Raw genomic sequence first — 56,497 nt, forward strand, 5'->3', positions numbered from 1 at the left:
GTGCCGGCGCGGTCGTCACCGCCGGTGCGCGGTCGGGTGAGTCGAGCCGGACGGGTCCGGCGAACGGGAGCGTGAGCCGGCTGCCGGCGAGATCCACCTGGACGGTCGCGCCGCTCGACGTGGCCGACGTGTAGTCGCGGTCGCTCTGGCTCACCACGAGCCCGAGCACGTGCCCGGTCGCGAGCACGAAGTCGTGCGGCTGGAACCGCACGGTCATCGTGTACCAGGTGCCCGGCTCCAGCGGCGTGGGACTGCTCAACGACCCGAAGTGCGACGCCTCCAGCCAACCCCGCGTGAGCACCGCGTGGTCGGTGGCGACGACGTCCTCGACCGTGTCGAAGTAGCACGCGTCGTCGGCCGCGGTCGACTCGCCCCAGCACGACTCCGTGGTCTGCCGGACGATGCCGCCCGACGAGTTGGCGTAGTTCACCCGGTTCGCGGTGCCGTAGTCGACCAGCCGGACGGTGAGGTTGGTCGTCGGCCGGTCCACGCTGACCCGCAGCGTCACCGACGCCGTGCCCGACACGCGCAGCGACGCCGGCACCGGCGCGGAGAGGAACGTCAGCCGCCCGCCCACGGGCGTGCCGGGATCGGCGACGAGTTCGCGCTCGCGCAGGGTCGGGTTGTCGGTGAACGACAGCGTTCCGGCGACCGGCCGCAGCCCGAGCGTCCCCTCGCCCAACCGCAGCGGGACCGGCAGCGACGGCGCGGGCCACGTCGGCTCGTCGACCCACTGCCCCGGCGCGCGTTCGATCGTGGCCTGCGGCTCGCGCATGATGCCGTTGTTCACGCCCTTGAGCCAGTACTCGAACCACCGGTCCAGCGTGCGCACCCACTCGGCGCGGCGGACGTCGAACGGGTCGGTGTGCGCCTGCTGGTACAGCCAGATCTTCCGGGGGACGCGCTGCCGGGCGAGCGCCGTCCACCACGCTCCGAACTGCGTGGTGGTCACGTTGGTGTCGTTGAGGCCGTGCGCGATCAGCACGCTCGCCCGCACCCGGCCGGCGTCCGGCCGGAAGTCGCGCTCGTCCCAGTAGGCGTTGCGGTTGCCGGTCGCGTCGTCGGTGCCGGCGGTGATCCCGGCGACCACCGGTGCGCAGGCGGCGGCCGGCCGGCCGGTGATCAGGTTGTGCAGGAACACGTGGTGCCGCCGCGACCGGACGACGCCGCCGAACCGGCTGTAGTCGTACCAGCTCGAGATCGCCGAGATCGGCACGATCGTGGCGAGGCCGGGCACGCCGGTGGCGGCCACGCCGTTGGCGATCGAGCCGTCCCAGGACTTGCCGATCATTCCGACCCGGCCGGTGCTCCACCCCGCCGTCGCACCCGTGCCGTCGGCGTGGAAACCCGCGGCCCGCCCGTTCAGCCAGTCGATGGCCGCCTTGACCGCGAGGATCTCCTCGCGACCACCGACGTCGGCACATCCGGTGGACCGGCTGGTGCCGGCCGCGTCGACGGCGGCGAACGCGTACCCGCGGGGGACGAAGTAGTTGTCGTAGAACAGCGGGAACTTGGTGACGGTGCCGTCGGCGGCGTACTCCTTGCGCTCGTTCTCCAGGCCGCGGCCGCAGCACTGGTAGTACGGCGAGGCCACCATCACGACCGGAACCCGGATCCCCCGGGCCGCGGCCTCGCGCGGCCGCACGATGTCGACCGTCACCCGGTCGGGTTGCCCGTCGGCGTCGTTGTCGAGCGGCGTCTGCACCTGCACGCTCTCCCGTACCGCGTCGGCATAGGAGTACCGCGGCGGCGCGGCGGAACCGGGCTGAGGGACAAAAGAAAAACCAGCGGTGACGCCCACCAGAGCGGACACGACGAACCTGATCCTTCGGCCACCCATGTCGACGGGCGCCCCCTCCCGCACAGTGAACGACGCCGGTCAATGCTATGACGGTCGATGCGCATGTCAAGACCGGCGCCGTCCGCGGTGTCGGTGATCAGACCTCGCAGCCGAGCTCCGTGTCGGCGAAGTCGGTGTTGCACGTGTCGTAGCCGAAGCTGCCCTCGGCGACGTCGACGGCGGCATCGCCGACCGTGTTGATGGTGTCGTCACCGGTGTTGCCGTTGAGGTGGTTGGACAACGCGTTTCCGGTGAGCACGTCGCCCCGGCTACCGCCGATCGCATCCTCCACGTCGGCGCCGTTGTTGTCGCCTTCGCCCGGTACCCCGTCGTCGGCGAGCCCGTCCAGGCTGATGGTGAGGGCATCGGTGCGCGCGCTGTAGTTCGCCAGGTCGACGCCGGCCCCGCCGGAGAAGCTGTCGGTGCCGTCCACGGCCGAGGCCGAGGCGATCCCGGTGTCGTCACCGTCCCCGCCGCGCAACACGTCGTCGTCCGCCTGGCCGGCCAGTGTGTCGTTGCCATCGTCGCCCAGGAGCTCGTCGTCGCCGTCGTTGCCGAGGAGAGCGTCATTGCCGTCGCCACCGGACAGGATGTCGTCGTCACCACCGCCGAGCAGCCGATCCGTTCCCGCATGCCCCCAGATGCTGTCCCTGCCTCCGCCGCCGGTCAGGACGTCGTTTCCGGCGAAGCCGAGGATGCTGTCCGCCTGGGTGCCGCCGGTGATGGTGTCGTGGCCGTCGCGACCGACGAGGATGGCGGCACGGGTGCCGGCGGAACAGTCGATGATGTCGTCGCCGGCGTTGCCGTCGACAAAGCCGGTGGCGGCGTTGCCGAGGATCTTGTCGGGACCGGCGCCGCCGATGACCTCCTCCACATCGATGTTGTTGTTGTCGTTCTCGAAGAGCGTCCCGTCGTTGGCGACGCCGTCCAACGTGACGGTCACACCGCCGGTTCGGGCGCCGTAGGACACCCGGTCGGTTCCCGCGCCGCCGACGAAACTGTCGGTGCCGTCCGCCGCACCGGCTTCGGCGACGAAGGTGTCGTTGAGGGTTCCGCCGTCGAAGAAGTCGTTGCCCTGGCCCAGGCAGGCCGTGTCGTTACCGCCCAGGCCCGAAACCGTGTCGTTGCCGCCGAAAGCCGCGATGACATCGTTTCCGGCGGTGCCGGTGATCACGTCGTTTCCGGCGGTGCCCACAATGGTCGCCGCCAGGCCGTTGCAGGTCGCCGGCGCGGCCCGCGCGGGCGTCGTCGGTGTCGCCAGTGACCCCGCCGTGATCAGCATGACGAGCCAGATCTTCCGCATGTTTCCCTCCTCGGGATGGGTCCGGTCAGGCTCAGCAACCGTGCGGCATAAGGCGGGCCGGACACATCGGGAGCAGCGACTTATGCGCCGCCGTCGGTGTCCTTACACACGGCTGGTGCGGCCGTGTGGCGGAAGGCGATGATGCCGGGCGTGTACCTCGTCGGGCGCGGCGCGGAACTGGCCCGCCTGGACGCGGCGTTGGCGGGCGCCGGGTCCGGGAGCGGCTCGGCGGTGTTCGTGGCGGGTGAGGCCGGCATCGGCAAGACCCGTCTGGTCACCGAGTTCGCCGAGCGGACCCGCCGGGGTGGCGCCACGGTGCTGATCGGGCGTTGCATCGACCTGATCGGGCCGGGCATGCCGTACATGGCGGTGGCCGAGGCGCTGCGCGGCCTGCCGGTCCCCGGCGTCCGGGCACCCGGCCCGGAGCACCCGGCGCGCCTGTTCGAGGAGGTACGCGCCGTCCTGGAACGCCTGGCGCACGCCGGCCCGGTGCTCGTGGTGCTCGAAGACCTGCATTGGGCGGACGCGTCCACTCTCGACCTGGTGTCGTTCCTGGCATATGCGATCCGCGACCTCGCGGTGCTGCTCGTCGGCACCTTCCGCGTCGACGACCCGCATTCGAACGGGCCGCTGGGACGCCAGACAGGTGGACTGTTGCGGGCCCGGGCGGCCGACCTGGTCGAACTCGGTCCGTTGCACGACGACGAGATCCGGATCCTGCTGCACGAGGCCGCCGGAACGGCCCTTCCCGACGCGCTGACCGGCGCCATCTGCCGACGCTCCGCCGGCAACCCGTTCTTCGCCGAGGAACTGTTCGCCGCGTCGGTGCGCGGTGAACCGGCGCTGCCACGCCTGCTCCGCGACGCGCTGCTGCTGCGGGTCGCGGGCCTGGACTCCGGCGTGCTCCAGGTCGCCGCGGCGGTCGGCCGGGACGTGCCGTACCGGCTGTTGGTCGCGACCGTCCCGCGGCCACCGGCGGACCTGCTCGACGCCCTGCGGGCGGCCGTCGAGCACGCCGTGCTCGTGCCCGACCAGTCGGCCGGTACCTTCCGCTTCCGGCACGCGTTGCTGGCGGAGGCGGTGTATTCGACGCTGATCCCGGGCGAACGCGAGGAACTGCACGCCCGGTTGGCCGGCGCGATCGCCGCTGATCCAGGACTGCTCGGCCGGGTCGCGGTCGCCGGTGAGTTGGCTCAGCACTGGGCGGCGGCCGACCGCCCGGCCGAAGCGCTGGTCGCCTCGATCGAGGCGGCGCGGCACGCGGAGGCGGTGTGTGGCCTCGCGGAAGCGGCCCGGTACCTGGAACGCGCGATCGACCTGTGGCACCGGGTCCCCGGCGCGGCGGACCTGACCGGCCTGTCGCGGGCCGGCCTGCTCACCCGGGCGGCCGAGCTGGTCGACCTGACCGGTGGCGGGCCACGTGCGGCGCAGCTTGCCCGCGAGGCGATCGGCCTGCTGGACGAGCGCGCCGAGCCGACGCGTGTCGGCCTGCTGTACGAGCGGCTCGGCAGCTATCTGCTGCCAATCGGGGACCGCTCCGCCGGCCTGGCCGCCTGCGAACGTGCGGTGGGCCTCGTTCCGCCGGCGCCGCCATCGGTCGAACGGGCCCGCGTCCTCACCACTCTCGGGAACGCCCTCCAGCTGTCCTGGCGACACGCCGACTCGCGGCTGGTGTGCGAGGAGGCGCTGAGCGCCGCCGCGGCGGCCCACGACGACGGGCCGGCGCTGCGCGCCCGTGGCTGCCTCGGCGTCGACCTGTGCTACCTCGGCCGGCCCGACGACGGCCTGGCACACGTGGCGGAGGCCCGGCGGCGGGCCGCGCTGCACGGCACGCCCCGCGACGTCGTCCACGGTTTCGCGTACCACTGCGAGGTGTTGGTGACCTGCGGCCGGTTCCACGAGGCGGGCCGGGTGGCCCTGGACGGGCTGGAGACGGCCCGTCGGCTGGGCGTCGGACGCACCTTCGGCGCGTTGCTCGCCGCCTACGCCGCGGAGGCCCTCCTGGAGACCGGTGACTGGGCGCGCAGCGACGGGTTGCTCGACGCCGCCACGCGGGACGGAACGACGTTCTGGAGCCACTATCCGCGACTGTTGCGGGCGCAACTGGCGATCGGGCGGGGTGACCTGGACGCGGCCCGGGAGCATCTGGAGTCGGGCGTGCAGGGTGCCCGGGAGCCCTCGTCGGCCGCCAGATACTGGCGCCTGGTCACCGAACTGGCCTTGTGGGAATGCCGGCCCGAGGCGGCGCTGACCGCCGTCGACGACGGGCTCCGCGAGGCGGTGGGCGTCCACCGGCTGCGCCTGAGCGCACTCGGCCTACGGGCGGCGGCCCAGACGGCGGCGCTCGCCGACGTGCGTCAGGACCGCCGGTCCGCCCGGACGATGCGCCGGCACGCGGATCGACTGCTGTGCGAGGCACGCGACGCCACAGCGGCGGCCGCCGCCGTGACCCCCGACGCCACCGGCTGGCGGGCGATCGCGGAAGCCGAGCATGGCCAGATCGACAGCGGGACGACGTCGGATGGATGGCACGCCGCGATGGATGCCTGGGACGCCCTCGATCGCCCCTACCTCGCCGCCTACTGCCGCTGGCGGTACGCCCAGGCACTCCTGGCGGGCGGTGCGCCGGAAGCCGCCAACCCGCCCGCGCGCCAGGCCCACCGGATGGCGGTCCGGCTCGGCGCCCGGCCACTCCAGCGCGAACTGGAACTGCTCGCCCAACGCGGCCGGCTCGATCTCGCCGGGTTGGCGGGGACGCCACAGCCGCCGGCCGCACACGTCCTCGGCCTCACCGCGCGCGAATGCGAGGTGGCGCGGCTGCTGACCCGTGGCTACACCAACCGCCAGATCGCCGCCGAACTCACCATCAGCGCCAAGACAGCCAGCGTGCACGTCACTCACATCATGCGCAAACTCGGCGTGTCGAGCCGGATCGAGGCGGCGACCGTCACCCACCAGCTGCTCGGTCAGGCCGATCCGTGATTCCCGGCGGAAGCCGCCGCAGGTCGTTGCCCTATCGGCACATGGACAGCCGCGTGGGTGGTATGCAGACTGGACGGGATGGATCTCACCGCGACGGTTGTCGATCCACTGTCGATGCCGGTTCCGGCCGCGTGGAACGACTTCGCGGAACGCGAACGGTTGCTGCCGATGTGGCGGTCCGAGGTGCTCGCCGCCGCCGACTGGTGCGGTGCGGGCCGGGCGTCGATGGTCCTGGTGCGCCGCAGGAGCACGGGGTACGGCGACGCGGCGCCGATCGCGCTCTTCCACGCGGAGCATCCCGCCGTGCGGCGGGGTCGCTTCGCCCGGCCGGCACCGGTCGGGCGGCGGGTCGTGGCGATCTGCCGGCTCGCGGCGAGCACCAACGGCGCCGGTGCGGCGTTCGCGGCCGGCCTGTCGACGGAGGAGAAGATCGCGGCGGTGCGCGCGTTCGAGCGTGCGCTGGGTCGTGGTCTGCCGATCGCGTACCGCGAGGTGACCGCCGGGGACGTGCCCGTCCTGGGTGGTGGCCGGCGGTTGCGCCGGCCGCTGGCGCCGCGGATGAGCATCGCCAACGGGTGGGGCGACGTCGACGGGTACCTGCGGTCGCTCAACCCCAAGTGGCGCTCGCAGCTGGCGAAGATCCGGCGCACCGTCGCCGCCGACCCCGACGTCCGCTGCGCGGTCGAGGCCCGCGTCGACGCCGCCGAGGCCGCCTGGCTGCTGGAGACCGTCCGGGCGCGGTACGCCGGACGGTGGGCGCGCCCGCCGGTGCCGGCCCGGTATCTGGACCTGTTGATGGACCGCCCGGACGTCAGCGTGCTGGCCTACCGCAACGCCGCCGGGCGGCTGCTGGGGTACTCGCTGGTCCACGACGACGGCGAGCGGCTCCTGCTGATCCTGTGGGGCGCGCGGCGCGACACCGACGGCGGGCGCCGCGACCTCTACTTCGACCAGTACCTGCGGCTGGTCGAGTGGATGATCCGCGACGGGCGGCGGAACCTGGTGCTGGGCAAGGGAATGGCCGGCATCAAGGCCCGGTACGGTGCCGAGCCGGTGCCGCTGTGGGGGCTGGCCGGGTGGCGCTGACCTGTCCGCAGTGCGGCACGGCCGGCCGGCTCACCACGGTCCGCCGCCGGTGGCGCCGGCCGTCCTGCTGGTGCGGCCGCTGCGGTGCCTCGATGCCCGCGTCGGCCGTCGTCGACCGCCCGGTGAACGCGGCGCCGCCGCCGGCAAACGCGCCGCCGGGCATCACGCCGCCGGGCATCACGCCGCCCGCGAACGCGCCGCCCGCGACGGCACCCGCGGATCCGCTCGTCGCGATCATGCCCCCGGACATGGCGGAGTGGGTCGTGCGCCGGCACGGCGGCACCGCGCCCACCCGGCTCGACCGGGCCGTCGTCTACCAGCTCTACCGGGCCTGGGACGAGACCACCGCGTCCGATCTCCCGCCGTTCTCCACCGTCGTCGGCGCGCTGCACGCCGCGGCGTACGACCTCGACGCGGCCTACCCGGACGCGGCCGGCCGGCCGGGGCTGCGCGAGCGGGCCGGCCACGCGCGCGCCTGGCTGTACCGGTACGCGCCGGACCGCTGCTGGATCCTCGGCCCGCCACGCGATCCGGCCGACCCCGGCCCGGTCCGCGACGCCCTCGCGGCGATCCGCGCCGGTGCCGAGCCGACCGCGGACACGGCACGGGCGGCGCGGCGCGCGCTGTTCGGCGTCGACGGCGGACCCGGGCTGCGCGGCCTGCGCCAGGTGTTCGGCGACGAAACGATCGCGGCGGCGCTCGACGAGTACCTGCGCAGCGGTGCGCGTCCGCTGCGCGACCGGGCCGAGGCATCTCCGTGACCGCGCCGGCGCGCATCCGGCTGCCCACGTTCGCCGCGCTGATCTTCGGGCGGGGCGCGTACCGCCTGGCGGCGCTGGTGTCGACGGTGGCGCTGCTGCCGCTGTGGGGCGCCGACCGCTACGGGACCTACGCCGGCGCCGTCGCGATCTTCTCGTGGATCATCGCGCTGCTGGTGGCCGGCCCGGAGAAGACGGTGCTGAAGCTGCTGCCGCGGGCGCCGCGCACGGGTCCGCTCATCATCCACGCGGCCGGCGCGCTGCTGTGGGTGCTGCCGGTGCCGGCGCTGGCGGCGTTCGCGACCGCCGCGGCGCTCGCCCCGCACGGCCCGGTGGCCGTCTACCTCGGGGTGGCGGCGATGTCCACCACCACCGGCGTGCTGCTGCTCCTGGTCGGCCTGCACCGGGCGGTCGGCCGGCCCTGGTACGACGCGCGCGCCTTCCTGCTCCTCACCGTGGCGCAGGTCGGCCTGCTCGGCCTGGCGGCCCTCGGGCTCGGCCCGCTCGGGTACGTCGCCGGCATGGTCGCCGTGCAGACCGCGCTGTGCGTGGTGCTGCTGACCCGGCTGGGCCGGCCGTCGCTGGCCATCCGGGCCCGGCCCGCGTTCGTCCGCCGGATCTGGTGCACGGTGGTGCTGATGGGCAGCCCCGACGTGTGCCTCTACCTGAGCACCGGCGTGCTCGTGGCGCTGCTGTCCGCGTCCTCGTTCCACGACCAGGTCGGCCCGTTCGTCGCGGTCGACATCGTGTGGTCCGCGGGCGTCAACTTCCTGATCTACGCGTTGCGGGTCTACACGCCCTGGGTGTCGGTGCGGCTGATCGGTGCGCGCGGAGCCGCCGCCCGGCACGCCGCCCGGCGCATCGCCGCCTGGGTGATCGCCGGCGACCTGGCCTACGTCGCGGCCGGCGTGACATTGCTGGCCGCGACGGACGTGTTCGACGCGACCGGCAACCCCGTGATCGTGTGGGGCGTCCTGTTCGCCGCGCAGACCCCGATGCTGGTCGCCCTGATCCTCGCCGGTTACCTGGTGGAGAACTCCGACGCGCCGTCCACCCGGATCACCGCGCTGGCGACGGCCATGGGCCTGCTCGCCGCCACCGCCGCCGGCCTGGTGGCGGTGCCGCTGGCCGGCGGGGTCGGCGTGCTCATCGCGTTCGCGACCGCCGGGATCGTGCAGGCCGCCACGCTCCGGATCAAGCTGACCCGTCCGGCACCGGTCAAGGAGGACGTCCATGTTGCTGCGTGAGATCGCGTACGTGCCGCTGACGCTCGTGCGCCAGTACGGCGGCCGGGCGGGCCTGCGCCGGTACCAGTTGCGCCGGCTGAACCGCATGCTCGCCCACGCGGACGCGAACGTCCCCTACTACCGCGGCACCCTCCCCCGGCTGGACTCCCTCGCCGACCTGGCCCGGCTGCCGATGGTGACCAAGTCGATCATGCGGAGCACGCCGAACCGGGAGTTCGTCGCCGACGGGGTGGACACCGACGACTGCCTGGCGTGGTCGAGCAGCGGCACCACCGGCATGCGGGTGACCGGCTGGCACGACATGAACGCCCACGACTACCACATGGCCGCCTGCGTCCGCCGGTTCTTCGCGACCCGCCGCTACCTGCCGACGGATCGGCTGGCCCACATCAAGCCGAACCCGATGCCCCCGCGCGTCATCGAGAAGGTGGGCCTGTTCCGGCGTTACCTCATCCTGTCGACCGACCCGCCGGCCACCTGGGTCGCGCGCCTGCTCGCGTACCGGCCCCGCGTCCTCATCGGCTATCCGGTGCATCTCCGGGAACTGCTCCGCACGATGACCGACGACGAGCGGACGCAACTGACGAAGCACCTGCGGCTCCTGCTGACCGAGTCGGAACTGCTGGTGCCGGCGAACCGCGCCGCGCTCGAACGGGGCTTCAGGGTGCCGGTCCGCGACGAGTACTCGTCGTTCGAGACGCTGAACATCTACTTCGAGTGCCACCACGGCGGCCGGCACATCGCCGAGGACCGCGTCTACGTCGAGGTGGTCGACGACGACGGGACCGTGCTGCCCGACGGCACGGAGGGGCAGTTGGTGGTGACGGCGTTCCACGAACGCGCGATGCCGCTGGTGCGCTACCTCATCGGCGACATCGGCCGGATCTCGCCGACGCCGTGCCGGTGCGGTCGACGGTTCCGGACGATGACGCTCACCAGCGGCCGGATGAACGACTCCGTCGTGCTCCCCGACGGGACGAAGGTCTTCGGCGACATCTTCACCAGCGTCGCGATGGTCGAGCCCGGCGTCGCGGAGCTGTACGTGCGTCAGGACGCCGCCGGCACCGTCCGGGTGTTCGTCGTGCCCGACGGTTCCCTCCCCGCCGACGCCGTGCTGGCCAACACCGAGCGGACGCTGCTCCGCGAAACCGGCGTCGAGCTGCCGCTGGAGATGCGCATCGGTGACCGGGTGCCGCTCACGGGCGCCGGCAAGGCCCAGGTGGTGGTCAGCGAGTACGCGCCGGCCGTGGCGGTCAACCGGGCGGCGAATCGGATGGGCTGACCGGTTCGAGCACCGGCGTCCGGTGCCGCGCGCATGTCGCCAGGCGCAGGTTCCCCGCACCGGGCGGGACCATCGCCAGCAGGGTCGGCCGGCGCCTCCGTAGCAGCGAGAACGCCAGCCGGCCGTCCCGCTCCGCAGCGTGGACGACGTTGATGTCCAGATGCAGCCCGCCGCAGTCCGGGTGGCGGGCGCCGAGGTAGCCGAGCGTCGGGTCGTGCAGCAGCAGCGGGCCGGGCGGCGCCGAGCCGTCGGCCACGCGCGCGAGGTCGACGCGCGGCACCGTCACCGGGTCCGGCCAGTCGACCGGGCCGACCAGGAGCACCGGCGCCCGCACCGCATCGAGCGTGGCGGCGTTCGTGCCGCACCGGTCGGCGGCCACCGCGTCGGCGCCGAGCAGAACGGCGTAGCGGACCCGGCGGGTCAGGCGCGGGAGGTCGACGAGCGCGCGGCGGACCTCGACGACGGTGCCGGCGGCGGGCAGCAGCCCGGCGATCCGCAGCGCGCCCACCAGTTGACGCGGGTCCGGAGTCCACAGTGGAAGGTCGCGGTCCGGCCGCCACGGTCGCCGGAACGGGCACAGCTCGTACGGCGGATCCGGCACCGCCGCCGTCGGCGTGGGCACCGGCTCGTCGAGCAGGCGGCCGGCCGCCGCGCACTGCGACCGGTAGAAGGTGACCTCGCGGAACGCCCGCCGCACCACCCGCCGGTAACGCCGGTCGGTCACGCGCTCGGTCACGGCTCACGCGGTGACACGGGCGCCCTCGAAGTCCAGCACCAGGACGTCGAGCGCCGCGGCCAGCCGCGCCCGCGCGGCGGCCGGGTCGGGCCCGGTGACCACGAGGTAGCCGACCTTGCTGGCAGACTGGTCGAACGGCCGGACCGGGTCGCCGGGCTCGGCGTACACCTCGCAGCACACGACACCCGGCAGCGCCCGCGCCTCCTGAACGCCGGAGACGGCGGACAGCACGCCGTCGGTGGCCAGCGGCGAGGCCAGCACGTGGATGATGCCCGTGTCCCGGCGGGTCGGCGTGAGGAGATCGGCGAACGGCTCGCCCGTCGCGAGGGAGACGAGCGCGGCCACCGTGTCGACCCCGTACACGTGCCGCATCAGCAACGGGACGGAGTTGCCGCACAGCCGCGCGTTGGCCTCGATGACCGCGAACGTGCCGTCGTCGCGCAGGACGACGTCGAGGTTGGCCGACCCGTCGACGAGGTCGATGGCCCGGCACAACCGTTCGGCGGATTCGGCGAGGGCGGCCCGGGTGGCGTCGGCGAGGGGCGCCGGGCAGAGGTGGCCACCGATGACGAAGTGCGGGCCCGGCATCATCCGCTTCTCGGTGATGCCGGTGAACGCCGCGGCGCCGTCGCACATGAACACGTCGACCGTGAGGTTGCGCCCGGCGAGGAACTCCTCGACGAGCAGCGGGCCGCCCGCGGCGGTGAACCTGCCGGCGTACGCCAGCGCCGCCGGCAGGTCGGCCGGCCGCTCGACGAGGCTGACGCCCTTGCTGCCGGACGTGTCCGGCGGCTTGACCACCACGGGAAAGCCGAACTCGTGCGCGGCCCGGGTGAGCACCGCGCGATCGGCGCTCTGGCGCCAGCGGTATACCGGCACGCCGGCGGCGCGGACCACCTCGTGGAAGACGGCCTTGTCCACCGACGCGCGCACCGCGCCGGCCGGGTAGCGGTACGGCGTCCCGTACCGGCGGCACAGCTCGTGCCAGGTCCACAGGCCCGCGTCGCTCGCGGCGGCGACCACCGACGTGGGCCGGCGGCCGCCGAGCGCGGCGACGATGCCGTCGGAGTCCCTGGTGCTGACCGGCAGCCACTCGTCGGCGTGCGCCAGCGCGGGACGGTCGCCGCGCACGTCGACGCCGATCGTGGGGATGCCGCGGCGGCGCGCCTCCAGGTAGACCGGCAGCTGGTCCTCGCTCGCGCCGAGAATCAGCATCATCGGGCCGACTCCAGGTTCACGGGTTCGGCGAAGAGCGAGTCCTCCGGCGCTATCGGGATGTTGGCCTCGCGGACGTAGTACAACCGGGGCCGCACCGATCCGCGGACCAGCCGGTGCACGTAGGCGGCCAGCACCGCGACCGCGGCCAGCAGCACCGCCTCGCCCGCGCGGGCGCCGACCGTCCCGGCGAGCACCACCGCCGGCAGCACGCCGGCGACGGCCAGGTAGATCCAGACCAGCGGCCGTAGCGAGAAGCCGAAGAACAGCTCGCCACTGTGGGCGAACAACCGCCACACCGCCCAGCGGGACCCGCCGTTCCGGCGCCGGCGGTGCGCGACGTCGACGGTCGCGAAGCGGGCACCGAGCAACGGCATCGTGGCGACGAAGTAGGGCGTGGCGAGCCGCAGGTCGACGGCCCGGCGCGCGACACTCGCCCGCACCACGCGGAACACCGACGAGCCGTAGACGAGGTGCACGCCGAACAGCGTCTGCGCCATCCGTTGCTGCACCGCCGAGCCGAGCCGGCGGAACAGCGGGTCGTGCCGCTCACGCCGGATGCCGTAGACCACGTCGTAGCCTTCGAGCGCCTTGGCGATCAGCTTCGGCGCCTCGGCCGGCGGCGACTGCTGATCGGCGTCGAGCTGCACGACCCAGGTGCGGCTCGCGTAGCGGAAACCCGCGCCGTGCGCCGCCTCCAGACCGAAGTTCCGCGAGAAGGACAGGTAGCGGACGCGGGAATCCTTGTCGCACAAAGCCTTCACCTTGGCGAGGGTGCCGTCGGTCGAGCCGTCGTCGACGAACAGGATCTCCAGGTCGGGATAGCCGGACAGGGCGGCGTCGATCGCGGCGTAGACGTCGTCGACCTGGTCGACCTCGTTGTAGCAGGGGATGAACGCGGTGACCGACGGCGGGGACGCCTCGCTCATGACCGGCTCTCGGTGAACGCGGCCAACCACGACGGCGGCAGGTTGCGCGTCACCTCTATCGCGTCGAACACCGAGGGCTCGCGCGGACCCTGCCCGCGGACCCAGGCGGCCATCGCCGCGAGCCCGTCGCGCAGCGGCATCTCCTCGCCGGTGATGCCGAAGACCTTGCGCACCTTCTCGTGGTTGGCGTACGCCTCCCGCACCTCGTTGCGGGCCGACAGATGGGCGGTGCGCAACGGCACACCCATGGCGTCGGCGGTCATCCGGGCGAGTTCGTTCAGCGAGCTGACGGTGTCGCCGCCGATGTTGAACGTCTCGTTGAACGCGGCCTCGTTCGTGACCGACCGGGCGATCACCGGTGCCACGTCGCTGATGTGGCTGAACGCGCGCACCTGTTCGCCGTCGCCGAAGATGGTGAACGGCTCGCCGCGCAGTGCCTGGTTCATGAAGATGCCGATGACATTGCGGTACCGGTCACCGATGTTCTGACATTCACCGTAGACGTTGTGTGGCCGGAAGACGATGTAGGGCAACCCGAACATCTCGTAGGTGACCCGCAGTTCCTGCTCGACCGCGAGCTTCGCGATGCCGTAGGGGTCCTCCGGCGCGGGTGGCAGGTCCTCGCTCATCGGCACCTGGTTGCTGCCGTACACCGCGATCGACGACGTGAAGACGAAGCAGCGCACGGTGCCGGCGTTGACCGCGGCATTGAGGAGCACGACGCTGCCGATCACGTTGTTGGTGTAGTTGAACCGTTTGATGAAATGGCTCAACCCCTCGGCGGCGTAGGCGGCGAGATGGAACACGTAGTCGAACCGGAACTCCGCGAAGAGCGCGTTGACGGCCGGTGCGTCGCACACGCTGCCGAGGCGGAACTCGGCGCCCTCGGGGACATTGCTGTGCGAGCCGCCGCTGAGATCGTCGAGCACGATCACCCGGTGCCCCTCGGCGAGCAGGCACCGGGCCAGATTGGAGCCGATGAACCCCGCTCCGCCGGTCACCAATGAGGTCAACATCGTCGTCGCTTCCCTTCTGAAAAGCTTCCCTTCTGGGGATTTCGGCGAGACGGTTCTCAGGTTCGCGCGGTCTCGATCGACTCGGTCTCGCCTACCGGCGCGCCGCGGTCGCGGCCGCGCGGGCGCAGCTTCTCGAACCACCGCGTGGGCGCGGCCAGCAGGAACACGACGAGCACGACGTGCACGGCGATGAACGCGAAGGCCTCGTTCCGGGTGGGTGGGTGCCCGATGAACACGGTCATGTGTGACGCCCAGGTCCAGACCGCGGGAATCTCGTTGTAGGGCGGTTCCGTGTGGTTGTTGACCGTCAGGAATGCCAGGTCCTCCAGGCCGGAGACCATGATGAGGAGCAACGCGTACCCGACGCGCCGCACGTTGCCGGGCGTGCCGCCGCCGAGCCGGTAGGCGAGGACGAGCGAGACGATGATGACCGGCGTCAGGACGAGGATGTGGTAATAGACGGTCGGGAAATCGTCGAGGTAGAAGAAAATCTTGGGAACGAAATACAGGAAATAAACGACGAACGCCGCGGGTAGGAGAATCCGCACCAGATGCAGCCGCCGGGCGAGCTCGACGTCGAGTCGGGCCACCGCCTCCACGGCGAAAACGAACGGCACCAGCTTGAACAGGAAAATCCACAACGACTTGACCTCGCGGTCGTGCGGCAGTCCGAACCACACCACCGCCGCGCAACCCGCGGCGAGTGCCAACAGGACGAGGAACGCCGCGTTGCGGCGCAGTGCCTGGTTCATGAAACGCTTCTCCCGGTAGGGTTTCAGGCGCGCCGAACCGCCCGCGTGGTTACGCGGTCGGGGTGCATTTGCCGATGCATCGGAATGCGCCGCCGCCGACGTCCGATATTTGGGATCATACGTGACCGTCAACATAAATACAGGGGTGAGCTTCGATGCGCCTTAAAGGGAAACGCATAGTCGCATTTGCATTCTTTGCCACTTTGATGAGGTCGTCGGTATGTTCGTTTCATGATCGGTGATCTCCACTTCGAGCTGTGCGACGTGTCGGCCGGGGAGGCGCCGCGCGGCTGGTCGGACGGCATGCACAATGCCGGGCTCCACGACGCGTGGAGCTGGTCGGTCGTGCGGGCCCGCAACCAAGGGCCCGGGCGCGGGCGGATGCTCGCCGGGATGTTCCGCGACGGCGACCGCGTGATCGGCCTCGGCGCCGCCCGGCTCCACGGCGTGGGGCGCCTCGCCGGCCTGGTCGACGTCGACTGTCCGGGCACCACCTCGCTGCCGGGAATCGCCCTGCCCGGCGCGGTGTCGACGACCTTGCACCCCAGCGGCACCGGCCCCGATCTCCTCGCGGCGGCCCTGCACGCCTTCGAATCGGCGCTGCGTCGCGAGTGCGGGCGGTGGCTCCGGGCGATCGTCTACCGCCAGCTCTACCGGGCCGAGCTGCCGGTCGTCCTGCGCGGCGCGACGGTGACCCGCGAGGGCGCGCCCGTGGCGGTCCTGCGCAACGGGTTCGCCGACCACGACGCCTACCTGCGGACGCTGCGCAAGTCCCGCCGCGTCGACCAGCGGCGCCTGGCCCGCCTCGTCGACGCCGACCCGGAGACCTCGGTGTGGCTCGGCCCGGCGCGGGACGCGGACCTCGACGTCGACACGATGTTCCGGCTGAACCGGGCGACCGTGCGGCGCAACCACCGGAACCGCTGGCTGCCGATGCACTACTGGCGGCGGGAGATGTTCGCCGCCGTGCTGGCGCTGCCGGGGGTCGACGTCATCCGGTACACCGACCCGGCGGGCGGCCTCATCGCCGCCAGCCTCGTGTTCGACCACCCCGTCGCGCCGGTGCTCGGGCCGTGGGGTGCGCGTCCACCCGGCCCCGGCCGCCGCAGCGGCCTGTGGTTCGACCACCTCGACCGCCTGATCCGCCGGGCCGTCGAGTCCGGCCGCCCGCTGGTGATCGGCGGCAAGGGCCAGGCGGAGATGAAGGCGAGCCTCGGCTTCGTGCCGTACCAGCAGTGGTCGGTGCTGCGTCGCATCGGTTAGCTCGCCGTGTGCCATGCTCCCCCGCATGGATTTCGACGCGGCCCTGGAGACCCACCTCGACGCGATCCGGCGGCGCGACCTCGACGCCTTCGCGGCGACCGTGCACGAGGACGTGACCCTGGTGCTGCCCAACGGCACGCTCGTGTGCGGCCGCGACGAGGTGGTCGACTTCCACCGCGGGTGGTTCGGCTCCGACACCTGGCGCATGGACCTGGCGACGGAGCGCCGCGTGAGCGCCGGCGACACGGAGGTGGCGGTGTTCCTCGTCGACTACCACGACGCCGACGACGGGGGCGCGCCCTATCACCGCCGGTACCGGCTGGCCATGGTCTTCGCCCGCCACGACGGGGAATGGCTGCTCCTGCACGACCAGAACACGCTCGTTTAGTCGTTCCCCTGAACGGCTTCCTCGTAGCGGAGCATGGTGTCGACGAACATCCGTTGCTGCGCCGGGCTCAGCGGTGCGAGGGCGCGTCGCCACGCGCGGGCGCCCGGAGACAGCCATTCGGCGATGGCGGGCCGGCTGTCGGGGCTGATGTCGACGATGCGGCGGCGGCGGTCGGCGTCGTCCTCGCGCCGCTCCAGGACGCCCTTGCGGCTCAGGTCGCTGACGATAAGGCTCACCGTGGTCGGTGCCACCCCCAGCATGCCGGCCAGTTGCGAGACCGTCAGCGGACCGTCGAGCAGCAGCAGGGACAGCATCGACAGGTGCCTCGGCGCCAGCTCGAACGACCGGAGCTGCGCCGGCACCGGCAGCCGCTTGACCCTGCCGACCAGCCTCGGCATCACCAGGAGCAGCTCCCGGACCGTGTCGTCCGTTGACATTCCGCCGGTCCCCCAAATACCTTTGCTTACAAAGATGGTTTGCGGTCAAACCTGTTCCTGTTCCGGAGGATGGTATGCCCCACCTGAGCGTCCACGCGCTGGAGAGCGACCTGGCCGGCCGCGAAACCGCACTGATCCGGGCGCTGACCGACGCGGTCGTCGCCGTCTACGGGGAGTGGGCCCGGGCCATCGCCGACGTGCGGCTGATCGGCCTGCCGCCGCACCGCTGGGGCATCGGCGGCACGCCGGCGCAGGCACCGTCGCCCAGCGTCACGTTCGGCATCCGGGAGGCCGCGTTCGCCCGTCCCGACGCCGACGAGATCGTCGCCCGCCTCGGCACGGCGGTCACGGACGCCGTTGTCGAGGTGTTCGGAGAACGCGTCCGGGCCGGGGTGACGGTCGAACTCGTCGCCACCCCCGCCGGCCGCACCGGAGTGGGCGGAGTCGTCGCGCCCTGACCCGCACCAGCCCGCTCTGGCGTGATGTGGGTGCGCTGCGGAGCCGACCCGGCCGCGTGACCCCTGAGACGTTGCGACGTTGCGACGTTCTCACGGACAAATCAGACATAAACCAGCGACAACGTCGCAACGTCCCACGATCTTGAAGGCTTGTCCGGCGAGCCCGCGTGCTTCCGAACGACACATCGAACGCGCGTCACGCCCAGCCGGACCATCAACTCCGATGATCGGCCGGGCACAGCATGGCGCCGGAGGTTTCGGCCTTCGCCCGCCAAGCCCGTTGGCCGCCGGCACCCGGCCACCGGCGACACGAGTCGATCTTGCAGTTGTGATGGGCCACAAAGGGTAGCAAAAACGGGCAAACAAGGCACCACAACCGCAAGATCGACGCCGACGGGTGGCTCTCGGTTCTCGATCTTGCAGGTGTGCCCGCCCATTCGGGCCGATTTGCCCCGCTCCGAACCGAACACAACTGCAAGATCAGCGACGTTGGGTCCACTGTGGACCCACTACCTGAATAGTTACTCCTCCGGCAACTGTTCATCACGTGGTGGTTGTGGATGGCGTGCGGGTTGGCCTCATCGGCTCGGAACGAGTGCGCCCCCGGGGCGGCGCGGGTGGCCGCTGCTGTTACGGGTTCAGTTTTCGCACCAGAGCGACCACAACCGCACCCGTAAGCGCGCCAGTGCCGCCTCCGGCACCCGGGCCGAGACAACGACGCATCAGCGGGCACGCACACGCACCACCTGAACAGTTCCCTCCTCCGCAAAGTTGATCAAGAGGTCACGGTTCCGGCGTCGGTCGATCTTGCGGTTGTGGTGCCGGATCACGGTTGGATTGCCCGCTTTGGTGGGCACCACAACTGCAAGATCGACGCCGAGGTACGCCGCGACGAGGGCTTTTGACAATCCTTCGGATAACCCCTGGACAAATGATGGACTTCGATGAGACGGTGGCAGTCCGGACCGCTGCCCGCCGCACCGCGACCGCGCCGTGAACCGCATCGGAAGAGCAGGTTGTTAACGATAACAACGGGCCGCCGTCGGATCAACCGCTCGCCCGCCTCATCGAAAGGCGCACACCATGGGTCTCCCACCACTCTCATGGCGAACCGTCCTCGCCGCCGGCGCCACCGCCGTGCTCGCCGCCACCGCGGCGGTCGTCGCCACGAACGGCACGGCGCAGGCAGCCGGAACGCTGTCGTGCGACATCTACGCCAGCGGGGGCACGCCGTGCGTCGCCGCCCACAGCACCACCCGCGCGCTCTTCGGGTCCTACAACGGCGCGCTGTACCAGGTGCGGCGCTGGTCGGACGGTGCCACCACCAACGTCGGCGTCCTCGGCGCCGGCGGGTACGCCAACGCGGCGACGCAGGACAACTTCTGCTCCGGAACGTACTGCACGATCGTCCGCATCTACGACCAGACCAGCCGGCACAACGACCTGACGATCGCGCCCGGCGGTGGCGCGAACCCGACGCCCGACCAGGGCGCGAACGCGGCCGCGTTGCCCGTGACGGCGGGCGGCCACAAGGTGTACGGCGTCTACATCTCCGCCGGCAACGGCTACCGCAACAACGCGACGAACGGCGTCGCCACCGGCAGCCAGCCGGAGGGAATGTACATGGTGACGGAGGGGACGCACGTCAACAACCGTTGCTGCTTCGACTACGGAAACGCCGAGACGAACAACCTGGACACCGGCAACGGTGACATGGACGCGATCTACTTCGGCACGCTGTGCTGGTTCTCGCCGTGCGCGGGCGGGCCCCGGGTCGCGGCCGACCTCGAGAACGGCCTGTTCGCCGGCGGCAACGGCTCGTGGACGTCGAACACCGGCCGCAGCACCGCATTCGTCACCGCCGTGCTGAAGAACAACGGCACGTCGACGTACGCCATCAAGGACGGCAACGCGCAGTCCGGCGGCCTCGCGACGCGGTACGACGGGCCGCTGCCGACCCAGGCCGGCTACCGGCCGATGACGAAGCAGGGCGCCATCATTCTCGGTATCGGCGGCGACAACAGCAACGGCTCCGTCGGGTCCTTCTTCGAGGGTGTCATGACGAGCGGCTACCCGAGCGACGCCACCGAGAACGCCGTGCAGGCGAACATCGTCTCCGTCGGCTACAGCAAGAGCGTCACGTTCCCGGTGAACGGCGCCACGTACCGGCTCACGAATCTCGCCGCCGGCAAGGTGCTCGACGCGGTCAACTGCGGCACGGCCAACGGCACGCAGATCGACGTGTGGCAGTCGCTGGGCAACACCTGCCAGCAGTGGCGCTTCACCAACGTCGGCCCGAACAAGTGGACGTTCACCAACGTCAACGCGAACAGGGTGCTCGACGCCGTCGGCTGCGGCCTGGCGCTCGGCACGGCCACGAACCTGTGGCAGTCGCTCGGCAACACGTGCCAGCAGTGGGCCGTGATCCCGGCCGGGAACGGCCGCTACGAACTCGTGGTCGAGAACAGCGGCATGGTGCTCGACGACCAGAACTGCGGCACGGCCAACGGCACGCGCGTCCAGATGTGGATGTGGCTCAACAACACCTGTCAGCTCTGGTCCATCGCCCCGTAGCGAACGGCGACCGGCGAGCGGTCAACGGATCCAGGGTTCGTACGGATTCGCCGTGGGACGGAAACCGTGTGCGGAAGCCAACTCGGCGGCCTCCCGGAAATTCTCGGCGACCTCCTCGGCCCGGTGGGCGTCGCTGCCGAACGTGACGGCGGCGCCCCCTTCGTCGCACCACCAGCGCAGCAGAGTCGTTTGAATGGACGGTATCCGGGTGTTGATTTCCAACACCCGGCCCGCCCCCGCGGTGGCCCGCAGGGCATGGCGGAACTCCGCTTCGAACCTCGACACGTCGACGGGACCGGCTCCCGCCGGCCAGTACCGGAGCGGGTAGTCGACGTGCGCCAGCACGGAGAACAGATCGCTCTCGTCGACCATCCGGGCGATCTCGGCCAGGTACCGGCGCACGACCTCGGCCGCGGCGTGCCGGCGGTACAGCCCCGGCGGTTCCGTGAAGCCGCCGTCGATCGGCAGGCAGTGCAGCGAACCCAGCACGCGGTCGAAGGTGCCGACGGCGAGCACCGCCGTGACGGCGTCGGCGTGCCGGTGCGGTTCACCGACCTCGACGCCGCTGAGGATCCGCAGGCCCGGGAACCGTTGCCGGCACCGGTCGACCGCCGCCAGGTAGCCCACCGCGTCGAACGCCGGCGGCGTCAGCACCCCGTCCGGCGAGACGATGGACGGGGGAAAGTCGTCGGGCGGCTCGACCGTCCAGGCGGTGTGGTCGAGATGCTCGGTGAACGCGATCGCCGGCAACCCCAACGCGACCGCCCGGGCGCAGGAGTCCTCCATCGAGCCGGCGAGGGCGTCCCAGGACCATTCGCTGTGCACGTGACTGTCCGGCGGCAACGGTGACGACATGAACCCCAGCCTCCCACTACGGCCGCGTGAAATAGGCGGCGCTCTCCGCGTCGGCCGGGTAGTACGACTCGATCGCCACCTCGTCGAGCGTGATGTCCATCGGGGTGCCGAACGTGGTGATGGTCGAGAAGAGCCGGAGTTCGCGGTCGTCGACGCGCAGGACCATCGGGATCACGACGTCGGGTCCGGCCAGCCGGCCCGCGCCGCCGTCCGGTTCCGGTCCGGGCGCCAGCAGTTCCTCGTAGAGCGCGGTGAGAACGGGATCCGGCGCGGCGGCCAGTTGACGGGTGACCCGGGCCCGGAACACCGCGCGCACGTCGGCCAGGTTGACCACCATGCCGGCGAACCCGCGCGGATCCAGGCCCAGCCGCAACAGGTTCACCGGCGGCCGCAGCAGCTCAGGTGCCACCCGCGCGAGGAACGGGTCGACGGCGCGGTTGGTCATCACGATGTTCCACCGGCGGTCGAAGACCAGCGCCGGGAACGGCTCGTGCGCGCGGAGCACCCGGCGCACCGCGTCGTGGGCGGCCGCGAGGGCGGTGTGGTCGAGCGGGCGCTCGGCGTACCGGGGTGCGAAGCCGGCAGCGAGCAGGAGCCGGTTGCGGTCGCGCAGCGGCACGTTCAACTGCTCCGCGAGGCGCAGCACCATGTCGGCGCTCGGGTTGGATTTGCCGGTCTCGACCAGGCTGACGTGCCGGGCCGAGACGTCCGCGGCGATCGCGAGGTCCAACTGGCTGATCCCCCGCCGGTGCCGCCAGTGCCGCAACAGTTCGCCGACCGTGTCCATGATCATGAGGCTACCGACGGGCGCAATGAAATCGCATGTCATCGACAACCCGACCGGGCCACGGAAACACTGCGTCCATGACTGCGGAAGACAACAGGACGATCGTGCAGAAGGCGTTGGCGGGGCTGGTCGAGACGGGCGACGTCGCGGCGCTGGGTGCGTTCCTGAGCGACGACTTCGTCCATCACCGGCCGGGTCCGACCACGCGGAGCAAGGCCGAATGGCTCGCCGCCGTCGGCACCGCGATGGTGGCGCTCGCCGGCATGCGGATCGAGATACACCACCTGCTGGCCGACGGCGACCGGGTCGCGTTGCACTCGCGGCGGTGGCTTCCCGACGGCGGGCCGGAGATCGCGGTCGTCGACGTCTGGCGGATCGGCGCCGACGGGCTGATCGCCGAGGGCTGGGAGATCATCGAGCCGGTCGCCCGCGCGGCCGACAACTTCGAATGGTGGACGTAGTGGCATAGGTCACATCCGGGTCGGTGTTGTCGATTCGGCGCCGGGTCTACGTCATGTCTCCACAAGCTCGGGGACGGACGAGGAGCACGCTGATGAACGACATGGACCGCCGACGCGTCGGGATCGTCGCGGTGCTCGGTGCACTGACCGCGATCGGGCCGCTGACGATCGACCTCTACCTGCCGGCGCTGCCCGCCATCCGGGCCGACCTGGCGACCTCCGCCGCCGGTGTCCAGCTGACGATCACCGCGACGATGGTGGGGATGGCCGTCGGCAACCTGCTGGTCGGTCCCCTCTCCGACCTGTTCGGCCGGCGCCGGCCGCTGCTGGTGGGCCTGCTGGTGCACGTCGTGGCGTCGGTGCTGTGCGCCGCCGCCACGGACGTCACCGTGCTGGCGGCCCTGCGGGTGCTGCAGGGCGTCGCGGTGGCCGCCGCCGGCGTCATCGCGACGGCCGTGCTCCGCGACCTGTGCAGCGGTTCCGTGTTCGCCCACCTGCTGTCGCGCCTGCTGCTCATCCCGACGGCGGCACCGATCGTGGCGCCGACGATCGGCGGCGTGATCCTGCGGTGGACCCAGTGGCGCGGCGTGTTCGTGGTGCTCGCCGTCGCCGTCGTGGTGCTGATCGCCGTGGTCGTGGTCGCGCTGCCCGAGACGCTGCCGCCCGACCGGCGCCGACCCGCCCGCCTGTCGAGCACCACCGACGCGTTCCGTACCCTCACCCGCGACCGCACGTTCGTCGGCTGCGCGGTCGTGGCGGGCCTGTCCATGGCCGCGCTGCTCGCCTACGTGGCCGGCTCGTCGTTCGTGTTCCAGGAGGAGTACGGCCTCAGCGAGCAGCAGTTCGGTTTCGTCTTCGGCGCCGGGGCCATCGGCCTGGTCGGTGCGACCCAGCTCAACGTCCGGTTGCTGCGTCACTTCCCGCCGGAGCGGATCCTGGCCGGCGCGATGCTGACGGGCGCCACGACGGCGGTCGTGCTGGTGGTGTGCGCGACGACCGGTTTCGGCGGCGTCGCCGGCATCCTCGTGCCGCTCTGGCTGACGATCGCGACGGTCGGGCTCGCGTTCCCCAACACGCCCGCCCTGGCGATGTCCCGCCACGGAGCGATCGCCGGCACCGCCGCGGCTCTCCTCGGCGCCGTGCAGTTCGGCGTCGGTGGCGCGGCCGCCCCGCTGGTCGGCCTGCTCGGAACGGGCCTCGGCGCCGGCACGGTCGCCATGGCGACCGTCGTCGCCGCCGCGATGATCCCAGCCGCCGTGGTCGCGACCGTCCTCTGTGGACGCGTCAATTCGGTGGACGCGGAGCCGGTGGCCGTTGCAGGCTCCGTGCGTGTCTGACGCCGGGTCCGAGTCCGTGTCCGTGTCCGAGTCCGTGACGGTCACCAAGCTGCACGACGACGAAGTCGACATCGACGCGTCGCTCGTGGCGCGCCTGCTGGCCGGGCAGTTCCCGGCCTGGGCCGGGCAACCGGTCCGGCTGGTCACCTCGTCGGGCACCGACAACGTGACGTTCCGGGTGGGCGCCGACCTCGCCGTCCGCCTGCCGCGCACCGCCCGGTTCCAGGGCCAGGTGGAGAAGGACCTGGCGTGGCTGCCCCGGCTGGCGCCCGAGCTTCCGCTGGCCGTCCCGCACCCGCTGGCCCTCGGGTCGCCGACCGACGAGTTCCCCCTCGCCTGGGGCGTCTACCGCTGGCTCGACGGCACGGCGTTCCAGTTCGACCGGCTCGCCGATCCGTCGGCCGCCGCCCGCGACCTCGCCGCGTTCGTCAACCGCCTGCAGCGGATCGACCCGACCGGCGCGCCGACCCCGCCGGCCGACCCGTTCAGCCGCGGCACGCCGCTGGCACCGCGCGACGAGCTGTTCCGGGCGGCGGTCGACGAGCTCCGGGACGACTTCGACGCGGGGCTCCTGCTCGACGCGTGGGAGGCGTCGCTCGCGGTAGGCCCGTGGGACGGGCCGCCCCGGTGGATCCACGGCGACCTCATGCCGGGCAACGTGCTGGTGGCCGACGGCCGGCTCACCGCGGTCATCGATTTCGCCACCGCCTGGGCCGCCGACCCCGCGGGCGACCTGCTGGCCGCCTGGTACCTGTTCAGCGGCGACTCGCGCCGCGCCTTCCGCGACGCGCTCGACGTCGACGAGCACGCCTGGGCCCGCGCCCGCGGCTGGGCCCTGTCCCTGACGATCATCGCGATCCCGTACTACCGCACCCGCTTTCCCGATGCGGCGGGCCGGGCCGCACCCCGCGTCGCCGAGCTGCTGGCCGACTTCGTCGCGGAACGGTGAGCGGAACGGTGATCAGCCCTTTGCCATTGCCTCGCGGCGGATCCACCGGAGCAGCGTCGGGTTGTCGGCGGTGGTGACCACGCTGACTGTGGTGCGGAGGTAACGGACGTCGTCGAGCATGGCCAGCAGGCTCGCGGCCAGGTCGGTGCGCGCGGTGAACCGGCCGTCGGCGTGCCCCTCGACAACCGTGTAGTCGGTGGGCGACGGCAGGTGGTAGAGCCCGTTCGGGCGCACGATGGTCCAGTCGAGGTCGCTGGCGCGGACCAGCGCCTCCATCCGGCGCATGTCGTCGTACAGCGTTCTGCCCAGCACGCGCGTCACGTAGGGCAGCAGGACCCGGTTGAACAGGAACCCGCCGTCGGAGTAGGGGTGCGGGTCGACGCCGGTCGAACTGACCACGGCGAGCCGACGCACCCCGTGCCGTTTCATCGCGGCGACGACGTTCCCCACCCCGCGCGAGTAGGTGCTGATCGGTTCCTTCCCGGCGGGCACCCCGAGCGTCGACAGGATCGCGTCCCGTCCCGCGACGGCCGTGTCGACCGCCGTGTCGACAGCCGTCGGATCGAGCACGTCGGCGCCGACCACGTCGAGCCGGTCGTGCCGCAGCGGGAACGAGTGCGGCTGCCGGGTGACCGCGGTGACCTCGTGCCCGGCGGCGAGCGCCTGGGCGGTGAGCAGGCGGCCGGTGGGTCCGTTGGCTCCGAACACGGTGATGCGCATGACTATCCTTCCTTCGGATGGAGCGGCCGGGTGGCCGCGCGCAGGGCCGCCCAGGAGTCGCCCACCGGGCCCACGTGTCCGAGCTTGTCGGGGTTGCTCACCGTACGGATCGTCTGGATCCGCCCGTCGAGGATCTCGAACGTCCAGGTGTTGAGGACCCTGCCGTCGGCGTCCCGGAAGATCGCGCCCGGTTGGCCGTTCACCTCGCGCGGCTCCAGCGCCGCTCCGGCCCGGGCGAACAGCGGGACGAGCGCGGCGAGCACCCGGGTCACGTTCCCGGCGCCGACGAACCGCTCGGCCCACAGCGGGGCCTTGCCGCCGCTGTCACCGACGAGTTGCACGTCGGCGGCGAGCATCGCGGTCAGCCCGTCGACGTTCCCGTTGCGGAAGGCGTCGAGGAACCGGCCGGCGAGTTCGGTGCGCTCGGCCCGGTCGGCCGCGAACCGGGGCCGTCCCTCGTCCATGTGACGGCGTGCGCGCACCGCGAGCTGGCGGCACGCCGCCTCCGAGCGTCCGACCGCCGTCGCGACCTCGCCGAAGCCGAACCCGAACACCTCCCGCAGCACGAACACCGCGCGTTCGAGCGGGCTGAGCCGCTCCAGCAGCAGCAGCGCCGCCATCGACACCGAGTCGGCCAGCTCCGCCGAGCGCTCGGGGTCCTGGTACGGGTCGGTCAGCAGCGGTTCGGGGAACCACGGCCCGGGATACTCCTCCCGCCGCACGCGCGCCGAGCGCAGCACGTCGATCGCGATTCGGGACACCGTGGCCGACAGGAACGCCTTGGTCGACGCGGGCCGGGTCGCTGCGGCGGAATAACGCAGCCAGGTCTCCTGGACCGCGTCCTCGGCCTCGCCCACGCTGCCGAGAAGCCGGTAGGCGATCGCGAACAACAACGGGCGCAGCTCCTGGAACTCCTCCAGTTTCGTCACGCCAGCTCCTGCTTGAAGCCCTGGCGCCAGGACGGGTAGCGCAACTGCCAGCCGAGCTCCCGCTTGGCCTTGGCGTTGGAGAAGCCGCGCCCCTCGGTCATCATCGTCACCGCCACCGGGCCGGCCAGCGGCCGCGCCAGCCACGTCGGTATCCGCATCGGTGGCTTCGCTCCCGCGCACTCCGCCAGGTAGGGCAGCCACTCGTTCGCCGGTGCCGGCTCGTCGTCGACGATGTTGAACACGCCTCGCGCCCGTTGCTCCACGACCAGGACGGTGGCGTCCGCCGCGTCGTCGAGATGCACCCATGAGCTGTGCCCGGCACCGTTCCCGACCACCGGGTACTGCCGCTTGCGGACGAGTTCGACCTGGTCGTCGGTGGCGCCCGGCCCGTAGAACGCGCCGTACCGCAGCACCGCGCCGTTCGCCTTCAGCACCACGTCCTCCAGATGACGGATCGCCGCCGCGCCCCTGCCCGTGCTCGTCGGGTCGAGCGGGTCCTCCTCGGTCTTCACCCAGCCGCCCTCGCGGACGCCGTTCCAACTGCCGTAGCTCTGCGCGACGACGTGCGCCACCCCGACCGCCTCGGCGGCGGCCAGCAGGTGGTCGGTCCCCTCGGTGCGCAGCCGGTTGGTGGTGGCGAACCAGCGGTCGAAGTGCTTGATGTCCGGTTTACCGGAGATGGCGGTCATCTGGTGGACGATCACGTCCGGCCGGGCCGTGGCCACCGCCTCACCGACCGACGCCGCGTCCAGCCCGTCCATCACCACGGCCTCGGCACCGGACCGCGTCACGAGGCCCAGCTTGGCCGCGCTCGTGGTGGTGGCCGTCACCTGATGGCCGCGCGCCACCAGTCGCGGCACCAACCGCCGGCCGAGAACCCCGGCCCCGCCCGCCACGAAAACCCGCATGACCTGCACCCTCCGCCGTACGTGTCCTGTCTACGGAACCCGAGACGAGACAGTCCGGCCGGCTGTGACATGCGCAGGGAAATTCAGACCCGGGTCATCATGTCCAGCGCCAGTTCGGCGGCGCCGCGACAGCCGGCCTGGTCGCCGAGCGCGGCCGGCACGACCGGGGGTGCCGGCGTGAGCGTCAACCGGCGGTCGAGCGCCTCGACCAGCGGCGTGAACAGCAGCGGGCCGGCCAGCGCCAGCCCGCCACCGATCACGACCGTGCCCGGGTCGTACAGCGTGACGCCGATGCTGAGCCCGTCGGCGAGCGCGGCGACCGTCTCCGCCCACACGGCGCGGGCCGTGTCGTCGCCGCTGCCGGCGAGCATGGCGACCGTGCGGGCCGTCGCCGTCCGGCCGGAGCGCCGCTCGTACCGCCGCGCCACCGCCGTGGCCGACGCGATCGCCTCCAGGCAGCCGAGACCACCGCACCCGCAGGGCGGCCCGGCCGGCCGGACCACGACGTGTCCGATCTCCCCGGACCGGCCGCTGGAACCGGGGTCGGTCCGGCCGTCGACGACGTACGCGCCCGCGATGCCGGTGCCGATGGCCACGAACCAGGCCGTGCCCACGCCCCGGCCGGCGCCGAACCTGGCCTCGGCGACGGCGCCGGCGCGCACGTCGTGGCCGAGCGCCACCGGCAGGCCGAGGTCCGCCGCCACGATGTCGCGCAGCGGCACGGACCGCAGGCCCAGGTTCGCCGACCAGATCGCCACCCCGTCGGCCTCGTCGACCACACCCGGCGCGGCCAGCCCCACCGCCACCGCGGTCAGCCCGCTCTCCCGGGCCGTCCGGGCGAGGCGCTTCGCGAGGTCGACGATCGTGCGGACGACCGCTGCGGGCCCGCGGTGCGCACCGGTGTCCACGCGCCGCGTGTGGTGGACGGTGCGCGCGGCGTCGACCAGCGCGCCCTTGATCTGCGTTCCCCCGACGTCGAGCGCGATCACGACGTCCGGGGCGGTCATGCCGGTACCGGCGCCGGATCCGGCCGCGCCGAGTCCGACCGTGCCGGATCCAGCCGCGTCAGGGTCTCGGCCACGGTGCGGGCGACCGCGTCGCGGGCGGGGGCGAGGTACCGGCGCGGATCGACGATGCCGGCGCCGGCGTCGAGCGCACCACGCAACGCGCGGGTCAGCGCGACGTTCAGCGCCGTACCGATGTTGATTTTCACGAGCCCGTGCGCGATCGCCGCGGCCAGTTCCGGTTCGCCGACGCCGGACCCGCCGTGCAGCACCAGCGGCACCGGCACCGCGGCCCGCAGCCGCGCGACGAGGTCGTGGTCGAGGGTCGTGGTGCGGGTGGTCATCGCGTGGCTGGATCCCACCGCGACGGCGAGCGCGTCGAGCCGGGTGGCGGCGACGAACCGGGCCGCTTCGGCCGGGTCGGTCCGGACGCCGGGCGCGTGCGCGCCGTCCTTGCCCCCGATCGCGCCGAGCTCCCCCTCCAGCCACAGGCCGTGCCGGTGGCAGAAGTCGGCGGCGGCAGCGGTGGCCGCCACGTTGTCGTCGTACTCCAGCGCCGACGCGTCGTACATGACCGAGCTGAAGCCGCACGCCGGCGCCTGGTGCAGCAGCGTCACGTCGGTGACGTGGTCCAGGTGGAGGGCGGCGGGCACCGAGGAGGTCGCGGCCAGCGCCGTCGCCGCGGCGGCGAACGGGGCGAGCCGGCCGCCGTGGAACGTCACCGCGTTCTCGCTGATCTGGAGGATCACCGGCCGGCCGACGGACTCGGCGCCGGCGAGCACCGCTTCGACGTACTCGAGCGTGATGACGTTGAAGGCGCCCACCGCGTGGCCGGCGGCCGCCGCCGCCGTGACGAGTTCGCGGGTGTGCGTCAGCACGACGGGGCCAGAATCACCGCGCGGTGCAGCAGGCGCGGGCGGTCCGGGTCCAGGCCCCGCTGATCGGCCATCGCCACGGCGAACCGTTGCGCGAGAACCAGGTCGGCGAGCGGGTCGAGGCCGCTGACGTACAGGCGGGCACCGGTGGCGGCGACCGTTTCGGCCATCCCGTCGGGTGCGGTTCCGATCTGCCACACCAGGCTGCGGTGCGTGGGAACGGCCATCGGGCCGTGCCGGAACTCGGTCGCCGGGTAGGACTCCGCCCACGACTGCGCGGCCTCCCGCACCTTCAGCGCCGCCTCGTGGGCGATGCCGACGGCCCAGCCGGACCCCAGGAACACCGTCTGCTCGACGGTTGCCGGGTCGACCGGCAGCGGCATCGTCAACGCCCGCTCCGCCTGGCCGACCACCTCGGTGAGGTCCGCGCCGAACGCGGCGCGCACGGCGGCGAGCACCGTGGTCGGGAACCGGGTCTGCACCACGCTGCGCTCGTCGGCGTACGGGTAGACGACCTGCGTGTCGGTGACCGCGCCGACCGGCGTGGCCGCGTTGGCGACGACGGCCACCCGGTGGGTTCCGGCGGGCTGGCGCACCAGCGCGTCGACGATCTCCGTGGTGGTGCCGGAGCGGGTGAACGCGACCACCCGGTCGTACCGACGTCCCCCGGTGAGCTGGCCGGCGCAGGCCGCGTCCGTTTCCCCGTACCCGGCCCGCTCCCGCAGCGCGGCGAAGCACTGCGCGACGAACCACGAGGTGCCGCACCCGATCGCGAGCACCCGCTCACCCGGTGCGGTCACCGCGTCGGCGACGGTGTCGAGGTGCTCCACCGCGCGTCGCCACGTCGTCGGCTGGCTGCGGATCTCGTCCATCGTCACGGTCACCGGCCGACCGTATGCTCGCGTCTGACCAGCGGTCCACGGATGACGGGCAAACGAGCATTCCAGGATGCGCACTTCGGGGAGGACCGACGACGATGCCGGGTACGTTGCGACGCGCCGACCGGGTCACCGCCATCGTCGACCGGCTGGGCTCGCAGGGTTCGGTTCAGGTGGACGCGTTGGCCGCGGAGTTCGCGGTCTCCGCCGCCACCATCCGGCGCGATCTGCAGTCGCTGGAGGACCAGAACCTGTTGCGGCGCAACCATGGCGGCGCCGTCGCCGTGAACCTCGGCGCCGAACTGCCGGTGCGCTACCGGATCGGACAGCGCCGGGACCAGAAGCGGGCCATCGCGAAGGCGGCCGCGGCCCGGTTGCCGCACGGCCGGCTCATGCTCGGACTGACCGGCGGCACCACCACCCACATGGTGTCCCGGTTGCTGGCCAACCGGTACGACCTGGCCGTCGTCACCAACGCCCTGAACATCGCGGCGGAACTGTCGGCCCGGCCGCGGACGCGGGTGCTGACGACCGGCGGGTTGACGCGTTCGCAGTCCTTCGAGCTGGTCGGCCCGATCGCCGAACAGGTGCTGGCCGGGTTCGACCTCGACGTCGCCGTCGTCGGCGTCGACGGGATCACCGCCGCGCACGGCCTCACCACGCACGACCGGCTCGAAGCGGCCACCAACGCGGTGATGATCCGGCAGGCCCGGCGCGTCATCGTCGTCGCCGACGCCTCGAAGATCGGACGGGCGTGGAGCGCCCGCATCTGCCCTCTCGGTGACGTCGACGAGCTGGTGACCCACCGGTCGGCCGATTCCGCCGCGCTCGACGCGATCCGGGCCCGTGGCGTCGAGGTCGTGCTGGCGGCCTGAGAGCCGTTGACCGTTCCGGGGAGCGGGGATTACGGTCAAGCCCCAAATTCCCGAGGAGGTATCCGTGCGCCTCGTCCGATCCATTCTCGTCATCGCGTCCCTGCTGGCCGCCGTCCCGTATCCGGCCGCGGCAAACGCCGCTGGCCCGGCCACGACGTCGACCGCGGCGCGCCCCACGACCGGGGCGGCCTGCACCGATCCCGCCTACCAGACTTTCGGTCCCGCCTCCATTACCGGCGCGATCGTGGGCGCCACGACCCACAACGGGTTCGCGTACGTGGTCACCCGCGGGCTCAAGCCGCCGATCCTCGCCGAGATCGACCTCGCGACCAGACGGGTGGTGCGTCAGGTCCCGCTGCCCGACGGCCCGCTGGCCGGCGAACCGGAGGGCGGGTGGGCGACCACCGTCTCCGGTGGGCAGATCTATGTCGGCACCTACCCGGTTCCGGACCTGTACCGCTTCGACCCGGCGACCGGAACCGTGACCCACATCCGCTCGTTCGGGGTGAACGGCGGCTTCGTCTGGAGCCTCACCACCGCTCCCGACGGGACGATCTACGCCGGGACGTACCCCGACGGCAAGGTCTGGGAGTACGTCCCGGCCACCGGAGCGGTGCGCAACTTCGGTGTCCTGGCCACGGGCGAGCGCTACGTCCGGGCGGTCGCCGCCGACGCGACCAACGTCTACGCCGGACTGCTGGACAAGGCGAAACTCGTCGCCATCAACCGGACCACGGGCGCGGTGACCACGTTGGCGACCGGCACCGGCGGCTTCGCGACCGTGGGCGTCGGCAACGGGCGGGTCGTCGCGACCAGCGGCTCCACCCTGTACGACGTCCGACCCGACGGCACGGACCTGCGGACGGTCGGCCTCGGCGAGCTGACCTCCGACATGCTGCTCGTCGAGCCGGACGGCACCGTGTACCTGTCGGCCCGCCCGACCGGCGCCGTCCTCCGGTACCGCACCGGCGACCCGGCCCCGACTCCGCTCGGTACCCCGAAGGAGGCCGAGGAGACGCGGCGGCTCGTCGTCGAGAACAACCGCCTCACCGGGTTCTCCGGCAGCGGCGGCATGTGGACGATGGACCCGGCGACCGGCGCCACCGAGTTCACCGACCTGATCGCGGCGGGGCTCACGCCGGGATCCGAGCGGCCACAGGCGATCCGCCTGGAGGGACCCGACGAACTGTGGGTCGCCGGCCACTTCTCCGTCACCGTCCGGGACCTGCGGACCATGCGGCAACGGCGCATCTGGGTTCCGGGCGAGCCGAAGGCGATCGTCAGCCGGGGCGACACGATGTTCGCCGCCATGTACCCGAGCGGCGAGATCCTCGCCATCGACCGGACGTCGTTGACGCTGCGCAGCCTCGGCTACCTCGGCCACGGCCAGCAACGCCCGTGGGACCTCGAGTACGACCCGATCTCCGACAAGCTTCTGGTGGCCACCGCGCCGCTCGGCGCCAGTCTCCAGGGCGCACTGTCCATAGTGGACCCGGACACCGGCGCGAAGCAGGTGTACGTCAACGTCATCCCGGACCAGAGCCTCATGAGCCTCTCCCTCGACGTGGCCAAGCGCATCGTCTACCTCGGCGGTGACGTCCGCGGCGGTGGCGGCACTCCCCCGGTCCGGACGGCCGCCTCGGTGGCGGCCTTCGACCTCCGGACGCGGACCGTGCGCTGGCAGGTGACGCCCGTGGCCGGCTACCAGACGTTCCAGGACCTCAAGGTGCAGGACGGCCTCCTCTTCGGCGTGTACAAGCGCAACGCCAGTTGGTTCCGGATGAACCTGGCGACCCGGACCATCACGCACTCGGGCCCGCTGCCCGGGTACGGGGAGCTCCACGTGCACAACGGCACGGTGTTCACCGCCACCTACTTCGGCGGCGGGAACGTCTACGCGCTGGGCACGACGGCGAAGCTCGTCGCCACCGGGCTCGGCGACGAGTGGTACACCAACCCGCAACTGGCCTTCGAACCCGGGTCGTGGAACGCCTGGGCCCTCATCGGCCGCGACCTCGCCCGGATCCGGCTCGATCCCGCCTGTCCGACCGTCACGATCTGATCACCGTTGGCGGCGGGAGCGGATTCCGGTCATGACCCAAATTGACGGACGCTCAGATGGTGATCCGGTAGAGCGTCGACGGGCGGCCGCTGCTGCCGGACGCCAGACTGCCCGTGCGTTCCGCGAGCCCGGCCAGTTCGAGCCGGTTGAGCATCCGGCGCGCGGTCCGCGGCTGGACGCCGAGCCGGTCGGCGAGGTCGCGGGTGTTCACCGGCGCCGACCCGGCCGACTCCCGCACCTCGCGCAGGCGTTGCAGCGTCGCCACGCTGAGCCCCACCCGTTGCGCCACAACCGCGAGGTTGGCCCCGGCCGGATCGGCCGGCGGGCCGGCCGCCGCCAGGATCAGGTCGTTGTCGCGCGTCGACAGCACCGACGCCACCGGCCCGAACTTCCGCGCCCGGCTCAGCGCCCGGCGGGCCAGGTTCTCCGCCTCGGCGGCACCCCGGCCCAACCCGAAGCCGATCCGCACGGTCTCGTGCAGCTCCGCGAGCCGGCGCAGCATCGGCAGGCCGGAGAAGCCGTTGGTGGCCGCGTAGAGCGGGCCGCGGGTGGAGATGAGCAGGTGCATGCCGCCGGCGAGGGGCGTCATCGTGCCGCCGACGCCCACCACCTCCTTGAGCAGACCCTCGTCGCCGCCGGACAGCTCCGCCAGCCCGATCACGAGCTGGGCGTCCTCCCGCATCTGGTTGTCGGTCTCCAGCAGCAACTGGCGCACCGCGTTGCGCACCGCGTGGGTCGACGGCGCGAGCCGGTGCACCGGCATCTCCCCGCGCAGCCTCTCGTAGACCGAACGCAGGCAGGTGAGCGCGACCTGGCTCCCGCGCGGACCGCGCCGGGCCCGCCGGTGGAACGTTTCCGTCTGCGCCGACGTCACCCCGCCGCGGTAGGGCAGCGTCGCGATGTTGGCGACCGGCACGCCCGCCTCGGTGAACGTGGCCACGACGTCGGCCGTCGGCAGGGTGTCGATGGACATGCGGGAGACGTCGTGGCCCTCGCGGACCAGCCGGACCAGCGCCTGCAGCAGGGTCGCACCCGTGTAGTCGACGAAGACGGCCGGCCGGGTGAGCGTCTCCGCCTCGCGGCACAACGTGTAGGGGACGACGCCGGTGAAGAGCCACGCGTCGACCGACGACCCGTGTGCGGCGGTGATCGCCGGCGCCTCGGACTCGTGGCCGTAGTTCAGGCGGTACGCCGTGACGCGGGACTGCTCCTCGCACACCGCCGCCACGTCGTCGACCAGATCGTGCGGACCGACCACACCGACCTGTACCGCCATCGACGCCTCCCTCGCGCAAACCGTGCCGTCAGATTACGGTCATGTCCAGTATTCCAGCAGCCCCGGAAGGTGCCCAATGCTTCCCAGCACGGTGACGACATGATCGACGTTTTCGACCCCGAGCCGCTGCTCGGCGGGCTGACGGTCACCCTCGACATCGACGTCCTCATCGGACGGTTCCCCGACCGCCCCGGCCCGGACGGCGACGCCACCACGGTCATGGCGATGCTCGCCGACCGCGGCGTGGCCCGCGCGGCGGTCGCCAGCCTGCGCGCCGCGCTGTTCGACGTCACCGCGGGCAACGCCGACGCCATGGCGGTGCCGGACGGTGTCGCGGTGGGGACGCTCGACCTGCGCGATCCCCTCGGGTCGGCGGCGGAGCTGGAACGGCTCGTCGCGGCCGGCGTGCGGGCGGTCCGGTTCTTCCCCGAGGAGCAGGGCGTCCAGCCCGACTACCCGTCGGTGCGGCACCTGGCGCGGCTCGCCACCGACGCCGGCCTGGTGATCCTGACCGGCGGCGACGTGCGCCGGTTCTGGCGGCCGTTCGCCGGACTGGTCGCCGGCGTGGTGTTCCTGGACACGCACTTCTACCACCTCGGCGACTTCCTCCTCGTGGCCGCCGACGAGCCCGGCTTCCACACGTCGACCCGCCTGCTCACCTCTTCCGACGGGCTCGAACAGGTGGCGGAACACGTGGGCGCGGACCGGCTGCTGTTCGGCTCGCGGGCGCCGGTCTACGAGCCGTACGTGCCGTTGCTGCGGCTCGCCACCAGTTCCCTGTCGGCGGCGGAGAAGGTCATGGTGGCCGGCGGGAACGCGCGGCGGCTCCTGGACGGCGACCGGTGATCGTCGACGTCCACGCGCACTGGGGGCCGTGGTTCTTCAGCGGCCTGCGCACGCCGAACCTCACCGTGATGGACCGCTACGGCATCGACGTCGCGATCGTCTCCTCGACCGAGGCGGTCACCTACGACCCGGCCGCGGGCAACCGCGCGCTCGCCGACTTCCTGCGGTCCGCGCCGGACCGGTTGCTGGGCTACGTCACCGTCCACCCGCGACGACTCGACCAGGCGGAACGGGACCTGCGGGAGTTCCTGCCGACGCGCCGGTTCGTGGGCGCCAAGATCCACACGGACTACACCGGTAGCCCCGTCGACTCGCCGCAGATGCGCGACGCGCTGCTCATGCTCGCCGAGCTGGACTGTCCGGCCCTCGTGCACACCTGGGACGCGTCCGTGCTCGACCTGGCCCGGCACTGCGTCGAGATTCCCGGCCTCCGGGTCATCGCGGGGCACATGGGCGCGGGTGGACACCGCCACGCCATCGCGGCGGCGCGGTCGTGCGACCGGCTCTACCTCGAGCCGTCGTGGTCGCACGGGCTGGCCGGCCGGATGGACGAGGTGCTCCGGGAGGTGGACTCCCGCCAGCTCCTGCTCGGCACCGACGCGACGCTGATCGATCCGGCGTCGACGTTCGGCGTGCTCGCCGCCGCGCGACCCGATCCCGTCACGGCGGAGCGGATCGCGTGGCGCAACGCCGCCGAGCTGTTCAAGCTGTCCGGAGTCACGGAAGGGTGAGCGGGCTCAGTTCGATCCGGGGCAGCAGCGCCCGGTAGGTGGACATGTCGAACGATCCGGCGCCCTCGGCCTGAACCGTCGCCGCCGACAGGGCCACGCCGTCGCGCAGCCGGTCGGGCCAGGCCGACCCGTGGGCCAGCCCACGGGCGAGCGCCGCCACGAGCGCGTCACCGGCGCCGGTGGGGTTCCCGGTGACCACCGGCGGAACCGCGGCCCAGGCGCCGTCGGGCGTCACCGCCACCAGGCCGTCGGGCCCGCGGGACACGACGACGGCCGTGGCCCCCGCCGCGCGGACCGCCTGGGCCGCCGCCAGGAGCGGCGCACCGTCCCCGAGGCGCAGGCGGGCCAGCTCGTCGACGTTGGGCTTGACGACGGCGGGCCGGCCGGCCAGCCCGTGCCGCAGCGGCTCGCCGTCGGCGTCCAGCACCACGCGGATGCCGGCCGCGGCGCAGGCCCGGCCCAGCTCCGCGTAGGCGTCGACGGGCACGCCCGGCGGCAGGCTGCCGGACAGCACCGCCACGCCCGCCCCCGAGGTGGCCAGGATCTCCGCGAAGCCGGCCCGGAACGCCTGCCATTCATCGGACGTCACGGTGGGGCCGGGTTCGTTGACCACCGTGGTGCGGCCGGGTTCGGCGAGCACGACCGTGCGGCGGGACTCGCCCCGGATCGTCGTGAACACGGTGCGCACACCGGTTGCCGCAAGCCCGGTCCGGATGACCTCACCGGTGCGACCGCCCAGGAGGCCGCACGCCAGCACCGGCTCGCCGAGCGCGTCGAGCGTCCGGGCCACGTTGAGCCCCTTGCCGCCCGGGCACTCGCGCACCCGGTCGACCCGGTTCGTGTCCCCGATCGTCACCCGACCCAACTCGTACGTGACGTCGAGCGCGGCGTTGAGGGTCACTGTCACGATCACGATCCATGGTCTACCACGGTCACGGCTATGCTCGGCGACCGTGACTATGCCGCGACTCGGGGTCGATCTCGGTACGTCGACCACGATCGCGATGCTGCAGTGGCCCGACGGACGCATCCGGCCGCTGCTGTTCGACGGGTCGCCGCTGCTGTCCTCGGCCGTCCTCTTCGGTGCCGACGGGACGCTGCACACCGGCCGCGACGCCGCCCACCTCGGGCGCGGCAACCCGGAACGGCTCGAACCCAACCCGAAGCGGCGCATCGACGACGACGTGGTCCTGCTCGGCCCCGCCGAGGTGCCGGTCCGGGACCTGCTCGGCGCCGTGCTGGTGCGGGTCGCGCAGGAGGCCGGTCGGGTGGCCGGGCGGTTCGGCGAGCTGACGATCACCCACCCGGCGGCGTGGGGCGCGCGCCGCTGCGCGCTGCTGGTCGAGGCCGCCGAGCGGGCCGGGCTGGGCCGGCCCCGGCTGGTGCCCGAGCCGGTCGCCGCCGCCACCTACTTCGCACACACGATGAGCGGGTCGGTCCCGGTCGGCAGCCGCGTGGTGGTCTACGACCTGGGCGCCGGCACGTGCGACGTCACCGTGCTGCTCCGGCGGCCGCACGGGTTCGACGTGATCGCGTCCGACGGCCTCAACGACGTCGGCGGGCTGGACGTCGACGCGGCGATCGTGGCGTTCCTCGAGGCCACGTACGGCACGCTGTGGACCGACGCGGTGACCCGACGGCAGGTCTGGGACGAGGTCCGCAACGCCAAGGAGATGCTGTCGCGCACCAGCGGCACGGTCATCGCGATCCCGGCGCTGGGCCGGGAGGCGCCGCTCGGCCGCGAGCAGTTCGACGGGCTGATCGGGCCGGTGCTGCGGCCGACCGTCGCGCTCACCCGGTCGCTGATCCGGGACACCGGCACCGGCCCGGCGGCGGTGGTCCTGGTCGGCGGCGCCAGCCGGATCCCCCTGGTCGCGACGATGCTCACCGAGGCGACGGGCGTGCCACCGATCGTGATCGAGCAGCCGGAACTGGTGGTGGCCGAGGGCGCCCTCCACCTGCCGCCGGCGGGCGGCACGTCGCACACGGGCGGTGCCTCGCACGCCGGTGCGGCTCAGGTCGCCGCGGGGAACCCGGTGTCCGCGCCGCCGACGGGGCCGGTCTCCGGTCCTCCGTCGGGGCCGGTGTCGGGTCCCCTCTCCGGTCCGGTATCCGGCGGGATGTCCGGTCCGGTGCCGACCGCCTGGGGCGGACCGGCCGCGCCGGTGTCGGGTGCGTTCGGCCCGGCCGCGCCGGTGTCGGGCGTCAGCGGGCCGGCCGGTCCGGTGTCCGGCGCATTCGGGCCGGCACCGTTCGGGCCGGCACCGTTCGGCGGCGCGGCCCCGCCCGGTACGGCACCGCCGGGCACGGGATCGCCGGGCATGACGCCGCCCGGACGGCCGGGTGAGCCGCGGCGCGGCAGCCTGGCGCTGGTGCTGTCCATCGTCGCCGTGGTGCTGGTGGTGCTCGCCTCCGGCGTCGCCGGTGTGGTGTACGTGGTCAACAAGGACGACGGAAAGCCCGGCGCGAACCCGACCACGCCGACCGGCGGCACCGGCCAGCCGACGCCGGCGTCCGGCGGGTCGGCCCGGTACGACGCGACGAAGCTGCCCGAGAACCTGTGCCTGAGCGTCGACCTCGGCCGGCTGGCGACCCAGTTCGACACGCAGGCGACGGCGCCCACCGTCAACCGGCAGCTCAGCACGATCGTCTCGACGATGACCTGCACGATCAGCCGGCAGAAGGGCACGGCGGCGGTCATGTCGCTGCTGATGATCGTCACCGTCTACACCGACCCGAAGCTCGCCGTCGACCAGCAGAAGCTGGGCCTCGACAACGCCAAGCTCAACGACCCGGGCACGAAGACGCTCGACGGCATCGGCGACGAGGCGTACGCCACCCGCACGGGCGGCGTGCAGGCGGCCACCACGGTCGCCCTGACGCTCGAGATGCGCGCGGCGAACATGCGCTGGTCGGCGTACCTGACGGCGTCGAAGATCAGCAGCGCGGGCTGGACCGACCAGGAGCGCGCCCAGTTCGTCACCGATCTCGGCGCCGCGGTGAAGGCGAGCCACGCGAAGTTCACGGCCTGACGCCCGCGGGTCATTCGCTCCGGGTGACGCGGCGGGGGGACGGCGCGGCGAGCATCACGACATGACCGAGCACTTGTGCGAGGGAATCATTCAGCAGAGCCCTCCCGGTCAGGGCGGGTCACCACGAAGTGGGGACCCGGCATGACCGTCTCCTCCGGTGCCGAGCGTTCCCGCCTGGACGAGTGCGACCGGTCGGGAGTCGCGTGGCGACGATGGGGGCCCTACCTCAGCGAACGGCAATGGGGCACGGTCCGCGAGGACTACAGCGCCGGCGGCGACGCCTGGGCGTACTTCACCCACGACCAGGCGCGCTCGCGTGCCTACCGCTGGGGCGAGGACGGCATCGGCGGGATCAGCGACGACGAGCAGACGCTCTGCCTGGCCGTCGGCATGTGGAACGGGCGCGACCCGATCATCAAGGAACGCCTCTTCGGCGTGACGAACGCCGAGGGCAACCACGGCGAGGACGTCAAGGAGTACTACTTCTACGTCGACAACACGCCGACGCACTCCTACATGCGGATGTTGTACAAGTACCCGCAGCGCGCGTTCCCCTACGCCGATCTCGTCGCCACCAACCAGGCCCGCGGCCGGGCCGACTTCGAGTACGAACTGCTCGACACCGGTGTCTTCGACGAGGACCGCTACTTCGACGTCGTCGTCGAGTACGCCAAGGCCACGCCCGAGGACGTGCTGCTGCGGATCACCGTGCACAACCGGGGGCCGGAGACGGCGGAACTGCGCCTGCTGCCGACGCTGTGGTTCCGGAACACCTGGAGCGCGGGCCCGGGACCCGACACGGCCCGGCCGCGGCTCCGCGAGGTGGCCGGCGTGCCCGGCGCGTCCGTCGTCGCGGCGACGCACGAACGGCTCGGCGAGCGCTGGCTGCTGTGCCCGAACGCCGACCGGCTGCTGTTCACCGGCAACGACACGAACACCGAGCGGCTCTTCGGCACGCCGAACGCGTCCCCGTACGTCAAGGACGCCGTCGACCGGTACGTGGTGCACGGCGAGACCGGCGCGGTGAACCGGTCCGGAACCGGCACGAAGGTGTCCGTCGACGTGCCGCTCTGGCTGCCACCGGGTGGCTCCGGCACGGTCCGGCTGCGGCTCACCGACGTGCCGGTCGTACCCGGTGCCCGCGACGACCGGGTCTCGGCCGTGGCGTTCGACGAGATCGTCGACCGACGCCGGGCGGAGGCCGACGAGTTCTACGCGGCGCTGTTCGCCCCGGAACTCGGCGACGACGAGCGGCTCGTCGTGCGCCAGGCCCTCGCCGGAATGCTGTGGAGCAAGCAGTACTTCGGGTACGACGTCGAGCAGTGGCTCGCCGAGCACGGCGTCGACCCGCTGGACGCCGGCGGCGTCCGCAACGGCGACTGGCCGCACCTGGTCAGCCACGACGTCATCGCGATGCCGGACACCTGGGAGTACCCCTGGTTCGCCGCCTGGGACCTCGCCTTCCACGCCGTGGTGCTGGGGCTGGTCGACATCGCCTTCGCCAAGGCGCAGCTCGACCTGTTGCTGAGCCGGCGCTTCCTGCACCCCAACGGGCAGATCCCGGCGTACGAGTGGAACTTCAGCGACGTCAACCCGCCGGTACACGCCTGGGCGACGTACCTGCTGTACGAGCTGGAGAAGGCGAACACCGGACACGGCGACCGGGCCTGGCTGGAGACCGCGTTCCACAAGCTCGCCGCGAACTTCGCGTGGTGGGTCAACCGCAAGGACGTCGACGGTCGCAACGTCTTCCAGGGCGGTTTCCTGGGCCTGGACAACATCGGGGTCTTCGACCGCAGCGCCCCGCTGCCCACCGGCGGCCGCCTCGACCAGGCCGACGGAACCGCGTGGATGGCACTGTACTGCCAGAACATGCTCCAGATCGCGCTGGAACTGGCGGCCGACGATCCCGGCTTCGTCGAGCCGGCGCTGACGTACTTCGAGCACTTCGCCTGGATCGCCGTCGCGGTCAACCGGACGGCGGGCAAGACCGAGAGCATGTGGGACGAGGAGGACGGGTTCTTCTACGACCTGCTGCGCCGGCCCGACGGCAGCACCACCCGCATGCGCGTCCGCTCGATGGTGGGACTGCTTCCCTTGGCCGCGGCGACCGTGCTGGCCCCCGAGGTGACCGGCCGCTACCCCGAGCTCCTCGACGCGGCCCGCGACTTCGTGGACCGTCACCCGAGCGTCGCGTCGGTGCTGTCACCGGGCTGGTTCCGCGGCGAGGAGGGCCGTCACGTGCTGGCCCTCTTCGACGAGCAACGCCTGCGCCGGATGCTGGCCCGCCTGCTCGACGAGAACGAGTTCCTCGGCCCGTACGGGATCAGGTCGTTGTCCCGCCACCACGCCGACCAGCCCTACGGCCTCGAGGTGGACGGCCGGTGGTACGAGGTCTCGTACCTGCCGGCCGAGTCGGACAGCGGGATGTTCGGCGGCAACTCCAACTGGCGCGGCCCGGTGTGGTTCCCGATGAACGCGCTGGTGATCCGGGCCCTGCTCAACCTCTACGTCGGCTACGGCGACGGGCTCACGGTCGAGTGCCCCACCGGGTCGGGACGGCTGATGACGCTGTTCGAGGTGGCCCGCGAGATCTCGGACCGCCTCACGCGCATCTTCCTGCCCGACGCCGCGGGTCGCCGCCCCTGCTACGGCGGCCAGACGATCTTCGCCGAAAACGCGCACTGGCGCGATCTGGTCACGTTCTCCGAGTACTTTCACGGTGACAACGGTGCGGGCCTCGGTGCCACCCACCAGACCGGGTGGACCGGTCTCGTGGCGGTGTTCCCGAACCTGTTCGCCGGGCTCACGGCACCCGAGTTGTTCGCGCGGGGGCTGGGCGGGGTCCGTCGGGCCCGGACCGCGGAGGAGCGGGCATGACCGTTGTGGTGTACGAGGTCGACACCTGGCCCTGGTTGACCGACCAGCGGCAACGGCTGGGCGAGCAGGTGACGCTGGGCGACCTGCCCGCCGACGTCTGGGACCGGCTCGCCCCGCCCGGCACCGACGCCGTCTGGCTGATGGGCGTCTGGGAGCGCAGCCCCGCCGGGCTCGAGATCGCCAACCGGAACGCCGGGCTCCAGGACGCGTTCCACGCGGCCCTGCCCGACCTCGCGCCCGGCGACGTGGTCGGTTCGCCGTACTGCGTCCGCCGGTACGTCGTCGACGAGCGCCTCGGCGGCCCGGCCGCGCTGGCCGTCGCGCGGGCCGAACTCGCCCGGCGCGGGCTGCGCCTGATCCTCGACTACGTGCCCAACCACGTCGCCCCCGACCACCCGGCCGTCGTCGACCACCCGAAGTGGTTCGTGCGGGGCGGCCCGGAGGACCTGGCCCGTGATCCGGCCGGCTGGCTGGAGATCGGGGGGAACATCATCGCCCGGGGCCGCGACCCGTACTTCCCGCCGTGGCCCGACGTGGTGCAGGTCAACGCGTTCCGGCCGAAGCTGCGCCGGGCCACCGTCGACATGCTCGGCGGCATCCTCGACCAGGCCGACGGCGTCCGGTGCGACATGGCGATGCTGCTCACCAACGACATCTTCGGCAAGACCTGGGGCGAGTGGGCCGGGCCGGCGCCGGCCGAGGAGTTCTGGCCGACGGTCATCGGGGCACTGCGGCAGCGGCACCCGGACGCGCTGCTCATCGCCGAGGCGTACTGGGACATGGAGTGGACGCTCCAGCGGCAGGGCTTCGACCTCTGCTACGACAAGCGGCTCTACGACCGGCTCGTCGGGGAGGACGCCGCGTCCGTCCGCTCGCATCTCGGCGCCGGGGCGGACTACCAGCGCAAGCTGATCCGCTTCATCGAGAACCACGACGAGCCGCGCGCCGCGGCGGCCCTGCCCAGCGGTCGCGACCGCGCCGCCGCCGTCGCCGTGGCGACCCTGCCCGGTGCGACGCTGTGGCACGACGGCCAGTTCGAGGGCCGGCGGACGCGGCTGCCGGTGTTCCTCGGCCGGCGCCCCGACGAGCCGCTCGACGACGACCTGCGCGGCTTCTACCACCGGCTGGTCGCGGCGGCGGCCCAGGCGCGCCGGGGCACCTGGACGCTGCTCGACGTCGCCGGCTGGCCCGACAACCCGACCAACCGCGACGTGCTCGCCTGGGCCTGGCTCAACGACCGGCGGCCGCACCACGTGGTCACGGTGAACCTGTCCGACCACCCGGCGCAGGGCCTGGTCGCGCTGCCGTGGGACGCGTTGGGTGGCGACGAGTGGCGGCTCACCGACCTCCTCGACGGGCGGGTCTTCGACCGCGACGGCGACGATCTCGCCGCCGGCGGCCTGTACGTCGACCTGCCGCCGTGGGCGGCCCATGTGCTCGCGGTCGAACCGCGCTGACGTCAAGGAAGGTTGGCACTCCGATGGTTATCGCATCACCGGAACAGCGGACGAACGGACCGGCGATCCCCCAACAGGAGCCGCCGCCGGCGTCTCTCCCGCAGGAGCCGCCGACGGCGGCCGGGCCGACAGCATCCGGGCCGACAGCGGCCGGGCCCATTCGGGTGTGGTTCCTGCCCGACGTCGCCGTCGGCGCCACGGCGGGTGCCGTCGGCGCGATCGGCGCGCTGCTCGGGGCCGCCGGCCGGGCCGCGGCGCAACGCACGCCGAGCCGCTCGGACGCCTCGCGCCTGGGCGAACGGGTCGGCCGGCGGCTCACCGGTCTGGCCGACCGCGGCGCCGTCCAGCGCCAGCGGGGCCAACGGTTCGCGGTGACCGTCGTCGACGCCGCCAGCACGACGGTCGTCACCTCGGCGATGGTCAACCGGGCCGTCGACCTCCAGCTCAACCGGGTGCTGCGGCCGGTGGTGGCGGCGGTCCTCGACGACGTGCTGGCGCGCCTGGAGGCGGAGCCGGAACGGGTGCGGTCGTTGGTGCGTGGGCAGCGCGACAGCATGATCGACGAGATCGTCGGCCACGTGCGGGCCGGAGCACTGGCCGGCGACACGACCGTCGAGCGGTGGACGTCCCGGATCCTGCGGCGCTCGGCCGCGCCGGCCGCCCAGGCCGCGCCGGCTGCCCCGCCGACTGCCCCGCCGGCCGCCCCGCCGGCGCCGGATCCGTCGCCCGCGTTGTGACCGTTCCCGTCGCCCGCGTCGCGACCGTTCCCACCGACCGCGCGTACGCGGGAGCCGTCAGCCGAACGGTCGCCTACGTGGTCGACGTGCTGCTGGTCGCCATCGTCGTCGGTGGCATCGCCGTCGTCGTCGAACTCATGAGCACCGCTCTCCTCGCGGGGGCACGGGACGCCGCCCGGGTCGCGGTGCGGTACCTCGTGCTGTTCATGCCCGCGTTCCTCGCGTTCTACAGCATGCTTTTCTGGCGGCTCGCCGGACGCACACCGGGCATGGCGCTGCTCGACGTCCGGGTGATCCAGGTGAACGGCCGGCCGGTGTCGTGGTTCGCGTCGCTCGTCCGGGCGATCCTGTTGGCCTACCTGCCCATCGGCGCGGTCTGGTCCCTTGTGGACAGACGCCGCCAGGGCGTGCACGACAAGCTCGCCCGGACGGTCGTGGTGCGCGTGCCGGGCCCGTGAGACGTTGCCTTGGAGGGTGTGACGTGAATCGTGTCGGAGTCTTCGCGGCGATCCTGCTCTCCCTGCTGGGGTCCGCCGGCTGCTCGGCGCAGGCCGGATCTCAGCAGGTCGACAGCGTGGACGGGCAGGTGGGCCCGCTTCGGCTGCTCCGCGTGGCGGTCGACTCCCCGGGCCCGCGCGGCAGCATCCATGTCGCGGGGAACAGCGCCGCTCTGCTCCTGACGATCGCGAACTTCGGCGGGGCCGAGGACGTCCTCACCGCGGCGAGCACCGACGTCGCCCGGGAGGTCGTCCTCCGCGACGGCGACGCCGCTGCGCGGTCGCCCCTGCAGATGGCCGTACCCGCCAGCGGCGCCGCCGTTCTCCACGACGTCACCGGACCGCACCTGGAGCTGTCCGGGCTGCGACGGCCCCTGCGCGGCGGGTCCAGTGTCGTCGTCACTTTCCAGTTCCGCGACGCCGGCCTGGTGACCATCCGGGTGCCGGTCCGTAGCTACACCGACGTCCCGGTCGATCGGATCTCTCAGCCCGATGGTGACCGGGACGCCCGAACCGCGCCACCACCCGACCGGCGCCCCTGACTCCGCCCGCTGTCACCGGGTTCGTCAGGTGGCGGCGGGTTCCCGGCTCTCCGCTGGGTCGGTGGTCACGACATACACGTCGGCGCCGTTGCGCCATGCGCCGGCACCGGCCTTGACGGCCGCCCTGGCCAGCCGCCACTGCCGTCTGGCGAGTTCGGTCGGTGGCACCTCCATGTGGTCGATCCGACGCCGTGCCATCACCCCCAGGGCGACGGTGGCGACCCCGAGCCCGGCCATCCCGAGCGCCGCGGCCGCGGCCAGGAGCGCCGAGCTGGTGATGAGAAGCCGAGCGCTTGTCGTCTGCTGCGAGTCGTCGGTCATGGGATCCCCACCCTTCGGTTGGCGTGTGTAGGCCCACCATCCAGACCGCAGGGCCCGGCGGCATCGTCCGTACGGGATGATGCCGCGACGTCCACCCGGCGGCGATGACGGCGTCAGGATTCGGGACCGCTCCGGCGGAGCTGGAGCCCGACCACCACCTGCATCGCGCCGGTCAGGATGAAACCCAGGCCGGTCATCAGGACCAGCACGCCCAGCGAGAAGCGCGGCACGAACAGGAAGACCAGCCCGAGCACGATCGAGATCAGACCGGTGGCGAGCAGCGCGACCCGCGACCCGCCGCGCTTCGCGTCGGCGGCCATGACCACCTCGGCGATCCCGCTCAGCAACCATGTCACGGCCACCACGACCGCGAGCAGCTCCACGGTGCGGACGAGGTCGCGCAAGCACGCCACGCCGACGATGACGAGGACGACGCCCACGATGCCGGACAGCATCTGCCGCCCCACACCCCGGCCGGAGACGAACGCGCTGAAGATGCGCACCAGCCCGCCGAGCAGCAGCCAGAGCCCGGCCAGTGCCGCCATCACCTTGAGCGTCGCCGTGGGCCAGCCCACCACGACGATGCCGAGCAGCACCGACACGATCCCCAGCCCGACGACGGACCACCAGGGGAACAGGCCGGAATCGCGGATCACCACCTGCTGGCTGGCGAGGCTGGGGCGCAGGCCCGCCGGGGCCTCGGCACCCGGTGTCGCCGGACTGTCAGTCATGGTCGTCTCCCGGTGCTCGTCGACGGTCGCCCCACAGGGTCCGTCTCCGCCCGCGCCCGCACCTCATCCCGATCGGGTGAGAACGCATGACGGCACGGTGAGCCGCCCGAGCCACGATCAGCGGCTGTCGTGGCGGGCCTGACGCCGCGCACCCACCGCCCGGGTGGAGGCGTGGCGCTTGGGCAGACCCAGGTGGTCCGGCCGGCGGTCGAGCCGCTGCGCGACGCGCCCGTCGGTTCTTTCGGCGGCCGGCGCCGCTGGGGGCGCCGTGTTCCGGGCGTTCCGCGCCTCGGCCAGCCGTTCGGCGCGCAGCGCGCGAGCACTGGCGCGGGCCGCCGCCGCGAGGCGGGCGCTGACCCGGGCCAGCGCGTCCTCGAACACCTCGGCCTTGGTCCGGTTGCGGGTGTTCTTCGGGTACGCCCTCCCCCGGCCGCCCACCTCCTCGATGCGGGCCGCCGCCCGGCGGCGGTACAGCTTGACGTACTTGTCCCGGGCGCGCCGCACGCGGGTGTGCAGCTCGACCAGCCCGTCCTCGTCCAGCTCGGCAAGCCGCGCGCGCTCGGTCTCCCGGACCAGCGACAGCTCGTTCTCGGTCAGCGAGTTCAGAAGTGCGTTCATACCGTGGCGCTTCCCGTGATGGTCTGGCGTGGAATCCGTCACCGATCAGCCGTCGGAGGACATCAGCTCGGTGAGTGCGGTGGTGCGGTCAGCGGTCCAACCGTCCGGCGGGGCGATCCTGGCCCAGGCCGCGACCGGGAGCGACCCGAAGTTGTGGCCGTGGCCGGCGGGCACCCCGTTCGCGAACGCCATGTCCGCCGACACCTGCCAGAACGTCACGAACGGGAACCACCGCATGCTGGGCAGGACGTCCGATCCCCGGGGCTCGGCCAACCAGTCGGGACGGCGCACCATCAGCCGCGGCGACCACCAGGTGATCGGATCGGACGGGTACTGCAGGTAGACGACCCGTGGGTTCTCCCAGACCGTGTCCGGCCGGTCGAGATCCGCCGGAACGGCGGCGAACCGCACCGTTGAGCCCCGCTCGTAGACCGGCAGAACCTCGGAGCTGCCCGGGTCGCGGTCCGTGACGAGTTCTCCCCACAACTGGTTGCCGTTGGGGGGCCCGATCAACAGCATCCCGTCGGTGCGGTTGCGGATGTCGTCCGGGCCGCTGAACGCCGCCTCGGCGCCGAACGAGCCGAGGCTCTCGCCGAAGACGAGCAGCTTGGGACGCTGATCGCGGGGAAGCCGCGACCACACGCCGTACACCTGGTCGAACAGGTCCCGGCCGGCCTCCCGGGCCCGGCTCTGGTCGACCAGGAACGAGATCGCGCTGGGCAGGTACGAGTACTGCGTCGCGACGAGAGCCGTGTCGCCGTTGTACATGTACTCCAGCGGCTCGACCGCCTGCCGGTTGACCCAACCGGTGCCGGTGGTGGTGATCACGCACAGCACCCGGCGCTGGAACGCGCCGGTGCGCTGCAGTTCCCGCACCGCCAACGCGGCCCGCTCCCGGGAGGTCGGCGCCGACTCCAGGCCCACGTAGACGCGGATGGGTGGCTTCGCTCCCGTCCCGCCGAAGTCCTCCAGGGCATCGGTGCGTGGCCCGCCCGAGATGAAGATGCGGCCCTGGTTGCCCAGCGACTCCCAGGAGACCAACGAGTCCGGTCCGCCGGAGCGCATCGGGTCGTCGGGCGCCTCCACGTCGGGGCGCGTCTCACCGTTGACGGCGCGGAACGCCCCGTCCGCGACGGCGAACATCCCGTCCAGGACGACGCCGTTCAGCACGCCGAGAAGCAGCACCACGACGACGGTCGCCGCGATCACCTGGGCGGCCGCCGCCGGGATCCACCGGCCCAGCAGGCCGGCGAGGCTCCGGGTCGCCCGCCGTAGCAGCCGGAACAGGCCGACGAATCCGGCCGCGGTCACCACGGCGATCGGCAGCACGAGGACGAAGGCGAACCCCGGTGGGGAGTCGACGTCCATGAGACGGTGGATCTCGCGTTGCCACATGGCGCCCAGCACGAGGAACGTCACCGCCGCGACCGTCGCCAGCGCGGCGAACACCTTCCACGCCATCGGACCGGGCGACGGTTGGGGCCGCCCGGACAGGTGGCGGGCCACCCAGACCCCGAGGGTTCCGAGGCCGTACCCGATCGCGGCCAGGAGTCCGCTGATGAGGCCCTGGAACAGGATTCCGCGCGGCAGCAGCGAGGGGGTCAACGATATGCAGAAGAACACGGTGGCCACGACGAGCCCGACGAAACTGTACCGCCACCGGCGGAGGAACCGGCCCCAGCGTCCGCCCGACGGTGTTTCGTCGGGCCCGGACCGGGCCTCTCCGGTGGCGGGTGCGGGCTCCCGGACGGCGTCGCTGACCCGGTTCTCATCGTGCGTCGTGTCGTCCACGCGATGCTCCTGCCACTCGTGACGGACCGGCCCTCGTCGCCTCCACGGTGGATCCGCCGACGTCTCCCGTGCGTCCTCCTCCACAGGTGATTGTGCGACGCGGGCGGATCAATCAATCATCCGCGGCGGGGGATACACCAACGCGACCGCACCACGACAGTATTCGTCGCACCCTTCCTCGGAATCTCTCGCGGAGGAGCCATGTCAGAGCTGATCATCATCGGATACGACGACCACGACACCGCTGAGAGAGCCTACGAGAAGGTGCAGTCGCTGCGGAGCACGCACATCGTCGAACTCGCGGGGCTGGCCGTGGTCACCGTCGATTCTGACGGGAAGAGCCACGTGGACACTCCCGGAAAGCAGGTCACCGACTCGGCATTGTCCGGTGCGCTCTTCGGCATGATATTCGGTGTTCTTTTCGTGGTTCCGTTCGCCGGAATGATCGTCGGTGGCGCGATCGGCGCGTTGATGGGCCGGCTGGCGAAGTCCGGCATCAACGCGTCGTTCCGCGAGCGGATCGACACGTTGCTCGCTCCCGGCCGTGGGGCCGTCGTCATCATGGCCAAGAGGATCACGCAGGACAAGTTCAGCGACGCCATGCGCCCGTTCGGCGGTGAGGTACTGCAGACGTCACTGTCCAACGAGGACGAGAGAGAACTCGTCGAGGGGCTCGCCGGCTCGTAGCCGGCGCCGATGCCTGCAGCGTCCGTACTGCCGCCGTTGGCCACGAGTTCCCCTGCGGTGATGCGGTACGGCATCACGGTGTCCATGCTGCTCGCGGCCGTGGGCGCCTTGCTGGTCACGGGCGCGGTTGTGCTCGCGATCGGCCGCCGGGCCGAGCGTGTCACCCGCCGCACGAGCGACCCGCGACCGCCGGAGCCGGGTGTCTCCGGGTCGCTCGTGCCGTTCCTCGTGGCGCTGGGACAGGCGCTGATCGACGGCGGCGAGCCGGTGTCCTCGGTTCAGCAGAGCCTGGGCCGGGTGGCGGCGGTCAACGGCGTTCCGGACGCGGAGGCCGTCGTCCTGGCGACGGCGCTGTTCGTCACCGCGCCCACTCTGGGTACGGTGCAGACCGCGGTCGCACCCGCCGGCACCGAGCAGCTCCGCCTGGAACAGATGGACGCCCTCCACCGGCTCGTCCGGTCAGCGGAGCGCGGTCAGGTCCGGCCGGCTGACGGGCTGGACGAGCTCAACCGGATCCGCCTACTGCCGCCGGCGTTCGGGCCGGCGGTCCGGGTGGCCGGTTACACGCTGCTGACGACCGGGCTCGCCCTGGTACTGCGGGCCGATTGGACCGGCCTGTGGGCCGCTGTGCTGCTCGGGGCGGGGGTCGGCCTGCTGCAACTGGCGACGGACCGGGCGCCGGCGCGGTGGCAGCCGTTTCTTCCACCGGCGTGCGCTTTCGGCGTGGCGACCGCGGCCTTCCTGCTCGCCCGGCTCGTCCCGGGCACGGGTGTGTTGGCGCCGCTGGCCGCGCCGCTGGTGACGTTTCTTCCCGGCGCGCTGCTGACCACGGCGGCGATCGAGCTGGCCACCGGGCAGATGATTTCCGGAGCCGGTCGGCTGGCGTCCGGCAGCATGCGCCTGTTCCTGCTGGCGCTCGGCATGACCAGCGCGGCCGAGCTTGTCGGTGCCCCGGCCAGTACCGTCGTCGGGATCAGCGCACAGCCGTTGCCGACCTGGACGACCTGGATCGGCGTCGCTCTCTTCGGCACGGGTATCGTGCTGCACCACTGCGCTCGCCTCGCCTCGCTCGGATGGCTGCTGCTGGTGCTCTACATCGCGTACGCGGGGCAGGTCGTCGGAGGGTTCTTCCTTGGCGGGGTCGTGTCGGCTTTCGTCGGAGCGGTGCTCATGACCCCGGTCGCCCGGCTGGTCGCGCGTGCGGCGAACGGGCCACCGGCGCCCGTCAGCGTCCTGCCCGCCTTCTGGCTGCTGGTGCCGGGAGCGCTCGGTCTGCTGGGAGTGACCAAGTACCTCGGTGCCGACCCGCTGGACGCTCTCGACACCTTGCTCACCACCGCGGCGACGATGGTCGCCGTCGCGCTCGGCGTGCTGCTCGGCAGCGAGATCCGCTGGGCCGGCCACCCGGCAGGTCAGCGGAAGACACGCTAGATGGCGATGAAACCGGCCCACAGGCCGGCGACTCCGGTGACTCCGGCGGCCACGATGATGACGCAGAGCGCGATCTCGGTGGGCGTGAACAGCCTGCGGCCCCGTTCGCTGCGGGCCTTTACGTAGAGCAGGGTGCCCGGAGCGAGAATGATCGAGCACAACAGCAGGAACTCCAGGCCGGCGGCCTCGAACAGGAACAGTATGTAGACCGTCGCGATACCCGCGATGATCGTCTCCTTGCGGCGGGTCCGGCCGGTCACGTCCTCGTAGGACTCGCCGGTGAGGCCGAGCTTCAGTGCGTACGCGGCGGCGAGGAAGTACGGGATCAGCGCGAGGCTGGTGCAGAGGTCGAGCATGAAGTTCAGGGCGTCGGTCAGGACGAGGGTCGCGGCGAGGAGTCCCTGGACCGCCAGCGAGGTGACGACCAGCGCGGTGATCGGCGTCGCTTTGTCGTTCTCCCTGCCGAGGAAGGCCGGGAAGTCCTCGTTGTGGGCCGGTATGTACATCACCTCGGCGGCCATCAGGGTCCAGGCGAGGTACGCGCCGAGGACGGAGATGATGACGCCGGCGCTGATGAACCAGCGGCCCCAGTCGCCGACGACGTGCTCGAACACGCCGATCATCGAGGGCTGCCGCGTCCCGGCGATCTCCGGCTGGGCCATCACCGCGTAGCTCGACAACGTCACCAGGGCGAAAATCGACAGGACCATCAGGAAGCCCAGGACGGTAGCCCGGCCGACGTCCTGGCGCCTCTTGGCGTAGCGGGAGTAGACGCTCGCACCCTCGATGCCGAGGAACACGAACGTCGTGATGATCATGGTGTTGCGGACCTGGTCGTTGATCGAGCCGAGGTCGCCGTAGCCGGAGGCGGTCCAGTTGTCGGCGAAGACGCCCGCGTCGAAGGCGATGAACAGCACGACGATGAAGACCAGGATCGGAATGATCTTGAGGATGGTCACGATCCGGTTGATGACGGCCGCGTCGCGGACTCCCCGCGCGATGAGGTAGTGGAACAGCCAGACGCCCACGGTGGATACCGCCACCGCGAGGACGGTGTCACCGTCGCCGAAGGCGGGAAAGAACGCGCCGAGCGTCGCGTTGATGAACACCCAGTAGAACGCGTTGCCGGCGATCGCGCTCGCCCAGAAACCGAACGCGGAGTTGAAGCCGACGTAGTCGCCGAAGCCCGCCTTGGCGTAGATGAACACGCCCGAGTCGAGATCGGGTTTGCGGACGGCGAGGTTCTGGAACACGAAGGCGAGCATCAACATCCCCGCCCCGGCGATCGCCCACGCGATCAGCGACCCCAGGATGCCGGTAGCCACACCGAAGCGGGCCGGCAGCGAGAACACGCCGGCGCCGACCATGCTGCCGACCACCATCGCGGTGAGGGTGGGCATGGTCATCTTGCCCGGCGTCACGACCGGGGAGTCCGCGACCGAAGCGCCGTCGGGCGAGCTGTGAGCGGCCGCCGTGCCGTCGACCGAGGTGTGAACGGGCGAGGCGTGAACGGCCGAGGTGCCGGCGACCGAGGTGCCCGTCGTGGGTACTGTGTCTGCCATTGTCAGTCGCTCCGTCCTGGTGGCGGGTCGAGCTCGACCGGCTCGACCTTCTCGATCTTGAATCCGGTGAAGCCGTACAACACGCTCAGTACGGGACTCGCATAGCAGAAGACGGCGTACGGCAGGTACAGCAGCGTGGAGACGCCGAGCGTGGCGCCCATGAACGCGCCGCACGAGTTCCATGGGACCAGCGGGGAGGTGACGGTTCCGCTGTCGGCGGTCAGCCGGGACAGGTTCGTCGGGGCCAGGCCGCGCCGGGCAAACTCGGCCCGGAAGACGCGCGCCGGCAGTACCAGGGCGATGTACTGGTCGCCGGCGACGACGTTCAGGCCGAAGGCACACGCGAAGACGGTGAGGAACAGCCGCCCCGTGCTCTTGGCGGCGGCGACCATCGGGTCGACCAGTCGCGAGATCAACCCGAACTTCTCCAGCAGGACGCCGAACGTCACCGCTCCGAAGATCAGCCACAGCGTGAACAGCATGCTCGACATGCCGCCGCGCGAGACCAACCGGTCGATCTCTTCGAGGCCGGTGTCGGCATGGAACCCGGTCGCCATCGTCAACCAGGTCGCCTTGATCGACTCCACCACCGCGTTGCCCTGCCCGGCGACGAAGTCCGCGACGACCTGGCGCTGGGTGAACGCCGCCAGCACGCCGGCGAACAGCGCCGACCCGAGCAGGGCCAACGACGCCGGCGCCTTACGCACCGACAGCACGATCAGCAGCAGCAACGGCAACAGGTTCACCGGGCTGATCCAGAACAGCTTGTCCAGGTCGGCCAGCTCGGTGGCCGTCGACACGTCGTCGTCCACGTTCGGAGCCTTGACCCAGCCCAGGACGAAGAAGACGACCAGCGCGATCAGAAACGCCGGCACCGACGTCCAGACCTGCCGCTTGATGTGCTCGCGCGGATCGACCCCGACCATCTGAGCGGTCAGAACCGTGGTCTCCGACAACGGCGAGGTCTTGTCGCCGAGGTACGCCCCCGAGATCACCGCACCCGCCGTGATCCCGGGCGAGAGGCCAAGCAGGTCACCGATACCGACCAGGCCGACCCCGATCGTGGCCGCGGTGGTCCAGGAACTGCCGATACTCAGCGCGACGATCCCGCAGATGATCGCCGTCGCCGCGTAGAACCACGACGGCGACAGCACCTGGATCCCGTAGTAGACGAGCGTCGGAATGGTGCCGGACAGGTTCCAGGTACCGATCAGCGCGCCGACCGCCAGCAGGATGAACATGGCGCTGGTCACCGAGGCGATCGCCTCCTGGCCGGCGCTCTGCACCTCTTCCCAGCTGTGCCCGTTCTTCAGCGCGATCAACGCCGCGATCGCGGCACACACCACCAGAGCCACCTGGATCGGCCCGTCCAGGGCGTCCAGACCGAACAGCGCCAGCGCACTGGCGATCAGCCCGGCGAGCGCGACCAGCGGGAGCACGGCGTCGAACATCGACGGTCGCCTCGTGGTCGGGACCTGGTGCTTCGTCATGATTACGCCTCCAGGTCCCCCAGCGCGTTCTCAGAAATCGACGGCGTCGCGGACCAGCGGGCAGGTCATGCAGTGGCCGCCGCCGCGGCCCCGGCCCAACTCGGCGCCCACGATCGTGATGACCTCCACGCCGGCGCGGCGCAGCAGGGTGTTGGTCTGCGTGTTGCGGTCGTACGTGAAGACCACGCCCGGCTCGACGGCGACGGCGTTGTTGCCGCTGTCCCACTGCTGCCGCTCGGACGCGTACACGTCGCCGGCGGTCTCGATGACCCGCAGTTGCTTGAGGCCGAGCGATTCGGCCACCACGTCGACGAACCGGCGGTCGCCCTCGTCGACCACCTCCACGCCGGGAGCGCGGTCGCTGGGGCGCAGCGAGAACGTGTGGACGCCGTCGACGATCGCCGGGTGGAGCGTGACGATGTCGCGATCGGCGAAGGTGAAGACGGTGTCGAGGTGCATGGCCGCCCGCAGCTTGGGCATCCCGGCCACCACGACGCGTTCGGCGGCCTGCGCGGCGAACAGCGCCGCCGCCACCTGGGTGATGGCCTGCCGGGAGGTGCGCTCGCTCATACCCACCAGTACGACGCCGTTGCCGACCGGCATGACGTCGCCGCCCTCGAAGGTGGACAAGCCCCATTCCTGCTCCGGGTCGCCCCACCAGACGGTGGCGTCGTTGAAGTCGGGATGGAACTGGTAGATGGCCTTCATCAGCAGGGTCTCGTCGTGCCGGGCCGGCCAGTAGAGCGGGTTCATCGTGACCCCGCCGTAGAGCCAGCACGTGGTGTCGCGGGTGTAGAGGGTGTTGGGCAGGGGCGGCATGAGGTATTCGCGAATCCCGGTGCTCTCCCGGGCGAGCGAGACATAGCCGGAGCGGAATTCGTCGGGCAGGTCGCTGGTGGCCAGCCCGCCGATCAGGAACTCGGCGAGTTCGGCCGGCTTGAGGGTCTCGAGGAACGACCGGGTGCCGTCGAGCAGGCCGATGCCGACCTCGTTCGCGATGACCTTCCGGTCGAGCAGCCAGTCCCGGGCCGGTGGGATCGCCATCGTGGCGGCGAGCAGGTCGTGCAGCTCGACCACCTCGACGCCCCGGTGGCGTAGCTTGTTGACGAAGTCGGCGTGGTCGCGCTGGGCCATCTCGACCCACATGACGTCGTCGAACAGCAGGTCGTCGTTGTTGGTGGGGGTGAGCCGCCGGTGGGCCAGGCCGGGCGCGCAGACCAGCACCTTGCGCAGCCGGCCTACCTCCGAATACACCCCGAGGCTGCGGTTGTCGGACATGGCGTGTCTCCCTTTCGTCTGCGCCGCGGTTACGTATTGACCTGCTCTTCGGACGCGGGAACGGTGTCCGGCCGGGCCGGTTCATCGGTCCTACGGCCGAGCAGAACCCAGATGGCGGCGCCGACGGTGCCCGCGACCACGAACAGACCCGCCGCTGTCGCCATGACGCGTCCCTTCGTGACATTCACCAGGGGCCTCGACGATCGTCGGCCGATCCGGTTACGCCGCTTCGATGTCATCGGCCAGCTCCCGCTCCTGCTCGCTCGACAGCGACGTCTTCAGAATCCTGCCGCCGAACGGCTTGAGTGCATCGGTGAACTTGTCCTCGGTACGCTGCCGGCTCATGATCACGACGGCCGCCTTGCCCGGTTCGAGCAGAGACTGAACACGGTCCCGGAACGACTTGTCGATACCCGATTGGCTCAACTTGCCGAATAGCGCACCCAGGGCGCCGCCGAGCACCGCTCCGGCGACGGGAACCAGGAACAGCAGACCGAACACGGCCCCCCACAAAGCCCCACCCGTGGCGGACCCGGACACTATCTTGGTAGGCGTGTCGACATGAGTATGTCCACCGGAGTCCACAGTGACCACGGCGAGACCCGTCAGCTCGACGATGTGGTCTTTCTGCAACTCGATCACCTGCTCGTACGACTGCCTGGCGGTGTCGTGGTCGTCGTATCCGATAATTATCAAGTCGGACATGTCGATACCTCCATTTCGGCGCCGTTCCGCGGCGTATCACCTTCGGCCATCCGCGGCTGATCGAACGACACTGTCAGCAACCGGAAACCGGATCCTCATCCGCTGCGGATGATCCCCGAACCGGACCCGAATCCGAATACGACACGTCTGTAGTGTGTGTGTCCACGCTTGTGCGCAGCCATCAGGGAGGACTGCCGAGGGTGATTGTGGTTTGCTCGGCGGTTCCCGCCCGCGTGTACTCGACGGCGACACGGTCACCGGGCTGCTTGGTGAGCGTCGCCAGGAACAGGCTGTCCGAACCGATCGCGGCCCGGCGTTCGACGGCGGTGATGATGTCGCCGGGGCGCAAACCCGCCTGCTGCGCCGGACCGGCAGGAGTGACCGCCTGCACGAAGAGTCCGTGGGTCAGGCCGAACCGATCGGCGATGGCCGCGGGAATCGGTGCCACCGACACCCCGACGTAGGGCGGGCTGAACCTGCCTTGGGCGATCAACTGGTCGGCGACCATCATGGCCACGTCGACCGGAACCGCGAAGCCGATGCCCACACTGCCGCCGCCGGCATCCCCCGACGCGCTGGGCACCGTGGCGATCGCGGTGTTCACCCCGACCAGCGCGCCGGCGCAGTCGACCAGCGCCCCGCCGGAGTTGCCCGGGTTGATCGCCGCGTCGGTCTGGATGGCGCCCGGCAGAACCGCGGTTTCCCCGCCGTCGGCGGGAACCGGCACGTCGCGCCCCAGCGCGCTGACGATGCCGGTGGTCACGGTACCGCTGAGGCCGAGCGGTGAGCCGAGCGCGACGACCGGCTGGCCGACCCGCAGCGGCGCGGACCGACCTATCGTGATCGTCGACGCACCCCTCGGCGGGTCGGCCTTGACCACCGCGAGATCCACGCGCGGCGCCCGCCCGACCACGGTGGCGCGTACGGTCTGCCCGCCGCTGTACAACACGTCTATCGTGCCGGTCGAACCCGCCGGGGA

The 56,497-nt window shown here is 71.9% G+C and carries 52 protein-coding genes (2 of these 52 only partly in view); 24 read left to right on the plus strand and 28 right to left on the minus strand.

Going from position 1 to position 56,497, the window contains the following annotated elements:
- Together Vau01_RS15130 and Vau01_RS15135 are read right to left on the minus strand one after the other, a co-directional pair.
- A protein-coding gene (locus tag Vau01_RS15130; protein WP_239151596.1) for a Xaa-Pro dipeptidyl-peptidase crosses the window boundary here: on the minus strand, positions 1-1,813 show its 5' portion. Its footprint begins 32 nt before the window's first position; only the first 1,813 of its 1,845 coding nucleotides appear in the window; the start codon lies at positions 1,811-1,813; its stop codon lies beyond the left edge, outside the window.
- 124 nt (positions 1,814-1,937) lie between these two features.
- The gene (locus Vau01_RS15135) at positions 1,938-3,143 is read right to left on the minus strand and encodes a calcium-binding protein (RefSeq protein ID WP_203992473.1); all 1,206 of its coding nucleotides are present in this window, start codon (positions 3,141-3,143) and stop codon (positions 1,938-1,940) included.
- Positions 3,144-3,266: 123 nt separating this feature from the next.
- On the opposite strand from Vau01_RS15135, the gene Vau01_RS64620 reads away from it, so the two are divergent.
- From Vau01_RS64620 to Vau01_RS15160, 5 genes are all read left to right on the plus strand, one after another.
- On the plus strand, positions 3,267-6,125 hold the full coding sequence (locus Vau01_RS64620; RefSeq protein ID WP_203992475.1) for a helix-turn-helix transcriptional regulator: 2,859 nt from the start codon (positions 3,267-3,269) through the stop codon (positions 6,123-6,125).
- Between the two features lie 78 nt (positions 6,126-6,203).
- Complete coding sequence (locus Vau01_RS15145) at positions 6,204-7,211, plus strand: GNAT family protein (protein WP_203992478.1); 1,008 nt, start codon at positions 6,204-6,206, stop codon at positions 7,209-7,211.
- Positions 7,202-7,972, plus strand: coding sequence for a hypothetical protein (locus Vau01_RS15150; RefSeq protein WP_203992481.1), 771 nt, complete (start codon positions 7,202-7,204; stop codon positions 7,970-7,972). The genes Vau01_RS15145 and Vau01_RS15150 overlap by 10 nt, the downstream gene beginning before the upstream one ends.
- Positions 7,969-9,216: a hypothetical protein gene (locus Vau01_RS15155; protein WP_203992484.1), complete on the plus strand. Its 1,248-nt coding sequence runs from the start codon at positions 7,969-7,971 to the stop codon at positions 9,214-9,216. The genes Vau01_RS15150 and Vau01_RS15155 overlap by 4 nt, the downstream gene beginning before the upstream one ends.
- Positions 9,203-10,498 carry a phenylacetate--CoA ligase family protein gene (locus Vau01_RS15160; protein WP_203992487.1) on the plus strand — a complete coding sequence of 432 codons (1,296 nt, stop codon included), beginning with the start codon at positions 9,203-9,205 and terminating at the stop codon, positions 10,496-10,498. The genes Vau01_RS15155 and Vau01_RS15160 overlap by 14 nt, the downstream gene beginning before the upstream one ends.
- Here the strand turns inward: Vau01_RS15160 and Vau01_RS15165 are convergent.
- Genes Vau01_RS15165 through Vau01_RS15185 form a run of 5 tightly spaced genes read right to left on the minus strand, consistent with a single transcriptional unit; the run spans position 10,470 to position 15,146 of the window.
- A complete protein-coding gene (locus Vau01_RS15165; protein ID WP_203992490.1) occupies positions 10,470-11,234 on the minus strand; it encodes a hypothetical protein in 765 nt (254 codons plus the stop codon). The two genes, Vau01_RS15160 and Vau01_RS15165, sit on opposite strands and share 29 nt — an antisense overlap.
- A gap of 3 nt (positions 11,235-11,237) precedes the next feature.
- Positions 11,238-12,452 (minus strand): ATP-grasp domain-containing protein, encoded by a 1,215-nt coding sequence (locus Vau01_RS15170; protein ID WP_203992493.1) that lies wholly within the window; start codon positions 12,450-12,452, stop codon positions 11,238-11,240.
- Positions 12,449-13,378, minus strand: a complete 930-nt coding sequence (locus Vau01_RS15175) for a glycosyltransferase family 2 protein (protein WP_203992496.1) — start codon at positions 13,376-13,378, stop codon at positions 12,449-12,451. The genes Vau01_RS15170 and Vau01_RS15175 overlap by 4 nt, the downstream gene beginning before the upstream one ends.
- Complete coding sequence (locus tag Vau01_RS15180) at positions 13,375-14,394, minus strand: NAD-dependent epimerase/dehydratase family protein (RefSeq protein ID WP_203992498.1); 1,020 nt, start codon at positions 14,392-14,394, stop codon at positions 13,375-13,377. The genes Vau01_RS15175 and Vau01_RS15180 overlap by 4 nt, the downstream gene beginning before the upstream one ends.
- Positions 14,395-14,450: 56 nt before the next feature.
- Positions 14,451-15,146: a hypothetical protein gene (locus Vau01_RS15185; protein WP_203992501.1), complete on the minus strand. Its 696-nt coding sequence runs from the start codon at positions 15,144-15,146 to the stop codon at positions 14,451-14,453.
- Positions 15,147-15,377: 231 nt separating this feature from the next.
- Here Vau01_RS15185 and Vau01_RS15190 point away from each other — a divergent pair, with 231 nt between their 5' ends.
- Positions 15,378-16,409, plus strand: coding sequence for a hypothetical protein (locus tag Vau01_RS15190; protein ID WP_203992503.1), 1,032 nt, complete (start codon positions 15,378-15,380; stop codon positions 16,407-16,409).
- Between the two features lie 25 nt (positions 16,410-16,434).
- Entirely contained in the window at positions 16,435-16,797 is a 363-nt protein-coding gene (locus Vau01_RS15195; RefSeq protein WP_203992505.1) for a YybH family protein, read from the plus strand.
- Here the strand turns inward: Vau01_RS15195 and Vau01_RS15200 are convergent.
- Positions 16,794-17,234 (minus strand): MarR family transcriptional regulator, encoded by a 441-nt coding sequence (locus Vau01_RS15200; protein ID WP_203992507.1) that lies wholly within the window; start codon positions 17,232-17,234, stop codon positions 16,794-16,796. The genes Vau01_RS15195 and Vau01_RS15200 overlap by 4 nt on opposite strands.
- Before the next feature lie 74 nt (positions 17,235-17,308).
- Here Vau01_RS15200 and Vau01_RS15205 point away from each other — a divergent pair, with 74 nt between their 5' ends.
- Positions 17,309-17,692 carry a tautomerase family protein gene (locus Vau01_RS15205; protein WP_203992509.1) on the plus strand — a complete coding sequence of 128 codons (384 nt, stop codon included), beginning with the start codon at positions 17,309-17,311 and terminating at the stop codon, positions 17,690-17,692.
- A 1,083-nt stretch (positions 17,693-18,775) separates the two neighbouring features.
- Positions 18,776-20,266 (plus strand): arabinofuranosidase catalytic domain-containing protein, encoded by a 1,491-nt coding sequence (locus Vau01_RS15210; protein ID WP_203992511.1) that lies wholly within the window; start codon positions 18,776-18,778, stop codon positions 20,264-20,266.
- 21 nt (positions 20,267-20,287) lie between these two features.
- Here Vau01_RS15210 and Vau01_RS15215 read toward each other — a convergent pair whose 3' ends face one another.
- Positions 20,288-21,121 carry a PHP domain-containing protein gene (locus tag Vau01_RS15215; protein WP_203992513.1) on the minus strand — a complete coding sequence of 278 codons (834 nt, stop codon included), beginning with the start codon at positions 21,119-21,121 and terminating at the stop codon, positions 20,288-20,290.
- Between the two features lie 16 nt (positions 21,122-21,137).
- Positions 21,138-21,908: a helix-turn-helix domain-containing protein gene (locus tag Vau01_RS15220; RefSeq protein ID WP_239151597.1), complete on the minus strand. Its 771-nt coding sequence runs from the start codon at positions 21,906-21,908 to the stop codon at positions 21,138-21,140.
- Between the two features lie 77 nt (positions 21,909-21,985).
- On the opposite strand from Vau01_RS15220, the gene Vau01_RS15225 reads away from it, so the two are divergent.
- From Vau01_RS15225 to Vau01_RS15235, 3 genes are all read left to right on the plus strand, one after another.
- On the plus strand, positions 21,986-22,369 hold the full coding sequence (locus tag Vau01_RS15225; RefSeq protein ID WP_239151598.1) for a nuclear transport factor 2 family protein: 384 nt from the start codon (positions 21,986-21,988) through the stop codon (positions 22,367-22,369).
- Positions 22,370-22,461: 92 nt separating this feature from the next.
- Entirely contained in the window at positions 22,462-23,706 is a 1,245-nt protein-coding gene (locus tag Vau01_RS15230) for a multidrug effflux MFS transporter (RefSeq protein WP_239151599.1), read from the plus strand.
- A 22-nt stretch (positions 23,707-23,728) separates the two neighbouring features.
- Positions 23,729-24,655, plus strand: coding sequence for an aminoglycoside phosphotransferase family protein (locus tag Vau01_RS15235; RefSeq protein WP_203992519.1), 927 nt, complete (start codon positions 23,729-23,731; stop codon positions 24,653-24,655).
- 12 nt (positions 24,656-24,667) lie between these two features.
- Here Vau01_RS15235 and Vau01_RS15240 read toward each other — a convergent pair whose 3' ends face one another.
- From Vau01_RS15240 to Vau01_RS15265, 6 genes are all read right to left on the minus strand, one after another.
- The gene (locus tag Vau01_RS15240; protein ID WP_203992521.1) at positions 24,668-25,375 is read right to left on the minus strand and encodes an NAD(P)-dependent oxidoreductase; all 708 of its coding nucleotides are present in this window, start codon (positions 25,373-25,375) and stop codon (positions 24,668-24,670) included.
- 2 nt (positions 25,376-25,377) lie between these two features.
- Positions 25,378-26,304, minus strand: coding sequence for an RNA polymerase sigma-70 factor (locus Vau01_RS15245; RefSeq protein WP_203992523.1), 927 nt, complete (start codon positions 26,302-26,304; stop codon positions 25,378-25,380).
- On the minus strand, positions 26,301-27,212 hold the full coding sequence (locus tag Vau01_RS15250; RefSeq protein ID WP_203992525.1) for an NAD-dependent epimerase/dehydratase family protein: 912 nt from the start codon (positions 27,210-27,212) through the stop codon (positions 26,301-26,303). Before Vau01_RS15250 ends, Vau01_RS15245 begins: the two co-directional genes overlap by 4 nt.
- Before the next feature lie 83 nt (positions 27,213-27,295).
- Positions 27,296-28,219, minus strand: a complete 924-nt coding sequence (locus Vau01_RS15255; protein ID WP_203992527.1) for an ROK family protein — start codon at positions 28,217-28,219, stop codon at positions 27,296-27,298.
- Positions 28,216-29,094, minus strand: a complete 879-nt coding sequence (locus tag Vau01_RS15260) for a class II fructose-bisphosphate aldolase (protein WP_203992529.1) — start codon at positions 29,092-29,094, stop codon at positions 28,216-28,218. The genes Vau01_RS15255 and Vau01_RS15260 overlap by 4 nt, the downstream gene beginning before the upstream one ends.
- Positions 29,088-29,963, minus strand: a complete 876-nt coding sequence (locus Vau01_RS15265) for an SIS domain-containing protein (protein WP_203992673.1) — start codon at positions 29,961-29,963, stop codon at positions 29,088-29,090. Before Vau01_RS15265 ends, Vau01_RS15260 begins: the two co-directional genes overlap by 7 nt.
- A gap of 104 nt (positions 29,964-30,067) precedes the next feature.
- Between Vau01_RS15265 and Vau01_RS15270 the strand changes: the two genes are divergently transcribed.
- The gene (locus Vau01_RS15270; RefSeq protein WP_203992531.1) at positions 30,068-30,844 is read left to right on the plus strand and encodes a DeoR/GlpR family DNA-binding transcription regulator; all 777 of its coding nucleotides are present in this window, start codon (positions 30,068-30,070) and stop codon (positions 30,842-30,844) included.
- A gap of 64 nt (positions 30,845-30,908) precedes the next feature.
- Positions 30,909-32,906, plus strand: a complete 1,998-nt coding sequence (locus tag Vau01_RS15275) for a YncE family protein (protein WP_203992534.1) — start codon at positions 30,909-30,911, stop codon at positions 32,904-32,906.
- 52 nt (positions 32,907-32,958) lie between these two features.
- Here Vau01_RS15275 and Vau01_RS15280 read toward each other — a convergent pair whose 3' ends face one another.
- Positions 32,959-34,182 carry a helix-turn-helix domain-containing protein gene (locus tag Vau01_RS15280; RefSeq protein WP_203992537.1) on the minus strand — a complete coding sequence of 408 codons (1,224 nt, stop codon included), beginning with the start codon at positions 34,180-34,182 and terminating at the stop codon, positions 32,959-32,961.
- A 99-nt stretch (positions 34,183-34,281) separates the two neighbouring features.
- Between Vau01_RS15280 and Vau01_RS15285 the strand changes: the two genes are divergently transcribed.
- Together Vau01_RS15285 and Vau01_RS15290 are read left to right on the plus strand one after the other, a co-directional pair.
- A complete protein-coding gene (locus tag Vau01_RS15285) occupies positions 34,282-35,028 on the plus strand; it encodes an amidohydrolase family protein (protein ID WP_203992540.1) in 747 nt (248 codons plus the stop codon).
- Complete coding sequence (locus tag Vau01_RS15290) at positions 35,025-35,759, plus strand: amidohydrolase family protein (RefSeq protein ID WP_203992543.1); 735 nt, start codon at positions 35,025-35,027, stop codon at positions 35,757-35,759. The genes Vau01_RS15285 and Vau01_RS15290 overlap by 4 nt, the downstream gene beginning before the upstream one ends.
- Here the strand turns inward: Vau01_RS15290 and Vau01_RS15295 are convergent.
- Positions 35,746-36,666, minus strand: coding sequence for a 1-phosphofructokinase family hexose kinase (locus Vau01_RS15295; protein ID WP_239151601.1), 921 nt, complete (start codon positions 36,664-36,666; stop codon positions 35,746-35,748). The two genes, Vau01_RS15290 and Vau01_RS15295, sit on opposite strands and share 14 nt — an antisense overlap.
- Positions 36,667-36,718: 52 nt before the next feature.
- Between Vau01_RS15295 and Vau01_RS15300 the strand changes: the two genes are divergently transcribed.
- From Vau01_RS15300 to Vau01_RS15325, 6 genes are all read left to right on the plus strand, one after another.
- Entirely contained in the window at positions 36,719-38,791 is a 2,073-nt protein-coding gene (locus Vau01_RS15300; RefSeq protein ID WP_239151609.1) for an Hsp70 family protein, read from the plus strand.
- A 141-nt stretch (positions 38,792-38,932) separates the two neighbouring features.
- Positions 38,933-41,671 (plus strand): MGH1-like glycoside hydrolase domain-containing protein, encoded by a 2,739-nt coding sequence (locus Vau01_RS15305; RefSeq protein WP_203992554.1) that lies wholly within the window; start codon positions 38,933-38,935, stop codon positions 41,669-41,671.
- Positions 41,668-43,128: an alpha-amylase family protein gene (locus Vau01_RS15310; RefSeq protein WP_203992557.1), complete on the plus strand. Its 1,461-nt coding sequence runs from the start codon at positions 41,668-41,670 to the stop codon at positions 43,126-43,128. Before Vau01_RS15305 ends, Vau01_RS15310 begins: the two co-directional genes overlap by 4 nt.
- Before the next feature lie 23 nt (positions 43,129-43,151).
- The gene (locus Vau01_RS15315) at positions 43,152-43,865 is read left to right on the plus strand and encodes a hypothetical protein (protein WP_203992559.1); all 714 of its coding nucleotides are present in this window, start codon (positions 43,152-43,154) and stop codon (positions 43,863-43,865) included.
- On the plus strand, positions 43,862-44,323 hold the full coding sequence (locus Vau01_RS15320) for an RDD family protein (protein WP_203992562.1): 462 nt from the start codon (positions 43,862-43,864) through the stop codon (positions 44,321-44,323). The genes Vau01_RS15315 and Vau01_RS15320 overlap by 4 nt, the downstream gene beginning before the upstream one ends.
- A 23-nt stretch (positions 44,324-44,346) precedes the next feature.
- The gene (locus Vau01_RS15325) at positions 44,347-44,904 is read left to right on the plus strand and encodes a copper chaperone PCu(A)C (RefSeq protein ID WP_203992566.1); all 558 of its coding nucleotides are present in this window, start codon (positions 44,347-44,349) and stop codon (positions 44,902-44,904) included.
- A 24-nt stretch (positions 44,905-44,928) separates the two neighbouring features.
- Here the strand turns inward: Vau01_RS15325 and Vau01_RS15330 are convergent, their stop codons facing one another.
- From Vau01_RS15330 to Vau01_RS15345, 4 genes are all read right to left on the minus strand, one after another.
- Entirely contained in the window at positions 44,929-45,225 is a 297-nt protein-coding gene (locus Vau01_RS15330; RefSeq protein WP_203992569.1) for a hypothetical protein, read from the minus strand.
- A 113-nt stretch (positions 45,226-45,338) separates the two neighbouring features.
- Complete coding sequence (locus tag Vau01_RS15335) at positions 45,339-45,956, minus strand: HdeD family acid-resistance protein (protein ID WP_203992572.1); 618 nt, start codon at positions 45,954-45,956, stop codon at positions 45,339-45,341.
- A 117-nt stretch (positions 45,957-46,073) separates the two neighbouring features.
- Complete coding sequence (locus tag Vau01_RS15340) at positions 46,074-46,574, minus strand: hypothetical protein (protein WP_203992575.1); 501 nt, start codon at positions 46,572-46,574, stop codon at positions 46,074-46,076.
- 45 nt (positions 46,575-46,619) lie between these two features.
- Positions 46,620-48,365, minus strand: coding sequence for an alpha/beta hydrolase (locus Vau01_RS15345; RefSeq protein WP_203992577.1), 1,746 nt, complete (start codon positions 48,363-48,365; stop codon positions 46,620-46,622).
- A gap of 201 nt (positions 48,366-48,566) precedes the next feature.
- Between Vau01_RS15345 and Vau01_RS15350 the strand changes: the two genes are divergently transcribed.
- Together Vau01_RS15350 and Vau01_RS15355 are read left to right on the plus strand one after the other, a co-directional pair.
- The gene (locus Vau01_RS15350) at positions 48,567-49,052 is read left to right on the plus strand and encodes a DUF1269 domain-containing protein (protein WP_203992580.1); all 486 of its coding nucleotides are present in this window, start codon (positions 48,567-48,569) and stop codon (positions 49,050-49,052) included.
- Positions 49,053-49,061: 9 nt separating this feature from the next.
- Entirely contained in the window at positions 49,062-50,483 is a 1,422-nt protein-coding gene (locus tag Vau01_RS15355) for a threonine/serine exporter family protein (RefSeq protein ID WP_203992582.1), read from the plus strand.
- Here the strand turns inward: Vau01_RS15355 and Vau01_RS15360 are convergent.
- The 6 genes from Vau01_RS15360 to Vau01_RS15380 all read right to left on the minus strand — a co-directional run.
- Positions 50,480-52,045: a basic amino acid/polyamine antiporter gene (locus tag Vau01_RS15360; RefSeq protein WP_203992584.1), complete on the minus strand. Its 1,566-nt coding sequence runs from the start codon at positions 52,043-52,045 to the stop codon at positions 50,480-50,482. The two genes, Vau01_RS15355 and Vau01_RS15360, sit on opposite strands and share 4 nt — an antisense overlap.
- 2 nt (positions 52,046-52,047) lie before the next feature.
- On the minus strand, positions 52,048-53,535 hold the full coding sequence (nhaC, locus tag Vau01_RS15365) for a Na+/H+ antiporter NhaC (protein WP_239151602.1): 1,488 nt from the start codon (positions 53,533-53,535) through the stop codon (positions 52,048-52,050).
- 30 nt (positions 53,536-53,565) lie between these two features.
- Positions 53,566-54,813 carry an arginine deiminase gene (locus tag Vau01_RS15370; RefSeq protein ID WP_203992585.1) on the minus strand — a complete coding sequence of 416 codons (1,248 nt, stop codon included), beginning with the start codon at positions 54,811-54,813 and terminating at the stop codon, positions 53,566-53,568.
- A gap of 29 nt (positions 54,814-54,842) precedes the next feature.
- Entirely contained in the window at positions 54,843-54,977 is a 135-nt protein-coding gene (locus Vau01_RS64625; protein WP_275423942.1) for a hypothetical protein, read from the minus strand.
- A gap of 55 nt (positions 54,978-55,032) precedes the next feature.
- On the minus strand, positions 55,033-55,518 hold the full coding sequence (locus Vau01_RS15375) for a DUF1269 domain-containing protein (RefSeq protein ID WP_203992586.1): 486 nt from the start codon (positions 55,516-55,518) through the stop codon (positions 55,033-55,035).
- Positions 55,519-55,699: 181 nt separating this feature from the next.
- On the minus strand, positions 55,700-56,497 hold the 3' portion of the coding sequence (locus tag Vau01_RS15380) for a S1C family serine protease (protein WP_203992679.1). It continues 255 nt past the right edge of the window; only the last 798 of its 1,053 coding nucleotides appear in the window; its start codon lies off the right edge, out of view; the stop codon is at positions 55,700-55,702.

Source organism: Virgisporangium aurantiacum (assembly GCF_016863635.1).
Taxonomy (GTDB): domain Bacteria; phylum Actinomycetota; class Actinomycetes; order Mycobacteriales; family Micromonosporaceae; genus Virgisporangium; species Virgisporangium aurantiacum.

Excerpts from the sequence above, each read along its gene's own strand:
- Vau01_RS15215 (WP_203992513.1), bottom strand. The coding sequence starts at position 21,121 with ATGTCGTCACCGTTGCCGCCGGACAGTCACGTGCACAGCGAATGGTCC.
- Vau01_RS15200 (WP_203992507.1), bottom strand. The coding sequence starts at position 17,234 with ATGTCAACGGACGACACGGTCCGGGAGCTGCTCCTGGTGATGCCGAGG.
- Vau01_RS15375 (WP_203992586.1), bottom strand. The coding sequence starts at position 55,518 with ATGTCCGACTTGATAATTATCGGATACGACGACCACGACACCGCCAGG.
- Vau01_RS15280 (WP_203992537.1), bottom strand. The coding sequence starts at position 34,182 with ATGGCGGTACAGGTCGGTGTGGTCGGTCCGCACGATCTGGTCGACGAC.
- Vau01_RS15250 (WP_203992525.1), bottom strand. The coding sequence starts at position 27,212 with ATGCGGGTTTTCGTGGCGGGCGGGGCCGGGGTTCTCGGCCGGCGGTTG.
- Vau01_RS15230 (WP_239151599.1), top strand. The coding sequence starts at position 22,462 with ATGAACGACATGGACCGCCGACGCGTCGGGATCGTCGCGGTGCTCGGT.
- Vau01_RS15195 (WP_203992505.1), top strand. The coding sequence starts at position 16,435 with ATGGATTTCGACGCGGCCCTGGAGACCCACCTCGACGCGATCCGGCGG.
- nhaC (WP_239151602.1), bottom strand. The coding sequence starts at position 53,535 with ATGACGAAGCACCAGGTCCCGACCACGAGGCGACCGTCGATGTTCGAC.
- Vau01_RS15335 (WP_203992572.1), bottom strand. The coding sequence starts at position 45,956 with ATGACTGACAGTCCGGCGACACCGGGTGCCGAGGCCCCGGCGGGCCTG.
- Vau01_RS15225 (WP_239151598.1), top strand. The coding sequence starts at position 21,986 with ATGACTGCGGAAGACAACAGGACGATCGTGCAGAAGGCGTTGGCGGGG.
- Vau01_RS15370 (WP_203992585.1), bottom strand. The coding sequence starts at position 54,813 with ATGTCCGACAACCGCAGCCTCGGGGTGTATTCGGAGGTAGGCCGGCTG.
- Vau01_RS15305 (WP_203992554.1), top strand. The coding sequence starts at position 38,933 with ATGACCGTCTCCTCCGGTGCCGAGCGTTCCCGCCTGGACGAGTGCGAC.
- Vau01_RS15270 (WP_203992531.1), top strand. The coding sequence starts at position 30,068 with ATGCCGGGTACGTTGCGACGCGCCGACCGGGTCACCGCCATCGTCGAC.
- Vau01_RS15315 (WP_203992559.1), top strand. The coding sequence starts at position 43,152 with ATGGTTATCGCATCACCGGAACAGCGGACGAACGGACCGGCGATCCCC.
- Vau01_RS15145 (WP_203992478.1), top strand. The coding sequence starts at position 6,204 with ATGGATCTCACCGCGACGGTTGTCGATCCACTGTCGATGCCGGTTCCG.
- Vau01_RS15175 (WP_203992496.1), bottom strand. The coding sequence starts at position 13,378 with ATGAGCGAGGCGTCCCCGCCGTCGGTCACCGCGTTCATCCCCTGCTAC.
- Vau01_RS15255 (WP_203992527.1), bottom strand. The coding sequence starts at position 28,219 with ATGACCGCCCCGGACGTCGTGATCGCGCTCGACGTCGGGGGAACGCAG.
- Vau01_RS15205 (WP_203992509.1), top strand. The coding sequence starts at position 17,309 with ATGCCCCACCTGAGCGTCCACGCGCTGGAGAGCGACCTGGCCGGCCGC.
- Vau01_RS15265 (WP_203992673.1), bottom strand. The coding sequence starts at position 29,963 with ATGGACGAGATCCGCAGCCAGCCGACGACGTGGCGACGCGCGGTGGAG.
- Vau01_RS15300 (WP_239151609.1), top strand. The coding sequence starts at position 36,719 with ATGCCGCGACTCGGGGTCGATCTCGGTACGTCGACCACGATCGCGATG.
- Vau01_RS15310 (WP_203992557.1), top strand. The coding sequence starts at position 41,668 with ATGACCGTTGTGGTGTACGAGGTCGACACCTGGCCCTGGTTGACCGAC.
- Vau01_RS64625 (WP_275423942.1), bottom strand. The coding sequence starts at position 54,977 with ATGGCGACAGCGGCGGGTCTGTTCGTGGTCGCGGGCACCGTCGGCGCC.
- Vau01_RS15330 (WP_203992569.1), bottom strand. The coding sequence starts at position 45,225 with ATGACCGACGACTCGCAGCAGACGACAAGCGCTCGGCTTCTCATCACC.
- Vau01_RS15170 (WP_203992493.1), bottom strand. The coding sequence starts at position 12,452 with ATGATGCTGATTCTCGGCGCGAGCGAGGACCAGCTGCCGGTCTACCTG.
- Vau01_RS15360 (WP_203992584.1), bottom strand. The coding sequence starts at position 52,045 with ATGGCAGACACAGTACCCACGACGGGCACCTCGGTCGCCGGCACCTCG.
- Vau01_RS15135 (WP_203992473.1), bottom strand. The coding sequence starts at position 3,143 with ATGCGGAAGATCTGGCTCGTCATGCTGATCACGGCGGGGTCACTGGCG.
- Vau01_RS15185 (WP_203992501.1), bottom strand. The coding sequence starts at position 15,146 with ATGAACCAGGCACTGCGCCGCAACGCGGCGTTCCTCGTCCTGTTGGCA.
- Vau01_RS15340 (WP_203992575.1), bottom strand. The coding sequence starts at position 46,574 with ATGAACGCACTTCTGAACTCGCTGACCGAGAACGAGCTGTCGCTGGTC.
- Vau01_RS15210 (WP_203992511.1), top strand. The coding sequence starts at position 18,776 with ATGGGTCTCCCACCACTCTCATGGCGAACCGTCCTCGCCGCCGGCGCC.
- Vau01_RS15240 (WP_203992521.1), bottom strand. The coding sequence starts at position 25,375 with ATGCGCATCACCGTGTTCGGAGCCAACGGACCCACCGGCCGCCTGCTC.
- Vau01_RS15285 (WP_203992540.1), top strand. The coding sequence starts at position 34,282 with ATGATCGACGTTTTCGACCCCGAGCCGCTGCTCGGCGGGCTGACGGTC.
- Vau01_RS15180 (WP_203992498.1), bottom strand. The coding sequence starts at position 14,394 with ATGTTGACCTCATTGGTGACCGGCGGAGCGGGGTTCATCGGCTCCAAT.
- Vau01_RS15355 (WP_203992582.1), top strand. The coding sequence starts at position 49,062 with ATGCCTGCAGCGTCCGTACTGCCGCCGTTGGCCACGAGTTCCCCTGCG.
- Vau01_RS15160 (WP_203992487.1), top strand. The coding sequence starts at position 9,203 with ATGTTGCTGCGTGAGATCGCGTACGTGCCGCTGACGCTCGTGCGCCAG.
- Vau01_RS15350 (WP_203992580.1), top strand. The coding sequence starts at position 48,567 with ATGTCAGAGCTGATCATCATCGGATACGACGACCACGACACCGCTGAG.
- Vau01_RS15220 (WP_239151597.1), bottom strand. The coding sequence starts at position 21,908 with ATGGACACGGTCGGCGAACTGTTGCGGCACTGGCGGCACCGGCGGGGG.
- Vau01_RS15190 (WP_203992503.1), top strand. The coding sequence starts at position 15,378 with ATGATCGGTGATCTCCACTTCGAGCTGTGCGACGTGTCGGCCGGGGAG.